This is a genomic window from Gulosibacter sp., assembly GCF_052090685.1.
Taxonomy (GTDB): Bacteria; Actinomycetota; Actinomycetes; order Actinomycetales; family Microbacteriaceae; genus Gulosibacter.
Genome location: NZ_JBQDBE010000023.1, coordinates 1 through 53,684, shown reverse-complemented (window position 1 = coordinate 53,684; position 53,684 = coordinate 1). Strand labels below are relative to the sequence as shown.

At 60.0% G+C, this 53,684-nt stretch carries 51 protein-coding genes; 30 read left to right on the top strand and 21 right to left on the bottom strand.

The annotated features are described in order from the left end of the window. Positions 1–20 precede the first annotated feature (20 nt). Positions 21–3,572: a MobF family relaxase gene (mobF, locus tag ACTHXA_RS13295; protein ID WP_441673163.1), complete on the top strand. Its 3,552-nt coding sequence runs from the start codon at positions 21–23 to the stop codon at positions 3,570–3,572. A gap of 31 nt (positions 3,573–3,603) precedes the next feature. Here the strand turns inward: mobF and ACTHXA_RS13290 are convergent, their stop codons facing one another. After that, positions 3,604–5,601, bottom strand: a complete 1,998-nt coding sequence (locus ACTHXA_RS13290; protein ID WP_441673161.1) for an ATP-binding protein — start codon at positions 5,599–5,601, stop codon at positions 3,604–3,606. Positions 5,602–5,734: 133 nt separating this feature from the next. After that, positions 5,735–5,947, bottom strand: coding sequence for a hypothetical protein (locus tag ACTHXA_RS13285; RefSeq protein WP_441673159.1), 213 nt, complete (start codon positions 5,945–5,947; stop codon positions 5,735–5,737). A gap of 50 nt (positions 5,948–5,997) precedes the next feature. On the opposite strand from ACTHXA_RS13285, the gene ACTHXA_RS13280 reads away from it, so the two are divergent. The 4 genes from ACTHXA_RS13280 to ACTHXA_RS13265 all read left to right on the top strand — a co-directional run bounded on the left by ACTHXA_RS13280 (position 5,998) and on the right by ACTHXA_RS13265 (position 8,640). After that, a complete protein-coding gene (locus ACTHXA_RS13280; protein ID WP_441673157.1) occupies positions 5,998–6,291 on the top strand; it encodes a ribbon-helix-helix domain-containing protein in 294 nt (97 codons plus the stop codon). An 836-nt stretch (positions 6,292–7,127) separates the two neighbouring features. Next, the gene (locus tag ACTHXA_RS13275) at positions 7,128–7,421 is read left to right on the top strand and encodes a ribbon-helix-helix domain-containing protein (RefSeq protein ID WP_441673156.1); all 294 of its coding nucleotides are present in this window, start codon (positions 7,128–7,130) and stop codon (positions 7,419–7,421) included. Positions 7,422–7,623: 202 nt separating this feature from the next. Continuing rightward, positions 7,624–7,926 carry a helix-turn-helix domain-containing protein gene (locus ACTHXA_RS13270; protein ID WP_441673154.1) on the top strand — a complete coding sequence of 101 codons (303 nt, stop codon included), beginning with the start codon at positions 7,624–7,626 and terminating at the stop codon, positions 7,924–7,926. 12 nt (positions 7,927–7,938) lie between these two features. Continuing rightward, positions 7,939–8,640, top strand: coding sequence for a HipA domain-containing protein (locus tag ACTHXA_RS13265; RefSeq protein WP_441673165.1), 702 nt, complete (start codon positions 7,939–7,941; stop codon positions 8,638–8,640). A gap of 42 nt (positions 8,641–8,682) precedes the next feature. Here the strand turns inward: ACTHXA_RS13265 and ACTHXA_RS13260 are convergent, their stop codons facing one another. Next, positions 8,683–9,309 (bottom strand): TetR/AcrR family transcriptional regulator, encoded by a 627-nt coding sequence (locus tag ACTHXA_RS13260; protein WP_441673152.1) that lies wholly within the window; start codon positions 9,307–9,309, stop codon positions 8,683–8,685. A gap of 154 nt (positions 9,310–9,463) precedes the next feature. On the opposite strand from ACTHXA_RS13260, the gene ACTHXA_RS13255 reads away from it, so the two are divergent. The 7 genes from ACTHXA_RS13255 to ACTHXA_RS13225 all read left to right on the top strand — a co-directional run bounded on the left by ACTHXA_RS13255 (position 9,464) and on the right by ACTHXA_RS13225 (position 16,551). Continuing rightward, positions 9,464–10,579 (top strand): ABC transporter permease, encoded by a 1,116-nt coding sequence (locus ACTHXA_RS13255; RefSeq protein ID WP_441673150.1) that lies wholly within the window; start codon positions 9,464–9,466, stop codon positions 10,577–10,579. Positions 10,580–10,840: 261 nt separating this feature from the next. Then, on the top strand, positions 10,841–12,265 hold the full coding sequence (locus ACTHXA_RS13250; protein WP_441673148.1) for a helix-turn-helix domain-containing protein: 1,425 nt from the start codon (positions 10,841–10,843) through the stop codon (positions 12,263–12,265). A 360-nt stretch (positions 12,266–12,625) separates the two neighbouring features. Beyond that, positions 12,626–12,967, top strand: a complete 342-nt coding sequence (locus ACTHXA_RS13245) for a CHY zinc finger protein (RefSeq protein ID WP_441673146.1) — start codon at positions 12,626–12,628, stop codon at positions 12,965–12,967. Positions 12,968–13,058: 91 nt separating this feature from the next. Further along, complete coding sequence (locus ACTHXA_RS13240) at positions 13,059–13,397, top strand: DUF1801 domain-containing protein (RefSeq protein WP_441673144.1); 339 nt, start codon at positions 13,059–13,061, stop codon at positions 13,395–13,397. Positions 13,398–13,698: 301 nt separating this feature from the next. Next, complete coding sequence (locus tag ACTHXA_RS13235) at positions 13,699–15,132, top strand: purine-cytosine permease family protein (protein WP_441673142.1); 1,434 nt, start codon at positions 13,699–13,701, stop codon at positions 15,130–15,132. A gap of 122 nt (positions 15,133–15,254) precedes the next feature. Beyond that, positions 15,255–15,812 carry a cysteine hydrolase family protein gene (locus tag ACTHXA_RS13230; protein WP_441673140.1) on the top strand — a complete coding sequence of 186 codons (558 nt, stop codon included), beginning with the start codon at positions 15,255–15,257 and terminating at the stop codon, positions 15,810–15,812. Positions 15,813–15,888: 76 nt separating this feature from the next. Then, positions 15,889–16,551 carry a GAP family protein gene (locus tag ACTHXA_RS13225; protein WP_441673138.1) on the top strand — a complete coding sequence of 221 codons (663 nt, stop codon included), beginning with the start codon at positions 15,889–15,891 and terminating at the stop codon, positions 16,549–16,551. Positions 16,552–16,570: 19 nt separating this feature from the next. Here ACTHXA_RS13225 and ACTHXA_RS13220 read toward each other — a convergent pair whose 3' ends face one another. The 10 genes from ACTHXA_RS13220 to ACTHXA_RS13175 form a co-directional block, all read right to left on the bottom strand. Further along, positions 16,571–17,419: an HpcH/HpaI aldolase/citrate lyase family protein gene (locus ACTHXA_RS13220; RefSeq protein WP_441673136.1), complete on the bottom strand. Its 849-nt coding sequence runs from the start codon at positions 17,417–17,419 to the stop codon at positions 16,571–16,573. A gap of 289 nt (positions 17,420–17,708) precedes the next feature. Beyond that, entirely contained in the window at positions 17,709–18,788 is a 1,080-nt protein-coding gene (locus ACTHXA_RS13215) for a flavin-containing monooxygenase (protein ID WP_441673134.1), read from the bottom strand. 139 nt (positions 18,789–18,927) lie between these two features. Then, positions 18,928–19,230, bottom strand: a complete 303-nt coding sequence (locus tag ACTHXA_RS13210) for a DUF1540 domain-containing protein (protein WP_441673132.1) — start codon at positions 19,228–19,230, stop codon at positions 18,928–18,930. Positions 19,231–19,442: 212 nt separating this feature from the next. Continuing rightward, positions 19,443–20,492: an LLM class flavin-dependent oxidoreductase gene (locus tag ACTHXA_RS13205; protein ID WP_441673130.1), complete on the bottom strand. Its 1,050-nt coding sequence runs from the start codon at positions 20,490–20,492 to the stop codon at positions 19,443–19,445. 66 nt (positions 20,493–20,558) lie between these two features. Continuing rightward, positions 20,559–20,756 (bottom strand): tautomerase family protein, encoded by a 198-nt coding sequence (locus ACTHXA_RS13200; protein ID WP_441673128.1) that lies wholly within the window; start codon positions 20,754–20,756, stop codon positions 20,559–20,561. Between the two features lie 63 nt (positions 20,757–20,819). Beyond that, positions 20,820–22,301, bottom strand: a complete 1,482-nt coding sequence (locus ACTHXA_RS13195; protein WP_441673126.1) for an aldehyde dehydrogenase — start codon at positions 22,299–22,301, stop codon at positions 20,820–20,822. Then, on the bottom strand, positions 22,298–23,176 hold the full coding sequence (locus ACTHXA_RS13190; RefSeq protein ID WP_441673124.1) for an alpha/beta fold hydrolase: 879 nt from the start codon (positions 23,174–23,176) through the stop codon (positions 22,298–22,300). Before ACTHXA_RS13190 ends, ACTHXA_RS13195 begins: the two co-directional genes overlap by 4 nt. Positions 23,177–23,184: 8 nt before the next feature. Then, positions 23,185–23,736: an amino acid synthesis family protein gene (locus ACTHXA_RS13185; RefSeq protein WP_441673122.1), complete on the bottom strand. Its 552-nt coding sequence runs from the start codon at positions 23,734–23,736 to the stop codon at positions 23,185–23,187. Beyond that, the gene (locus ACTHXA_RS13180; RefSeq protein ID WP_441673120.1) at positions 23,736–24,386 is read right to left on the bottom strand and encodes an amino acid synthesis family protein; all 651 of its coding nucleotides are present in this window, start codon (positions 24,384–24,386) and stop codon (positions 23,736–23,738) included. The genes ACTHXA_RS13185 and ACTHXA_RS13180 overlap by 1 nt, the downstream gene beginning before the upstream one ends. Beyond that, the gene (locus ACTHXA_RS13175; protein ID WP_441673118.1) at positions 24,386–25,105 is read right to left on the bottom strand and encodes a GntR family transcriptional regulator; all 720 of its coding nucleotides are present in this window, start codon (positions 25,103–25,105) and stop codon (positions 24,386–24,388) included. The genes ACTHXA_RS13180 and ACTHXA_RS13175 overlap by 1 nt, the downstream gene beginning before the upstream one ends. 116 nt (positions 25,106–25,221) lie before the next feature. Between ACTHXA_RS13175 and ACTHXA_RS13170 the strand changes: the two genes are divergently transcribed. From ACTHXA_RS13170 to galU, 6 genes are all read left to right on the top strand, one after another. Then, complete coding sequence (locus tag ACTHXA_RS13170; protein ID WP_441673116.1) at positions 25,222–26,166, top strand: flavin reductase; 945 nt, start codon at positions 25,222–25,224, stop codon at positions 26,164–26,166. A gap of 45 nt (positions 26,167–26,211) precedes the next feature. Continuing rightward, positions 26,212–27,909 (top strand): BCCT family transporter, encoded by a 1,698-nt coding sequence (locus ACTHXA_RS13165; RefSeq protein ID WP_441673114.1) that lies wholly within the window; start codon positions 26,212–26,214, stop codon positions 27,907–27,909. Between the two features lie 596 nt (positions 27,910–28,505). Further along, the gene (locus ACTHXA_RS13160) at positions 28,506–28,724 is read left to right on the top strand and encodes a P-loop NTPase (RefSeq protein ID WP_441673112.1); all 219 of its coding nucleotides are present in this window, start codon (positions 28,506–28,508) and stop codon (positions 28,722–28,724) included. Then, on the top strand, positions 28,721–29,143 hold the full coding sequence (locus ACTHXA_RS13155; protein ID WP_441673110.1) for a hypothetical protein: 423 nt from the start codon (positions 28,721–28,723) through the stop codon (positions 29,141–29,143). The genes ACTHXA_RS13160 and ACTHXA_RS13155 overlap by 4 nt, the downstream gene beginning before the upstream one ends. A gap of 4 nt (positions 29,144–29,147) precedes the next feature. Next, positions 29,148–29,741: an arsenate reductase/protein-tyrosine-phosphatase family protein gene (locus ACTHXA_RS13150; protein WP_441673108.1), complete on the top strand. Its 594-nt coding sequence runs from the start codon at positions 29,148–29,150 to the stop codon at positions 29,739–29,741. A gap of 54 nt (positions 29,742–29,795) precedes the next feature. Next, on the top strand, positions 29,796–30,743 hold the full coding sequence (gene galU, locus ACTHXA_RS13145; protein WP_441673106.1) for a UTP--glucose-1-phosphate uridylyltransferase GalU: 948 nt from the start codon (positions 29,796–29,798) through the stop codon (positions 30,741–30,743). A 24-nt stretch (positions 30,744–30,767) separates the two neighbouring features. On the opposite strand, the gene ACTHXA_RS13140 is transcribed toward galU, so the two are convergent. The 5 genes from ACTHXA_RS13140 to ACTHXA_RS13120 form a co-directional block, all read right to left on the bottom strand. Continuing rightward, positions 30,768–31,193 carry an excalibur calcium-binding domain-containing protein gene (locus tag ACTHXA_RS13140; RefSeq protein ID WP_441673104.1) on the bottom strand — a complete coding sequence of 142 codons (426 nt, stop codon included), beginning with the start codon at positions 31,191–31,193 and terminating at the stop codon, positions 30,768–30,770. Between the two features lie 22 nt (positions 31,194–31,215). After that, positions 31,216–32,553, bottom strand: a complete 1,338-nt coding sequence (locus tag ACTHXA_RS13135) for an IS256 family transposase (RefSeq protein WP_441673102.1) — start codon at positions 32,551–32,553, stop codon at positions 31,216–31,218. A gap of 18 nt (positions 32,554–32,571) precedes the next feature. After that, positions 32,572–32,907, bottom strand: a complete 336-nt coding sequence (locus ACTHXA_RS13130) for a hypothetical protein (protein WP_441673100.1) — start codon at positions 32,905–32,907, stop codon at positions 32,572–32,574. Between the two features lie 306 nt (positions 32,908–33,213). Further along, entirely contained in the window at positions 33,214–34,152 is a 939-nt protein-coding gene (locus tag ACTHXA_RS13125; RefSeq protein ID WP_441673098.1) for a carbon-nitrogen hydrolase family protein, read from the bottom strand. A 45-nt stretch (positions 34,153–34,197) separates the two neighbouring features. After that, positions 34,198–35,331, bottom strand: coding sequence for an MFS transporter (locus tag ACTHXA_RS13120; protein WP_441673096.1), 1,134 nt, complete (start codon positions 35,329–35,331; stop codon positions 34,198–34,200). Between the two features lie 242 nt (positions 35,332–35,573). On the opposite strand from ACTHXA_RS13120, the gene ACTHXA_RS13115 reads away from it, so the two are divergent. The 8 genes from ACTHXA_RS13115 to ACTHXA_RS13080 all read left to right on the top strand — a co-directional run bounded on the left by ACTHXA_RS13115 (position 35,574) and on the right by ACTHXA_RS13080 (position 44,109). Then, positions 35,574–36,533: a LysR family transcriptional regulator gene (locus tag ACTHXA_RS13115; RefSeq protein WP_441673094.1), complete on the top strand. Its 960-nt coding sequence runs from the start codon at positions 35,574–35,576 to the stop codon at positions 36,531–36,533. 175 nt (positions 36,534–36,708) lie between these two features. Continuing rightward, positions 36,709–37,509 carry an MBL fold metallo-hydrolase gene (locus ACTHXA_RS13110; protein ID WP_441673092.1) on the top strand — a complete coding sequence of 267 codons (801 nt, stop codon included), beginning with the start codon at positions 36,709–36,711 and terminating at the stop codon, positions 37,507–37,509. After that, entirely contained in the window at positions 37,496–38,743 is a 1,248-nt protein-coding gene (locus ACTHXA_RS13105) for an alpha/beta fold hydrolase (RefSeq protein WP_441673090.1), read from the top strand. The genes ACTHXA_RS13110 and ACTHXA_RS13105 overlap by 14 nt, the downstream gene beginning before the upstream one ends. Before the next feature lie 3 nt (positions 38,744–38,746). Further along, positions 38,747–39,667, top strand: coding sequence for an NAD(P)-dependent oxidoreductase (locus ACTHXA_RS13100; RefSeq protein ID WP_441673088.1), 921 nt, complete (start codon positions 38,747–38,749; stop codon positions 39,665–39,667). Next, positions 39,660–40,058, top strand: coding sequence for a carboxymuconolactone decarboxylase family protein (locus ACTHXA_RS13095; RefSeq protein WP_441673086.1), 399 nt, complete (start codon positions 39,660–39,662; stop codon positions 40,056–40,058). Before ACTHXA_RS13100 ends, ACTHXA_RS13095 begins: the two co-directional genes overlap by 8 nt. Positions 40,059–40,917: 859 nt before the next feature. Then, complete coding sequence (locus ACTHXA_RS13090; RefSeq protein WP_441673084.1) at positions 40,918–41,934, top strand: CobW family GTP-binding protein; 1,017 nt, start codon at positions 40,918–40,920, stop codon at positions 41,932–41,934. A gap of 167 nt (positions 41,935–42,101) precedes the next feature. After that, positions 42,102–43,016, top strand: coding sequence for a polysaccharide deacetylase family protein (locus tag ACTHXA_RS13085; protein WP_441673082.1), 915 nt, complete (start codon positions 42,102–42,104; stop codon positions 43,014–43,016). Positions 43,017–43,107: 91 nt separating this feature from the next. Then, on the top strand, positions 43,108–44,109 hold the full coding sequence (locus ACTHXA_RS13080) for an asparaginase (RefSeq protein ID WP_441673080.1): 1,002 nt from the start codon (positions 43,108–43,110) through the stop codon (positions 44,107–44,109). A gap of 38 nt (positions 44,110–44,147) precedes the next feature. Here ACTHXA_RS13080 and ACTHXA_RS13075 read toward each other — a convergent pair whose 3' ends face one another. Further along, complete coding sequence (locus ACTHXA_RS13075; protein ID WP_441673078.1) at positions 44,148–45,218, bottom strand: LacI family DNA-binding transcriptional regulator; 1,071 nt, start codon at positions 45,216–45,218, stop codon at positions 44,148–44,150. A gap of 420 nt (positions 45,219–45,638) precedes the next feature. Between ACTHXA_RS13075 and ACTHXA_RS13070 the strand changes: the two genes are divergently transcribed. Together ACTHXA_RS13070 and ACTHXA_RS13065 are read left to right on the top strand one after the other, a co-directional pair. Next, a complete protein-coding gene (locus ACTHXA_RS13070; protein WP_441673076.1) occupies positions 45,639–46,997 on the top strand; it encodes an MFS transporter in 1,359 nt (452 codons plus the stop codon). A gap of 292 nt (positions 46,998–47,289) precedes the next feature. Further along, a complete protein-coding gene (locus ACTHXA_RS13065; protein WP_441673074.1) occupies positions 47,290–47,955 on the top strand; it encodes a Fic family protein in 666 nt (221 codons plus the stop codon). Positions 47,956–48,548: 593 nt separating this feature from the next. On the opposite strand, the gene ACTHXA_RS13060 is transcribed toward ACTHXA_RS13065, so the two are convergent. Both ACTHXA_RS13060 and ACTHXA_RS13055 read right to left on the bottom strand, forming a co-directional pair. Next, positions 48,549–49,166: an aromatic-ring hydroxylase C-terminal domain-containing protein gene (locus ACTHXA_RS13060; protein ID WP_441673072.1), complete on the bottom strand. Its 618-nt coding sequence runs from the start codon at positions 49,164–49,166 to the stop codon at positions 48,549–48,551. A gap of 319 nt (positions 49,167–49,485) precedes the next feature. Then, positions 49,486–50,463 carry a LacI family DNA-binding transcriptional regulator gene (locus ACTHXA_RS13055; RefSeq protein ID WP_441673070.1) on the bottom strand — a complete coding sequence of 326 codons (978 nt, stop codon included), beginning with the start codon at positions 50,461–50,463 and terminating at the stop codon, positions 49,486–49,488. Between the two features lie 170 nt (positions 50,464–50,633). Here ACTHXA_RS13055 and ACTHXA_RS13050 point away from each other — a divergent pair, with 170 nt between their 5' ends. Together ACTHXA_RS13050 and ACTHXA_RS13045 are read left to right on the top strand one after the other, a co-directional pair. Next, entirely contained in the window at positions 50,634–51,902 is a 1,269-nt protein-coding gene (locus ACTHXA_RS13050) for an MFS transporter (RefSeq protein WP_441673068.1), read from the top strand. A 46-nt stretch (positions 51,903–51,948) separates the two neighbouring features. Further along, positions 51,949–53,589, top strand: coding sequence for an amidohydrolase (locus ACTHXA_RS13045; RefSeq protein ID WP_441673066.1), 1,641 nt, complete (start codon positions 51,949–51,951; stop codon positions 53,587–53,589). Positions 53,590–53,684 lie beyond the last annotated feature (95 nt).

The following is a 53,684-nucleotide window of genomic DNA, read 5'->3' as shown; positions in this document are numbered from 1 at the left end:
CGAAGGAAAGGTGCTCGACCATGACGGTGTCAATGCGGGTGATGTCCGCCGGAGACGGGTACAAGTACCTGCTGCGCACGGTCGCGGCCGGAGACGGAGACCGGTCGCTCACGACGCCGCTCACTCGCTACTACTCCGCCGAGGGGACACCGCCCGGCCGGTGGATGGGCGCCGGGCTTTCTACGCTCGGAAGCGGTCAGATCATGTCTGGTGATGAAGTCAGCGAAGCCCAGCTTCAGCTCCTCGTCGGTATGGGGTGCGATCCAATCACCCGCGGCCCACTCGGCCGCGCATACCCGGTCTATAAGTCCATCGAAGAGCGAGTTCAAGCACGAGTAGAGGCTCTCGATGCAACGCAGACTCCGGTGGATCGAGGCCAAACGGTTGCGGCCATCGAAGCAGAGGAAGCTGCGTGGGGTGTGCGCAAGGCTGTTTCAGGATTCGACTTCACATTCTCGATACCGAAGTCCGCAAGCGTACTCTGGGCGATCTCCGACGCAGGAACACAGGCACTCATCGAGGAGGCGCATCATGCGGCAGTTGCGCAGATGGTTGCGTACATGGAGCGCGAGGTTGCATTCACTCGCACCGGTGCAAGCGAAGGCGACGGTGCGGTTGCGCAGGTAGATGTGCGAGGCGTGCTTGCAACTGCCTACGATCACTATGATTCGCGCTCCGGTGATCCGCACTTGCACACGCACGTTGTCATCAGCAACAAAGTGCAGACAGTCCTCGACAACAAGTGGAGGTCACTCGACAGTCGACCGATGCACGCTGCCACGGTCGCGATCTCCGAGCTGCACGAGGCGGTCTTCGCCGATCATCTCACCCGAGTAATCGGAGTCGAATGGGAACTTCGAGCGATGGGCCGCAATCGCAACCCAGGCTGGGCCATCAGCTCGGTGCCGGAGTCACTGACCGCAGAGTTCTCGACCCGCTCGCGCCACATCGACGTTGAAACCGACAAGCTCATTGAGGAATACCTTGAGCGGCACGGTCACAGGCCGAGCGCGGCGGTGATTATGAAGCTGCGCGCGCAGGCGACTCTCTCGACGAGGCCTGAGAAGACACTGCACTCTCTCGCCGATCTGACCGCTGGATGGCGTGACCGGGCGAGCGCGATCCTGGGTGAGGATGCAACCGCGTGGGCGCGGCGGGGTGCATCGAACGATCGTCCGTTGCTGTTCCGCGCCGATGACATTCCGCTGGATGTGATTCGCTCGATTGGCGAGAGCGTCGTTGCGGCGGTTGGTGAGAAGCGTTCGACCTGGCGGCGCTGGAACCTCACCGCAGAAGCCGCACGGCAGACCATGGGTTACCGGTTTGCAACGATGGAGGATCGCGAAGCGTTCGTTGGGCTCGTGGTGGATGCCGCCGAGCAAGTATCTTTACGGTTGACGCCGTTCGAGCTGGCTTCGAGCCCCGTCGAGTTTCGGCGCAGTGATCAGTCGTCGGTGTTCAGACCGAAGAACTCAACCGTGTTTTCGTCGAACCTGCTGCTCGAAGCCGAAGACCGTTTGCTTGATCTGAGCCGCGACCTCACCGCGCCGACGGTACCGCTGGCGACGATCGAGAAGTTCGCGCGTAAGCCTGATCGAGACAAGCGCGTGCTCGGTGAGGACCAAGCCGAAGCGCTTACTCGTATCGCCGTCTCGGGTCGAGTTGTCGATCTGCTCGTTGGCCCAGCAGGTGCGGGAAAAACGACCGCAATGTTTGCGCTGCGCCGGGCATGGGAGTCGACTCATGGAACAGGTTCTGTCGTCGGGCTTGCGCCTTCAGCTGGTGCGGCGGAGGTGCTTGCCCAGGATCTCGGGATCGCAACCGAGAACACAGCGAAGTGGTGGCAGAACCACCTGACCACCGGCGAAGGATTCTCTACCGGACAGCTCGTTATCCTCGACGAAGCCTCACTCGCAGGCACCCTGTCGCTCGACCGCATCACAGCACTTGCCGCGTCAGCTGGCGCGAAGGTGCTGCTGGTCGGTGACTACGCACAGCTCCAATCGGTCGATGCGGGCGGAGCGTTCGGGCTGCTCGCGCACAGCCGCGACGATGTGCCCGAACTCGTCGGCGTGCACCGCTTCACCCACTCCTGGGAGAAGACTTCCTCGCTTGACCTGCGCCACGGACGTACCGAAGCCATAGATGCCTATGACGCGCACGCGCGCATCGTCGATGGTGAGACGGAGGCAATGGTCGACGCAGCCTACGAGGCGTGGCGAGCGGACCGGGCAGCGGGGCGATCCTCGATATTAATCTCCGATTCCAACGAATCAGTGGCCGCTCTCAATAGCCGGGCACGCACCGATCTAATCCTCGACGGCACCGTGCACGGGCCGCGAGAAGCTGCGCTGCACGATGACAGCCGCGCAGCGATCGGTGACACGGTGATCACACGCAAGAATGACCGCAGACTAGTTGCGGGGCGTGGCTGGGTTAGGAACGGTGACCGCTGGACCGTGCTCGACGTGCGCACCGATGGTGCTGTCATCGCTCGACGACTCGGGGCCACCCGTGGTAGCTCTGTCGTTCTGCCTGCGGGATACGTAGCCGAGCACCTGGAGCTGGGATACGCGGTCACCTCATACCGTGCTCAGGGCGTCACAACCGACACTGCACATGTGCTTGTAGATTCGTCGATGACCCGCGAGAACCTCTACGTTGCGATGACCCGTGGACGCGAATCGAACCAGGCGTATGTGGCTGTGGATCGACCAGACTCTCTGCACAGCGGACCACACCCGTCTGATGACGATGGAGCAACGGGACGGAACGTTCTTTATGGGGTGCTTCAAAGTATTGGAGCGGAACTCTCAGCTCAGGAATCTCTCGTTGCCGAGCAAGAAACTTGGGGCACGATCGCGCAGCTCGCCGCAGAGTACGAGACCATCGCAGCCGCCGCACAACGTGACCGATGGGCGACGCTGCTTCACGCATCGGGCCTCCCTGAGTCGGATGCCATCGCCGCGACCGAGTCCGACGCCTTCGGGCCACTGGCTGCCGAGCTGCGTCGAGCTGAAGCCAACCATCATGACGTCGATGCGCTGCTGCCACGCCTCGTGCGCGCACGCGGATTCGACGATGCCGAAGACATCGCAGCCGTGCTGCGGCACCGGCTTGCTTCGGTGACTGCACGTGCAGCCGGATCGGGGCGCTCTCGCAAGGCTCCTCGCCTGATCGTTGGTCTGATCCCGGAAGCAACTGGGGCGATGAGCGACGAGATGCAAAAGGCGCTCGCAGAGCGGCGCGCACTGATGGAGGAACGTGCAGATGCCGTGTTGGACCGTGATCTTGCCGCGGCTGCACCGTGGGTTTCTGCGCTTGGCGCGGAACCGGCTGATTCACGTGCCCGCACATCGTGGCGCGGCTCCGCTCGCGTGATTTCTGCTTACCGTGACCGTTACCAGATCACTTCCAACGACGCCCTGGGAGAAGCGCCTCAAGGAACCACTCAGAGAATTGATCGCTACCGCGCAGAAGCTGAGCTTCGTGCACTCATCAGACACTCGCAGCACCAGGATCAATACTCTCATCGACGCCATGTCCCCGAAGTGCGTGGAATCCCGTTGTGACCCGTACTTCGTCTCGGGCTAGCAAATCCTCTTAGAGTTGGGACGCAGAATGCGCTTCCAGCGGTTGCCGTTGATCCACGTGCGGGAGCGCGATCGTAGGTAGACGCTCCCCGTGCTGTGCGCGAAGATACACCATGCTCTGTTCAGACGTTGGGTCATATCCGAGCGCATCCTTGACGAACTTCATTCGGTGCCGCGCATCCTGAATGATTCGTGCCCAAGTCACACCGCGGACTGTGACGCGATGTCCCGAGATCTCAAAATCTGAAAAGACATCGTCCGGAAGATTCCCCTGTCCAAACTTGTGGAGCACGTCGTCTTTGATCTCGTCCCCGACGATCCAGAACTCCCAGTTCACCCCTGTTGATGCGAATCTGCCGTCGGAAGCGACTGCCTGAGCATAGTTCTCAATTTGTTCCATTTCACGCTTACCGATGGGGATGCTGGGGCGCTTAAGTTCGATCACGATGTGCTCTCGATGATTGCGGGACTGCTCAATTACTCTGCTGAGCATCATGTCTACAACGACCTCGCGTCCATCGGCATCCAGCACTGGATTGCCCAGATCTTCAGGCGTGAGTTCAGCCCTACCTAGCTCTTCGATATGGTTCTTGAGTGCAGTGCGAAGTGTGTTGTCGTCTGCGGTAAGCGCATACTCTTCGCGGAAAACCCAGGTCTCTTCAGCGAGCACTCGGTGAAGTTGCTTGCGTTCCGTAACGGACTTCTTTAGGGACTTGTCATTGACGATTTCTTCGAGGCCAGTGAGGAACTCAAGTCGGCCGACCACCTGATTCCCGACACGCAGCAAGGCATCGAGCGAAGTCTTTTGGATGAGGGTGCTCAGCTCGTCAGCCTGCTCCTTGGGCAGGTCAAGGACAGCTTCGAGGATGTGGTGGACGCTGCTGGGGCTCGTCTCAACTGCGTTCTTTAAAAGTTCGAGTGAGAGCTTTCGAGACTTGAGGTCCGAGTCTTTGACCGCCGGTGCAGCGGCGACAGCTACAAGGTCGAACAGTCCTCTTGCTGCTTCATCAGCTCTGCTGGTTGGTGGCGTTCGAAATGGGTATGAATCTTCGTCCTGCCACTGTTGAATCAGTCGAGCTGAACGCTCGTCATCCTGAGCTTTGAAGTACTCGCGGAGCTTATCTTGGGCCGCGGTGACAACGGAACGTACCTGTTCCGATTCGCTGCCCTCCAGGCCGAGAAAGTTGGGTTCGCGCTCAAAGCCGCTCCACTTTAGATAAGCAGTGAAGTCAAAGCCCGGCGCTTGAATGCCTGGTTTCATATCATGGAGCGAGTTTCCGGCAGCGTCGCAGAGGTAAAGGTGTCGAGCGACAGGCGTCTTCCACTCGATGATCGTTAAGACGACTGCGTCGTCGATTCCCTCGACCTTGATTGGGAGATCCGTCTGCCTTCGCTTGAGCGCGTTCACACTAAGAGGTGAGCCTTGCCAGTCGACCGTGAGGCCGTATTGCTCGATTTGCAAAGCAAATGTGGTGAGGACGTCCTCTTTTGCGCTGGCTGACTCTAGGTAGCGCGAACCTGCGGAGGACAGATCTGTAACCTCCACGGTGACGCCAGTATCGTCAGCGGAGGCAGGTGTGGCTGAAGAAATTGCAAACTGTTTGGGATTGGACTTGTTCACAGAGATTGTGAAGCGGACTCGGCCATCAGCCGTACTGTCTGCTATTGAAGTCCACCGAACCGAGTTGCCGATCCCGAGTGCAGCCCACCGTCCGGATCCCCGCTCGCCATGAAACGGCCTGCCATTTGGGCTCTGTTTGACAGCTCGTTTCCATCCGTTTCCGAGCGCGCCGAAAGTTGACTCGCGGTCATCAGGGGAGATGCCTGTGCCGTTATCTGTGACGGTAAGGCGTTCGAGGCCACCTATTGCGCCGCTGTGCAAATCGATACTTATTGTCGTGGCGTCGGCATCGATGGAGTTCCAAATCAATTCGGCGAGGGCAGTCTTCGGCGATTTTGCGAGTGTGTCGAGATGCGCGGCTTCGACCGACACGTTCATAAACTCCATGCCCACATCTTCTCAGACACGTATGACATCGACCTCTATCCTTTTTTGGTTGCAGGTCGCTCAGTGCCAAGAGCGAGACCAATGCGTACACGAAAATGTGGTAGTATCGTGTACGTAATTGAAGGCGGGGTCGTTATTGATACATGTGCAGGTTCATGAGTCCACCCTCAAGCGTGGCTTGAGTGCTGATGAAGTGATCCGCATGTGGGTTGAGGGCTCCGAAGAGGTACAGATCGATGACGATGAGCCGCCGCGGTACATGCGGCTCGCCTTCGACGAGAACGGCCGCCCATGGGAGGTTGCCGCGTTGAGCTTTGGCGGCGGGGCTCGGTACCTCGTGATCCATGCGATGCCAGCCCGTAAATCAGTAGTCGAGAAGATGCAGAGGAGGATGAGATGAACGACAAGATCGCTAAGCCCGACGGCGGCTCCTACGGCACGATCGACGGCGTTGAGATCACTGAAGAAGTGATCGCTCGCCTCGTCAAGAATGCCGAAGACGGATTCCCCGGTGCGAAGTTCCGCACGCCTGGCCGACCAGCACGTACGGAGGAACCCACGCGGGCCGTGACCGTGCGCCTGAGCGAGTCCGAGCTTGAAGCAGTCATGGCTCGTGCGGAGCGGGAGCACCGCACGCGGTCGGATGCCATCCGCGAAGCGATTGCGGAATGGGCGCACGCCCGAGCGTGACAACCCCGGTACTACCGATAAAATCGAATGAGACCACTAGCGCGGTCGTGGGGCCAGCGCAGGACGGTGTTGGACACTTATCAACTTTCATAGAGGCACGCTGGGGGCACGAAAAATGCATATCACTCGAAAGCACGCAGAATCATGCGGTCGCGACGAGAACTGGGACTTCTAGAAGTTCTTTGCTGAAGGGCCTTACTAAAGGCTGGTCACGCCCCGGATCTGCGAATACTCGCAGATCCGGGGCGTTTTTCGTGCCCATCCGGAACGCCTTCGTGCGGAACTCCTCGCGAATACCACCCGCAACTCGCGCGACCACTTTCAGGAAAGTGGTAAACCGCGTTGCGGGTGGTAGGCAATTTACATGAGGTGGTCTATTGCGTTTTCGGTGGTGCTTGGAACTTGAAGTTTGGAACTTGGAACTTGAGTGGCCAGCTGTCCATCAGGGCAAGCGCGCGCTCGCGAGCCGTTCGGCCGTGCTGAGTCCGTAGTCGCAGCGGTGCAGTCCAGGAGCGAGTCGGTGTTATGTACACGAAATGATGTTAGTATCGTGTACATAATTAGGCAGGGTAGCGATTGGTCAAAGTAGAGGTTCACGAGTCGGCCCTCAAACGCGGGTTGAGCGTTGAGGACGTGATTCGCATGTGGGCGGAAGGTGTCGACGAGATTGTCATCGACGACGGTGAGCCGCCACGGTATATGCGGCTTGCATTCGACGATTTGGGTCGGCCATGGGAAATAGCTGCTCTGGCTTTCGGAAACGGGGCACGATATCTCGTCATTCATGCCATGCCAGCTCGAAAATCAGTGATTTCTAGGATGCAGAGGAGGGGGAGATGAACGACAAGATTGCCAAGCCGGAGAACGGCTCCTATGGCACGATCGACGGAGTGGAGATCACCGAAGAAGTGATTGCGCGCCTCGTCAAGAACGCGGAAGAAGGATTCCCAGGAGCAAAATTCCGCGCGCCTGGCCGCCCAGCGCGCACCGACGAACCGACTCGCGCGATTACCGTTCGACTGAGTGAGTCAGAGCTTGCGGCGGTGATGGCGCGTGCCGAGCGTGAACACCGCAGTCGATCCGAAGCGATTCGCATTGCGTTGGCCGAGTGGGCGAACGAGGCGGCGTGATGCTCCGACCTGAGTAGCGTGCACAGGGTGAGATTGCGCTCAGGTGCCGGAACGCAGGCAACCGCGGGCGTTCACGCCGAATTCACCATGTCCTTCTGCTTTCAAGTACTGGCAGGCGTTTGCGCGGGCTGCTGAAATACGTTTCTTCCTCACGATCGCCCCGTGCACATTATTCTGCGCCCACACTTGCAAGCACAGAATAATGTGCGTAGCATATTTTGCACACGATACTGTGCAAACGGAGGGTTCTCTGGTGTTCATTCAATCGCCGAAAGTGTTCGCTGACTTCGTGCGTTCGCACCGAATCCAAAACGGGATGACTCAGGAGGATCTCGGCTCACGAACGGGAATGAGTCGTAGGTGGGTCCAGGAGCTAGAGGCGGGAAAGCTCGTGCCGTCTCTGGAAGCCACACTGAGTGTGGCTACGGCGTTTGGCTACGAATTGCATCTGGAACCGATGCCGAGCGCGTCGCATCTGAACTCCCTGTTTGACGAGCTGTCATGATCGGTCACTCGCCTGCATCAGGAAGACTTCTGCCAAGCGTTATCGTTCCTGCCGTCTCGGAAATACGAGGAGGATGGCGGTCCGACAATGGCCGACATGGTCGCCGTCGTCGACGAGCATAGTTCTCCACGGTGGCGGGGCGAGGACCGCACGGCCCTCGCGCGGTTGTTCTCGTTCAACTTGCTGACCGCTGGGGTTGACGCGCATGCGAAGAATCACAGCCTCATCCTTAGCGGTAGCCTGGTGCGCCTCGCCCCGGCATATGACCTCATCTCGGCACACGGGATGTGGAGTGCAGAGCGCGTGCGATTTAAGGGTTTAGCCGCCGTGCGTTATGGCAAGGAACGACGCTATCGCCAGATCACGGGGCGGAATCTGGCCAATACTGCTGATATCTTGCGCATGGACCGGCGAGAGTTCCACGATCAGCTTGTAGCCATGCAGCGCCGACTCCCGCGCGCCCTGAATTTGGCGGTCAGTGAGCTTCCCGAGGAAATGCTGACGGATCGGGTGAAACGGATGGCTGAACGTCAGGCGGAGTTCGGTATTGAGGTCTCTTCGCGTATGACCTTGGCCGATATCACTGAAACCACCGTGTTCGATCCGCCGTCTAATCGCAGTAGCGGTAGGCGCAACCGAGTGTGGGTGCCGGGGAAGTTGATGAACGGTAAATGGGAAACTGGCAGCTACCGAAACCGTGGACAATCACGTTAGTCAATACTTCCCACTTCCTCAGTTTTGGATTTGGAAGCCTTATTAAGTCTGCGCTTCGTTTTGTGGCGAGTCAGCGGTCGCGTGTTCAGACGCCTCGGCGAGCGTCGCCATGAGGATCGGGACGGTCGCTTGCACGATCGGTAGCCGACGTACCGCGGCGAGCTCGGTGAGCAAGTCGGCGTGCGGGTCCAGCCTGCTGAGAATCTCGAGCATGCCGCCAAGCGCGAAGTGCACGGTCACGCTTGCTTGCACATCCAGTTCATCTGGCGCGATTCCGAATGCATCGAGCCAGAGTGCGAGCATCGAGTCTTTGAGCATGTTCCGCAATCTTGAAGTTGAGTGTTGCCCCATGATGACGGGGATGCGGTGCAGGTTGCCGGTGTCTGTAGCGGCGCGGAGGAACAGTTCGTCGATCTGCTCGGATTCTGGGGAAAAGCCGCTCGCCAGCAATTTGGGGATTTCCGGAATCAGGAGGTTGGCGACGGCGCTGCGTGAGAGCTCATCGAGCCCGGCGAAGTGGTAGTAGAACGAGTTTCTGTTGACCCCCGCCGCCTCAACGATGGCGCTCACGGTGATCTTGTCGAACGGAGTTACTGCAAGGACGTCGAAGAACGCGACTTCGATGCGCGCCGCCGCCGTCGGTGAACCATCCTTCTTCGGGCGCGCCATGCCTGTCCCTCCACCCATAAATTAGGCAGCCAGCCTGAAGCTGCCCGTTTTATCTAGACACTCTGCCTAATACTCTCAAACTGTATCGAACGTGCGATGTCACGGCCAGAGGGAAGGACTTGTAGTGTTCGAAAAAATGGGGTCGAGGAAGTATGTGTTCCCTGTTCTTATCGTCGTACTCATCGGCGACGTCATGGCGCTCATGTTTTACCCGATGCTGAATATGGCGCCGAAGGAACTCCCATTCGCCGTGCTCTCGCTCGACGAAGGTGCTGAGACACCGCAGGGTGAAATCAATGCCGGCGCGATGATGGCGGACACTCTCGTGAACGCCGAAGTGCCCGAAGGTGAGGATGCGGCTCCAATCAAGTGGGAGCTCTTCGAGAGCCAGCAAGAACTCGACCAGGCACTCGCCAATAACGAACTCTTCGGCGCCCTCACCATCCCCGCCGACTTCACGGAGCGCCAGGCGATGGCACAAGCAGGTGCGGGGGACGTGCCGAGCGTGGATGTGGTGCTCGACAATGCGAAAAGTCCCATCGCTGCGACACAGATGCAACAGTCGCTCGGAGAAGTATTTGCGGAGATGAACATCCCGGCAAATATTGAAATCATCAATACCGGGGATTCGGATGCCGCTGCCTCGTCTCCATTGGCGGGCATGATGAGTCAGCAAATCGGCGTGATGCCGCTCATGATGATGTCACTGGCGGGCTCGATCGTGCTGACTCGTATCTTTCCGAAGAAGAACGCGGCTTCGACAGGCGGTCGCTTCGCCGCGCTCGGTAAGCAACTCGGATACGCGGGTGTGCTTTCGCTCCTTGCTGCGGTCACTGCCGTGGTTCTGCTCAATACACTCGTCGGTGCGAGCGCTCCGTTTTGGACGACCACCGTGTTTCTCTGGCTTGCGAGTTTCGCGGTGATGAGCTTGTTTATTGGTTCGTTCAATATTTCTACGCTGCTCGGTGTACTCGTGGTGGTCTTCGCACTGCTCTGCGGAATGTTGACCGCGGTGCTTCCCGCCGAACTGTTGCCCGCGTTCTGGGCCGACTGGATTTACCCCTGGTCGCCGCAACACTTCATCGGCGACGGCATCCGCGACATCCTCTATCGCGGCGCTGGCCTATGGCCGCGTGGTGCGGGTGGGCTCCTCGCCCTCGGCGGAATCGGTCTCGCGCTTGCGGGGCTTTCGGCCCTGATCAGCGGACGTTCTAAGGGTTCCGCCCCGGAACGATCGGATGAACCACAGTCGGCTCCGAGTCTCGCATAAGGATGGCGTGGCTAGGTTCCCGGGAGGGACGGTCCGGATGATCGGGTGTCTGTCGCGTACCGGTGAGTCTGCGCCGGCTCCTGCATCACCGGCCGCGTCTGCATCCCCACAGCGCATCTCGCTTACCACCGAGAAAGTGGTTTACTACTTTCCTGAAGGTGTGTCATCTCTCAGAGCTTTGTTTACAGACTCTCTCATGACTTTGTTTACAGGGTGTCTCATGGCTTCGTTGACAGGTAGCAGGTCTCGCAAGATCGAGGGATGTCGAAGTCTCTTTCTCCTGCTGTTCGTCGCCAAATCATCGCGTACGACCCTGCCGACCCGCAGTCGCCGTCGGTGTCAGCGTTTTGCCGGTCGCTGGGCATCAGTCGTCCCTCGTTTTACACCATTCGTGACCGGTTCCGGCAGGAGGGCAACGCGGCATTGAACCCGCGCTCGCGCGCACCACACCGGCCGGCGCGGGTGTACACCGACAAGACGAGGGACATCGTGCTCGGGGTCCGGCAGCACCTGAAAGGCAAGGGGTGGGATGCCGGGCCGCGATCGATCTGGCATTTCGGTGTTGATGAGGCACTGTTTACTGGCCCGATCCCGTCGGTGTCGACCATTTCCCGGGTCCTCGCTGAAGCGGGGGTGGTGGAGAAGAACCCGCGGAAACGTCCTCGGTCCTCGTTTATCCGGTTCCAGCGGGCTGCGGCGATGGAGATGTGGCAACTCGACGCGTTTGAGTTCAAGCTCTTCGACAGCGTCGACGAGGGTGCGCGGACGAAGGTGACCGTGTATCAACTTGTTGATGACTCGACACGGTTCGATGTCGGATCCTGCGCGTTCCAAGATCCCGAGAACGGCGATGACGCAGTCAGCGCGGTGACAGCGGCAGTCGAGGAGTACGGGGTGCCGCAGGAGTTACTCAGTGACAATGGCAAGGCGTTCAACCTTGCCCGACAGGGCGGGGTCACGAAGCTGCAGCGGGCGCTTGCTGATCGCGGGTGTCTGGGGATCACGGGATCGTTTCAGTCACCGACCACGCAAGGCAAGAACGAGCGCTCCCACCAGACGCTGAGCCGGTTCTTGAATGCGCATACCCCGGGCACGCTGGCGCGGGTGGGCGAGTTGGTGGTGGAGTATCGGGAGTATTACAACCATCGTCGTCATCATCAGTCGCTGCCCGGGGAAATGACCCCTGCGCAGGCGTGGGACGCGTCAGAGCATCGTCCGTCCAGCGGGGAACCGATCCCGCACGCGGACCTGATCGCGAAGGCGTTGGAATACACCAGCCAAGCCATCGCTGATGCGGCAGAGCCTGGCGATGGACTCACGCTGCAGGACCCGCAGCATACGGGTTCTGGTCGGTTACGGTCCGTTGCTGGTGAGGTCGTGATCACTCGAATGAACCCACAAATCTATCTACACGGCAAAATCATCAAGGTCCCGACCTATCTTGTCGGCACTTACCAGCCGGTGATCACTGACAACGAGTACGTGTTGTTCGATGTGCGTGATGGCGCGGAATCGATCGGGTTCCCCCTGCCGATCCAGACCAAAGCGCCCCATCCGAAACGGTTCCCGCTGTGGCAGGTTCGTGGCGCAAGAGTGCGCGATCCGAAACACGATTGGGCCCAGGAACACCTCAACTATATGACGGAGCACTATCCCGAAGACATGACCGAGGTGTCAGCGAAGTGATGACATCGACTGTCAACGAACTCGTGACAGCGGGTGTCAACAAAGTGATGACACCCGCTGTAAACGAAGTCATGAGAGAGGTTGTAAACAAACTCGGGGTATTCCACACACTTTCCTGAAAGTAGTAAACCGCACTTTGGGTGGTAAGCGGGCTCGGGATGCAGTGGTTGGCAGGTTCGAGAAGGGGCCGTGCGCCCGGAAAGGGCCGCTCACGGCGCGAGACCCGGCGCCGCGCACGCGCGAGAACGGGTGTTCCAAGAAGAACCAGCTCCCGAAAGAACGCGGCAATGCGACCATGCCGTGACTAAGCGGGCTCGGGATGCGATGGTCGGCAACGGCACCCCGGGTACAGTAACCAACATGGCAACGCCGCGAGTTCTGGGACCAACGGTCGATGACGAGACCCGGTGCATCCACTATCACGGGCCCACCGACCTCATCGCGATTAAGTTCAAGTGCTGCGGTGAGTACTATCCGTGCTTCAAGTGTCATGAAGAGACGGCCGGGCATGCCGCGCAACAGTGGCCCGCCACCGAGGCGACACAAGCGGCAATCCTGTGCGGGCAGTGCAAGCGCGAGCTGCCCATCAACACGTACATGGTGCTCGGACGCTGCCCCGACTGCGATGCGCAGTTCAACGAGCGCTGTAGCCTCCACTATCCGCTGTACTTCGAGTTCGGCAATACCGGCGCCGCGACATAGGGCACACACGAAAACAGGATCGCGGACAGACCAACAACGCCGATGTGCAGGGCATAGGATGTGACCCTGTCAATCGAGGAAAGAGTCGCAGATGTTTGGGAAAAAGGGCGAGACCGCCGTGCTTGAGAAACTCGCAAAGGCACCGGAGCCATACCGCGAGATCGGTGAACGACTGCATGCGCTAATCCGAGAGAATGCGCCGACGCTGGAGCCAATCCTGCGCTGGGGGATTCCCTTCTATACTCGCAACGGTGAAGACATTTGCTACATCAAGTCTGACAAGGACTACCTTGTTTTTGGATTTGGCGAGACGGTGAATCCCGCATTCACTGACGGCGAAGCGCTCCACCCGATCGTCTGGAGCATCACTTCGCTCGACGAGCAGAGCGAAGCGAGAATCATCGAGCTCATCAAGAAAGCCGTCAGTTAACTCCGAATCACTCAGCCCGACAAAATGCCGCGCCCGCGCACAGCGTGGGATGCGGCATTTTGGTTTTCCGGTGTCTGCGAGCCGGTGGGAGTGGATGAGCAACCAGCGGGGTGGATTCGCGGCAGGGCAACTCTCATGCATGCAAGAGGGCTTGGTATTTGGCAGATAATCGGATGTTTGCCTAATTTTAAGCAGCCAAACCACGTTGACATGTATGCCAGAGCGGGATAGGTTCAGTGTCAACACCGCCCATCAGCACAGCCCACCGACACAGCGCAATGACGCGAGACGAGGTCCAACAATGTCCAACCCGACCGGTGACGAGCAGGCCGCCTACGGCAGTTCGCTCACCAAAGTTGAGCCGCACGGCACCGAATCGATTCCCACGAGCGAGCGACACGGGCATCCGCGTCAGCAGTTCACGCTGTGGTTTGCGGCCAACATGGTGCTCGCGGTCATGGTGTCGGGCTTCTTCTCGGCATCGTTCAACCTGACGGTGATCGAGGGGCTCACCGCAGTCGCTTTCGGATCGCTCCTCGGCGCCATCGTGATGGGTGTCCTCGCCGGAATCGGCGCAAAACTCGGCGTGCCGCAACAGGTGCAGGGCCGCGCCCCGATGGGCTACTACGGCAACTACCTGCCGATCGCGCTACTCACCATCGTCTCGGCAATGGGCTGGACCGCCGTCAACACGGTATTCGCAGTCCTCGCGCTGCAGACCCTCGTCGACATCCCGTTCTGGACCGGCGCGATCGTGATCTACGCAATCCAGGCGATCTTCGCGGTCTGGGGTCACAACCTCATCCACATGATCAACAAAGTCGCGAGCGTGGTCCTCGCGATTCTCTTTGCATTCATCACGTTCTTGTCGCTTCAGCAGGTCGATTTCGGCATCGAGCTGAACCGGGATGCGACGATCTTCCAAGGTGGAATCGGCAGCTGGCTGACCTTCGCCGGGTTCTTCTTCGCCTACGTGATGACCTGGACGCCCTTCGCCTCCGACTTCTCGCGGTACCTGCCCAAAAACATCAGCCACGCGAAAGTCGCGACCTACACCGCGGGCGGCAGTTTCGTCTCGCTCATGTGGCTCGGCGGCATCGGCGTCCTCGTCTCGAGCTTCGCGGGCGAGCTCGGCGCGGTCGAGGCACTGAGCGCCCTCACCGGCGATTGGGCGCCACTCGCGATGATCACCGTGGTGCTTTCCACGCTGCCGGTGAGTGCGATGAATCTCTACGGCGGCGCACTGTCGCTGCTCACAATCGGCGTGCCCGTGAGCCGTGCCGTCGGAGTCGCCGTGACCGCGGTGCTGAGCCTCGGCATCGCGCTCCTCATGCAGGGCGACCCCTACGGCAGCTTCTACGACTTCCTCAATTTGCTCGCGTACCTCGTCGTGCCGTTCAGCACTGTGCTGCTGCTCGACTATTTCTCGCGCTCGCGGTACCTCGGCGAGCGCGGAACCACCGAACTCTTTGACAAGAGCCGTCGCGTTGAGTGGGGCTTCTTCGCCTGGATATTCGGATGCGCCTTCTCCTCGCTGTTCTGGAATACCAGCATTTGGGTCGGCCCGTTCGCGGAGCCGTTGGCCGCGTGGGGCGATCTCGCCTACGTCACCGGCGTGGTCGCGGCCACCATCGCGTATTTCGTCATGCGACTTCTCCCGCCGTTGTCGAAGGATGCGACCGGTGAGTTGACGGAGACGGAAGCAACATCGCTTCGCAGCGTCACTCGTCGATAGCCTCGGGAAACCGACAGCAGTCAGCGAAACCGGCAAGGCTAAGGAACGCGAAAGGGAGCGGCGTGGTGGACAACGGGGCGGAATCGGGCGGCCTGGATGCAGCCAACATAGGTGCAGGCAGCATGGAGTCAAGCAGCAAGGATGCAAGCACCGCGAAGCTCGTCATTATCGATATGCAGGAAGCATTTCGCCGCGAAGGCAGCGACTGGGCATGTGTCGGATACGAGGCCGCCGCCAACCAAATTGCTCGGCTTGCCGAGCAATTCGCCGGGGATGTGATCTGGACGCGGTTCGTCCGCGATCCGCAGGAGCACGGCAGTTGGGCCGATTACTACGTTCGCTGGCAGGCCTTCCGCGTTCCCGAAGACTCTCCCGAGTGGGCGATCACGATGCCGGTAAAGGCGGCGGATGCGGTGGTCAGCCTCCCGACGTTCGGGAAGTGGGGGAGCGAGCTTGCCTCGCTCACCGAGGGGCACGACCTCGTGGTCTGCGGTGTTGCGACCGACTGCTGCGTGATCGGGACCGTGCTGCCCGCGATCGACGCCGGGAAATCCGTCACGGTCGTGACCGACGCCTGTGCGGGCGCCACGGCAGAAGTGCACGCGCAAGCACTACACCTCATGGGTATGCTCGCTCCTATGGTGTCGCTCAAGACGACGGACGAGGTGCTTTCCCGGTAATTCGCCGAGCAAGACGGCTCGACCGGTTGTTCGCGCGCCGAGCATCGAGCGCGACGCAGAAGCGAGGAATCCGAACATGGGGCTGCAATTTTCCGACCTCTTGCCGCTCGCCATTGGTATTGCGATCAGCCCGATTCCCATTATCGCGGCCATTCTGCTGCTGCTCTCAAAGCGCGGTCGCGTGCCCGCCATAGCGTTTGCGGCCGGATGGGCGCTCGGCATCGCGCTGGGCGTTGTGGTGTTTCTGCAGGTCCGGATGCTGCTGCCGCCCGCGGATTCCGACACGGGCGGTCAGGTTCGTGGCTGGTTGGGTTTGGTCCTCGGGGCGGTGCTGCTTGTACTCGGCGTCCGATCGTTCTTACACGGCACCGGCACCGGCGAACCTCCGCCTCCCGCGTGGATGCGCGCGCTCGACTCGATGGGCCCGTGGCGAAGCGGCGGATTCGCCTTCATCATGGCGCTCGGGCCGAAGAACCTCGTCCTCGCTGCGACGGCGGGCATCAGCCTCAGCCGCGTCGACTCGATGCCCGTCGCCGTGATCGGTGGCGCCGCCTTCATCCTGCTGGCGGGCTTGACAGTGCTCTTCCCGGTTGGTGCGACCGTGGTCGCCCCTGCCAGGACCGCGAAACCGCTTGATGCACTTCGCAACTGGCTTGTCCGCAACAACAGCACCATCATGGCGATTCTGCTCATAGTGCTGGCGATGAATTCCATCGGCAAGGGCCTGGATGCGCTGTAGCAAGTGCCGGCGCAGCCTCCTAAACCGGCTCAATCCCAAACGCCCGCGCGAGCCCGTCAATCCGTTCCGCACGGTGCAGGCGCGGCAGATCGCTGCCATCGCGGACCACGCGACCGCGCTCATTGAACTCCGCGAGGAACTCACGCGCCCAACCGACATCGGATGCGGGCGGGCTGAACATCTCGTTGATGACGGACAGCTGGTTCGTGTCGAGGCACAGCTTGCCGGTGAGGCCGAGGCTGACCGCGGTTTCCGACTGATCGCGCAGGATCGGGTGGCTCTTACTCACGGTCGGGCCGTCGATTGGACCTGTAAGCCCCGCGATCGCACTCGCAACGGTGAGGCGAGAACGCGGATACGACATCGCGAGATCAGTGGCCGCAGTACCGGTGTCGCGCCGGTAGTCACCGCTGCCGAAGGCGAGGCGGAACACACCGTCGGCCTGCGCAATCTCCACTGCCGACTCGATCCCGAGGGCCGATTCGATCAGCGGGATGACCGGCGTTTTGCCGCCGAGGCGCTCGAAGGTTTCGGTGACTTCTTCAGGCCGCTCGACCTTGGCGAGCATGACACCGGCGAGCCCGTCCTTGCCGCGGAGGAGCTCAATGTCGTCCTTCCAGAAGGACGTACCGTGCACGTTGACGCGCACCCACGCGTCGTTCCCGTCCCCGAACCACCGCAGCACCGATTCCCGCGCGCTGTCCTTGTGTGAGGGATCCACACCATCCTCGAGATCGAGGATGAGTTGGTCGCTCCGCGAAGCGCGAGCTTTATCAAAGCGCTCTTCTTCACGGGCTGACAACAGCAGCCAGGATCGTGAGATTTCGGCAGGAACTTGCTGCTTGGCAGCAGCGGTGGGGCTAGTCATTCAGTGTCCTTTGTATTGCTTTGGGTGGTCCGAACCTGTCCGCGCGTGTGCACGGTGGGCGGATTCACCGGAGTAAGTTTTCCAGCCATGGTCGAGACTGGCGAATATTGGCGGATATCTCGCGTGGCAGCGACGAAACTTTGGCGTCGGTGGCGTATTCCTGCGGCCAAAGGGCGGTCAGTGCGCCGGCCAACGCGAGGAGCCGCGGCAGTTCATCTGGACCGGTGCGGACAAGGCGTCAGCGCGCTGACGAACGCGAGGAGCCGCCGCAGTTGGTCCGGTCCGGGCTTCAACCCGCAGATGAACTCCGGCCAAGCCGCTCCAGCGCCGTGACCGCCGCACGGCGACCGGCGCGGGTCGCGCCGACGGTCGAGGCGGATGCGCCGTAGCCGACGAGCAGGATGCGCGGGTCGCGATCGACCTGCACGACGCCTGTGGTCCGCACGCCACCGCCCGGTTCGCGTAGGTGCAGGGGAGCGAGGTGGTCGATATCGGGGCGGAAGCCGGTGGCCCAGAGGATGACATCGGACGCCACTCGCTTACCCGACTCGAACACGACCGCATCCTTTTCGATGCGCGCGATGCGGCCATCCGACACGAGCCTGCCCCGATCGCGCGCCGCGAGGTATTCGGGCCAGGGCGGGATGCCGGTGTTGCGCACCACGCTGTGGGGTACGAGGCCGGCGCTCGCACGCGCATCCACTCGCTCTTCGACCGCGACGCCCCAGCGTTCGTCGAAGGGGTCCTCGACCCAGTCGGGCTCGCGACGGGTTGACCAGGTGGTAGTGGCCCCCGCCTGCTCGAGCATCAGGATGAACTGCACGGCCGACAGCCCGCCGCCGACCACCACGACATGCTTGCCCGCGAAGTCATCGGAGCACCAGTAGTCCACTGTGCGCAGCTGCAGCCCCTTGAACTGTTCGGCGCCGGGGGCGTAGGGCACGAACGGCCGGGTCCAGGTGCCGGTGGCATTGATCACGAACTTGCTGCGCCAGGTGCGTGAGCCGGCGCGAATCTCGAGCGGCGCATCCGGCTCTTCGCCGAGCGACTCGACAGTATCCACCCGCACGGGTCGTTCGATGGGCAGCTCGAACTTCCGCTCATACTCGCCGTAGTAGCGCGTGACGACGGCGGATGCGGGCTCGGTCGGGTCTGGTGTGCCCAGCTTGAGACCGGGGAGGTCGTGGATGCCGTGGGCCTTTCCCAGCGTGAGTTCGGGCCAGCGGTGTTGCCAGGCGCCTCCGGGGCCCTCATTGCGGTCGAGCACCACGAAGTCTTTCCACGGCTCGAGCCCGCGCTGCTTGAGCCAGTATGCGGCGGTGAGTCCGGCCTGGCCCGCGCCGATCACGACGACATCCAAGAGTTCCATATTCGGTGCAACACTCAGGATGTGAAATTACTTCCCGCGGCAACTATGTGCGCGGCGTGGGTTGCGGACACTCGCAAACACAAAACCGCGGTGCCGCGCTCGCATGGAGCACGACACCGCGGTCAAAACCTGCTGAAGACTAGGCAGCGACCTGCTGGCTGGTCTCGAAGTTCGAGCACTCGGCCGAGTTGCCGTTCACCGAGATCGCGGTGGCGGCGCACATGAGGTTGCGGTTGTGGACGCACTCGGTCATCTGGCAGGCACCGACGTGACCGTCAGCCACGGCGAGACCACCTTCGGAGTCCAGCGAGATGAACGTGGCGCAAGACGCGCTGTCGCCGCTGCGGCCCATGGTGATGGCGGCGGCGGTGCAGTCGTTGTTGCTGTTGTAGGAGCAGGCGGTTGCGGAACAGGAGCTAATCGTGGTGAGTTGAGTGTTCATGAGGTTGCCTCTCTTTCGTCGAGTGGCGTCGGCCGTCACCCGTCTCGATACCTCTAAAATAACGGACTTGACAAGAGATTGATAGCAAGGTAAGGCGTACCTATTTGAGGCTTGCCTATCTTGCATTGGCGCATCAGGATGCGGCGGACAGACAGATCCGGGGTCGAGCAGCGCATCCACCTGCTCGGCCCCGGATTCTCGCGTTGACTGCGCTACGCGCCCTGAAACTCAGGCACGACGTGCTCGATGAACAGCTCGAGAGAGCGCTTCTTCTGCTCGTGCGACAGCGAGTTGTCGCTCCAGAAACTGAACTCGTCCACGCCGAGTTTCTCGTATTCGCGCAGGCGCGTGATGACCTCATCCGGCGTGCCAATCATCGCTGAGCGGTGCAGCGACTCGGCCTCGAACTCCGGACGTTCGGCGAACTTCGACTCGGGGCTCGGTTCGTGGAAGCCGTTCGGCGCCTCATTGTTGCCGAAGACCGAGTCGAAGGTGCGGTAGTAGCGGTTGATGCCGTCGGCGGCGACGCGCCAGCCCTCGGGATCGGCCTCGTCGTGCACGTAGGTGTGGCGGAGCACCATGATTTCGGGGCGCCGCGACACTTCAGGATGCGCCGCAGTCGCCGTCTCGAATTTACCCACGAGATCGACCACCTCGTTGTCATCCTTCATGAGCGGGGTGACCATGACATTGCAGTTATTCGCCACCGCGAAGTCGTGCGTTTCGGGGGAGCGGGCCGCGAGCCACATTGGCGGGCCGTCCTGCTGCACGGGCTTCGGCACGCTCGTCGAGGTGGGGAACTGCCACACCTTCCCCTCGTGCGCGTAGTCGCCCTGCCACAGCGCTTGCACCGCGGGCACCATTTCGCGCAGCGATTCACCGCCGTCGGCCACGGGCATCCCGTTCATGATGCGGTCGAACTCGTACTGGTACGCCCCGCGCGCGAGACCGACCTCCATCCGGCCGCCGGAAATCACGTCGAGCAGGGCGCACTCGCCGGCGACGCGGATGGGATTCCAGAACGGCGCGATGATCGTTCCCGCGCCGAGGCGGATGGTGCTGGTGCGGGCCGCGAGGTACGCGAGTTGCGGCATCGGGTTGGGGGAGACGGTGTATTCCATCGCGTGATGCTCACCGATCCACACGGTGCCGAACCCGCCAGCCTCGGCAAGCTGCGTGAGCTCCACGAGGTTCTCCCAGTGCTGGTCGTGGCTGATCGAGTCATCCCAGCGTTCCATGTGGATGAAGAGTGAAAAGCGCATCGTTGGTCCTTTCGAAATGGTTCCCTGCTCCGACAGCAGGCTGAGTCAGTTGGATGCGTGCCCCGGCTAGCCCGCGGCGTTGCGTTCAGCGATGGTTTGGTTAGTGCGTGCCCAGTGCTCGTGCTCCACTTCGCGCACGATCACGGTGATGTTTTCGGGTGCGGCAGCGACGGTTTCGACCGCGACGCGGTGAACGCCGTCCATGAGCGCACGGAGCTGTTCCGGGCTGCGGCCCTTCGCGATGGAGATATCGATCAGTGGCATAGTGGTTCTCTTTCGGTGATCGGCAGTGCAAGGAGGTGATCGGCGGTAAACGGCAGTGGCCCGTTAGCCGCGCATGACGAAGGGGTCGCCGAGCGGGCTTTCATCGGTGTTGATCCAGACGCTCTTGAGTCGGGTGTATTCGTGCATCGACTCAAATCCGTGCTCGATACCGACGCCGGAATTCTTGAAGCCCTGCCGCGGCGACATCGGCGACATGGCGCGGTACATGTTGATCCAGACCGTGCCGGCATCGAGGCTGCTCGCCATGCGGTGGGCGCGGGCGAGGCTCTTGGTCCACACTCCGGCGGCCAGCCCGTAGTCGGTGTCGTTCGCGAGCTGCAGCACTTCCTCTTCGGTGTCGAAGGGCATGATCGCCGCGACCGGGCCGAAGATTTCTTCCCGCACCACGCGCATGTCGTTGTTGACGTCGGTGAGCACCGTGGGGGAGTAGAAGTAGCCGGGCAGTTCCACCTCGGGCCGCTTGCCGCCGGCAAAGAGCGTGGCGCCCTCATCCACCCCGAGGTCCACGTAGTAGTTGACTTTCTCGAGCTGGTCCTGGAATGCGAGCGGTCCGAGTTCGGTTTCGGCGGCGAGCGGATCACCGATTTTGATGGAATTGGCGCGCTCGGCGACTCGCTCGAGCAGTTCCTCGTACACCGCGCGCTGTGCGAATACGCGGCTGCCGGCGATGCAGGTTTGCCCGGCCGCGGCGTAGATTCCGGCGATGACGCCCATCGCGGCGTTCTCGACATTGGCATCCTCGAAGACGATATTGGGGCTCTTGCCCCCGAGCTCGAGGGTGGAGCCGATGAAACGCGAGGCCGTTCTTGCGGCAATGGCTGCGCCGGTCGCGGTGGAGCCGGTGAAGGAGATTTTTGCGATGCGCGGGTGATCGACGAGCGCCGCGCCCGCTTCGGCGCCGAGTCCGGTGACGACATTGACCACGCCATCGGGGAATCCGGCTTCGCTGGCGAGTTCGGCGAAGCGCAGGATGGTGCGGGAGGTGTACTCGCTCGGTTTGATCACCACGGTGTTGCCGGCTGCGAGTGCGGGCGCGAGCTTCGAGGCGGTGAGGGTGAGTGGCGAGTTCCACGGCGTGATGGCTCCGACTACGCCGAGCGGTTCCCGCTGGGTGTAATTGAGCACCGCGAGGTTATTGGTCGGAATCTGCGATCCCTGCACTTTGTCGGCGAGGCCGCCGTAGTAGTAGAGGTAGTCGGGCAGGGTGAGGAGTTGGCCGCGCATTTCGCGCAGCAGCTTGCCGTTGTCGAGGCTCTCGAAGCGCGCGAGTTCCTCGGCGTTCTCGGCAATGAGATCGCCCAGTCGGTGTAGCAGTTTGCCCCGCTTCGTTGCGGTGAGCCCGCGCCAAGACGGGGCCTCGAATGCGCGTTGTGCGGCGGTGACCGCAGCATCCACATCGGCACTGTCGCCCCGTGCGGCCTGGTAGAGGTCTTCGAGGGTGGCCGGGTTCGTGCTGGTGAAATACTCGCCGTTGGCGGGGTCGCGCCAGCCGCCGTCGATGAAGTGTCCGTATCGCTCAGTCATCGGGGGTTCCCTTCGGAGTCGTGGGTGGGGGCAGAGTCGTGGATGTGCGCGGTGTCATGGATGTGCGCAGAGTCGCGATCGTGCGCCGAGGCTTGGTCGTGCGCGGCGTGGCGATTGTGCGCCGGGTCGCGTTCCTGCGCAGCGCCTCGGATGTGCTGGTCAATCGCCGCTGCCAGCGCCGCCGGGTTCTCCACCGGCAGCATGTGCCGCGCGCCGGCGACGATCTCGGCCCGGGCACCGGGAACCGCGGCGGCAAGCCGTTCGCTCATCTCCGGAGTCGACCCGGGGTCGAGCTCCCCGGTGATCGCCAAAGTCGGCATGGCAATGCGAGCGAGTTCGGCGGCGATGTCCTGATCGCCCGTGGCAAAGACTTCGTAGGCGTGCAGAAATGAATCAGGATCATTTGCTTCGAGAGTGCGGCGCGTCTGCGCGATCATCTCGGTACTCACGGAGGTCCCGGCCGGATACCAGCGTTCAATCGAACGGTCCGTGCTCGCCGCAAGGTCGCGTTTCGCAATCGCGAAACGCTCGAGCACCGCGGCGGTCTCCTCCGGGGTCCGCTGGCATACCGAGCTCACGCAGGTGAGCGTCTGCACGCGCTCCGGGTGGAAGCGTGCAATGTGCTGGGCAATGAGTGCGCCGAGCGAGAACCCGATCAGGTGTACCGCGAATTCGGGGAGGCGAGCCACCACATCCTCGGCCAACTCGCGCAGCGAAGTCGGGGCGCTCAGCGGTGGCTGCTCGCCGTGGCCGGGAAGATCCAGGGCGATCACCTCACCCGACAGCGCCGCGGTCAGCGGCTGCCACATGGTGCGGTCGAGACCAACACCGTGCAGCAGCACGATGGCGGGTTCGGCATTGCTCGCGTGCGACATGGGGCTGCTTATTGCTCGGTGCTGAGCGCCGCGAGTCGCTGCTGGGGGCGGCCCTGGGCGGCGCCAGCGAGCGCGATGAGCAGCTCGTCAGGATGCGGGGCATCGGCAATCCGGACCTCGAAGGACTGATGATGCGAGCGAATCGTCGCGTCGGTGAAGTGCTTGAGGGGAATATCAAACGCGATCCCGGCAGGCCCGCGCTTCTCGACGGCGGGTAGGAGGGTCGTGGCGCTCGCGGCATTGCGGAAGTGATCGCCGAACTTGAGCGTGTGTATGAGCCCGGATGCGTGCTCAATTTCTCCGTGCAGCCCAACGATGCCGGCCTTGCCATAGGCCTCGAGCGGCTCACCGAGCGCCTCCATAATGCGTGGTGCGAGCAGCGCCCCGAGCTGCGGCGCGATCTCGTCAATGCCGGGCCCGAGGTCTTCGACGAAGCCCTGACCGGCCCATGGGTTTTTGATGATCGCGGCAACTACCGCGACGCGGGCGACGGGCTCGACCGGGCGGCCGCCCTCGGTGAGGGTTTCGTCGAGGAGGGTGACAATTTTGCGGAGTTGCATCAGATGCGTCCTTTCAGGATGTCGAGGGTGACGGCGCCGTCGGTGCGGCGGTCGCCAATTCTGGGGAACGGTCGGGAGCCGGTGGCGGCTGCGGCGATCACGGCAATCTCGCCGTGGTGCGGAGCATCCGCGAGGTGGACGCTCATGCTTTGGTAGTGGCTGCGAGTGGCGGCGTGGGTCTTGTGCCACATTGGTACGCGAATATCTCCGCTCGCTTCCGCACGCTCATCCGAGAAACAAATAATCGAGGTGCCCTCGAGGCTTTCGCGCAGGAGGTTGCCAAAAAACGGGGTGTGGATGAGTGCGCCAGCGTGTTCAAGTTCGCCATCGAGCCCGACCACCGCGGCCTTCCCAAACGCAGCCACCGCCTCGGCCCCACCGAGCACGGCCAGAAGCCGATCGCTGAGCAGTTTCGCGATGATCGGGGCGATCCGTTCGGTCTCCGGTTGCAGATCGGTATCGGTAGCGGTGCCGAGCCACGGATTGCGCAGCACCGCGACCGCGCTGGCTTGCCGTACCGGTGCCGCAACGGGGGAGCCGGACTCGGCGTGCACCTCTTCAACCGAGGTGAACACTTTGCGCACGCCGCAGGCGAGCGCCTCGCGGTGCAGGGCGGAGCCAGTGGGCAGGGATGCGGTGTTCGGGCGCATTAGCGTTGCTCCTGGGCTTCGGGGTCGGTCGTCACGGGAAAGTCTTCGACGGCGAGCGCCATCTGGCTGGATGCGTGCACGTGCTGGCGCATCGCGAGTTCTGCGGCCATCGCATCCTTCTGTTTGAGCGCTGCGACCACGGCGCGGTGCTCGTTATTGGATGCGGTGATGCGACCCGGGCGTGCCACCGTGCGCAAGACGATGCGGTGGTAGGCGAGCTGATTCATGAGCCGGCGGTAGTGCTCGAGGAGCTTGACGTTGTCGGCCCCGGCGACGAGGGTCCAGTGAAAATCGTGCACAAGTGAGGCGTAGCCCGAGCCGTCGGCGCTCGCGGCGGTGGCCTCGGCGTCGAGCACGTTTTGCTCGAGAAGTTCGAGTTCCGGAGTCGGTCCGCGCTTGGCGAGCAAGCTCGCGGCAAGCCCTTCGAGGGATTCTTTGAGCTGAAAGAGCTCGACAATCTCGCGACGGGTGGGGATGCGGACGAAGGTGCCCACGCGGGGGCGGATTTCGACGAGCCCCTCGTTTTGCAACTGCTTGAGTGCCTCGCGAATCGGGGTGCGACTGACCTCAAATTCTTGGGCAAGGGCGAGCTCGGGCATGAGTTCGCCGGGTTCATAGGTGCCGTCGATGACGGCCGCCCGGAGGCGATCCAATAGTGGTGAATCGGCAGTGATATCGGAGGAGTCGGCGGCACTGCCAAAGCTCGAAATAGCTTGCATGCAAGAAGCGTATCTTGCATGCAAGAGGCCTGTCAATCGCGGACGTCATTCCCGAGCAATCACGCTATTTACCTGGTTGTTGACGAACTTCGCGCGCTGTGCATAGGATTACTGGCATGCAACAAGACATCAAGGATGCTGTCCAGTATGCGTGGTCGCAGGCCTGGGACCACGGTGAGTTTGCCGCCCTGCGGGCGATCAGCACCCAGGATTATGAGCGCGTCAGTGTTTCCTCCGGCCGGGTCTTGGATTTCGAGGAGTTCATCCGCGAGATCGCCGAAATCCGCGCCGCCTTCCCGGATATGCGGACCACCATCCAGCGAATCGTTGCTAACGAGGACGAGCTCGCGATCTTCTGGCGCACGGACGGCACCTTCTCGGCGCCACTGGGCAATGTGCCGCCCACGGGGACGAGGCTCAAGACCCACGGCTCGAACTTCGCGCGCCTGCGGGGCGGCAAGATCGCCGCGGAAGAGGTGACCTGGGATGACTCGGCACTGCTTCGGGACTTGGGGCTGCCGTCACTCTCATCGGCCTTCGAAGACGAGCCCGAGGGGACGCACGTGGGGGATGTGCCGCCGCCGCGCGAAATGCTCAAGGCCTTCAATAAGCAGTTCATCTCGGGCGTGACCGTGGTCACCACCAATGACGCGGACGGGAACCCCCGCGGCCTCGCGGTGAGCGCCTACAGTTCCGTGTCGCTCGACCCGCCGCTCGTGCTGGTGTGCGTGCAGAAGACCTCGTCGACGTATCCGTCCCTCTTCGGGTCGGCGCATGTGGGGATTAATATCCTCTCCAGCAACCAACGCGCAACGCTGGATGCCTTTGCATCCAAGTCCGCCGACAAATTTAAGGATCTCGAATGGCATCCCGGCCCCAATGGCAGTCCGCTGATCGACCACTCTTCAGCGTCGATTGAGGTCGAAATCAAAGAGCGGTTTCAAGCGCTCACGCACACGATTTTCATCGGTCGCGTCCAGCACGCCGAAACCACGGATGACGCCCCGATCCTCTACAAAGCAGCGAAATTCTACGACGGCCGAGGTCTGGTCGAACTCTGAGCAAGGCCCGTATCGGGTTCAGCGCACAACGAAGTGGAGCACATCATGAACGACCACGATCCAACAAGTGAACAGTCGCAGGCGCGATCTCGCGAGCGGGCCGACACCGAACTCGGCAGCATGGCCGTCTCGGGCCTGGGCGCCACCGGTGGCCCGAGCGAGGCGCAGCAGCGGGCGGATGCGCTCCGCAGTCGCCCCGGGGCGGTGTTCTACCTTTCGATCGGGTTCATCCTCGCGTTCGTCGCCTGGGCGTCGATCTCGCCAGAAACCCTCGGGGGAGCGATGACCTCGGCGATGAACTGGGCCTCGGAGACCGTGGGCTGGTCGTACCTGCTCGTCGCCTTCGGCTGCATCGTGCTGCTCATCTACTTAGCCGCGAGCCGCTTCGGCAATATTCGCCTCGGGAGCGACGAGGACCGCCCCGAATACACGAACTGGGCGTGGATCGCGATGATCGTCTCGGCCGTGATGGGCATCGGGCTCATTAGCTACGGTGTGGCCGAACCGATCTCGCACTTCTTCGCCCCGCCCCACGATCTCGCCGAGCCCGGCACGGTGGACGCCGCGGTCCGCGCCATGCAGTTCTCCTACTTCGACTGGGGTCCACACGCCTGGGCCATCTTTGGGGTGTTCGGCCTCGCCATCGCGTACTCGACCCACCGGCAAGGGAACACCGGGCTGGTCTCGCCAATGCTGCGACCGGTACTCGGCAAATTAGTCGACGGCTGGGTCGGCAAATTCATCGACGTATTCGCGATCATCGCAACGCTGTTCGGGACGACCACCTCGCTCGGTCTCGGCGCCGCGCAGATCTCCGAAGGCCTGAACCGCATCATGGGAGTGCCGACCGAGTTGTTCGTACAGATCTTGATCATTGCGGTGATCACGGTGCTCTTTACGCTCTCGGCGCTGTCGGGCGTGAACCGCGGCATCAAATACATCAGCCAGTTCACGATGCTGCTCTCGGCCGCAATGGGTGTCTACGTCTTCCTCGCGGGGCCCTCGAACTTCATCACGAACCTCTTCGTCCGCGCGGTCGGCCAGTACTCGAGCGACTTCCTACAGGTGAGCCTCATTACCCCACTCACCGACGAGGGCAGCCAGTGGATGCAGTGGTGGACCTACTTCATGATGGCCTGGTGGCTGAGTTGGGGCGCCTTCGTGGGCGTCTTCCTCGCAAAAATCTCGCGCGGCCGGACGATCCGCCAGTTCGTGCTCGGGGTGATGGTGGTGCCGAGCATCGTGTTCTTCCTGTGGTTCACGATCTTCGGCGGCACCGCGATCAAGCTCGACATGGCAGGCGTCAGCAATATCGGGGATGCGGCGGCGGCCGATATCAATTCGGCCTTCTTCGAGATGCTCGCGCAGCTGCCGCTGCTCGAAGTGACCTCGGTGGTCGCGGTCCTTCTCGTGGTGCTGTTCTTCGTCTCGGGCGCGGACGCGAATACCTTCGTGCTCAGCATGATGTCCTCCCGCGGAACACTGAACCCGACAAGGCCGATTCTGTCGATCTGGGGAGCGCTCACCGGGCTCTGTGCCGCACTGCTGCTGGTCGTTGGCGGGCTCGCGGCCCTGCAGCAAGCTGCGATGCTCTCGGCGCTACCGTTCACGATCATCGTGGCGTTACTCGGGGTCTCGCTGATCATTCAGCTGCGGAAAGACCCGATTTTCGACCACACCCGTGGCGTGCACCGCGAGGACCTTGCAACGGCAGCGCTGCGGGTGCCGAAACAGCGGAAGTAGACCGAAGTAGAGAATACGGCTCATGCAGATGTGAGGTGGCGCTGTTGAGTGTGCCGCCCCGCATTTTGCGTGACTTGGACCTCACTTAGTTTGTTTTGAATTGAGACAGGATTTTTCTGATCTCGTCCGGTACTTCCGGCATCCTGAAGAGTTCGCGCCCGTTGATCTCGATTGTCGCTTCTCGTAACGGTACGAGAAATTGCACGATTTTCCTGACATACCACCAGCCTGTCCCCGTCTGCACATGCCGTGGCGCGGCTAGCGCGCAGGACACGATCGTCAGGTGCGGTTCGATGCTTTCGCGCGTTGAGAGTCGGCCGTATTTGCAGTTCGCCTTTCATCATCTGGAACGAACGCAACATGTGATGAGCAGCAAATACCCTGCCCCGCCCAGCCGTTTCTCACTGAGGACTGAACGTCCTACCGGGACCCCGATCCACGACGGCATCGCCGACGACCGGAACGCTGCCTAACGTCCACTCGTCATCCACAAGGATTCAAAGAATCCTCGCGCTGAAGCATTCCGCTCACTACGGACCAATGTTCAGTTCCTGGATTCCGATTCTGAGTCGTGCATCTTCTTTATTTCGAGCGCAGTGCCCGATGAGGGCAAGTCAACCATCGCGGCCAACCTTGCCATTGCACTCCCGCAGACCGGTCTGAGCGTCGCACTAGTCGACGGGGACCTTCGTAAACCGACCGCGGCCAAATTGATGGATATTGAGGGTGAAGTGGGGCTCACCGACGTACTGATTGGGAAGGCCGAACTCGCCGATGCGCTGCAGCCTTGGGGCGAAGGCGTATTGCGGTATTGACCGCAGGACGTATTCCGCCGAACCCCAGTGAGCTGCTCGGTTCGCGAGGCATGCAGAAAATCATGGAAACGCTCGGCGAGAATGTTGACTATGTAATTGTCGATGCGCCGCCGTTGCTGCTCGTGACTGAAGCCGCGGTAGTCTCACGGTTCGCGTCGGGAATCATTCTTGCGATTGCGGCAGGTTCGACGAAACGTCAGGAAGTCTGCAGCGCAGTTGCGGCTGTTGAGGCGAGCGGCAGTGCTCTCCTGGGCGTGATTCCGACGAAGTTTCCGGCTAAGGGGCCTGACAGAATGCGTATGGTGCTTACTCCTAAGGTGGAAGCTATGGGACCTACGGTAACGTATTCACACCTGATGCATCCGATAGTCGTGCCGGCAAGCGGGGTGCTGCCGGACGAGCGCGTAAGGAGTGAGTGACGCGATGTCGGTTCGTATCTTGTCGGTGTGCACCGGGAACATCTGTCGTTCGCCACTCGCTGAGCAGCTGCTGCGAGCCAAACTCGACCCATCTCGTTTTGAGGTGATGAGCGCCGGGACCGATGCGCTTGTCGGCCATCCCATGCCCGATCCGTCAATTGAGATTGCCTCGAGACTTGGGCTGGAGCATCCGGAACAACACCGAGGGCAACTGCTCACCAAGGAATTGGTCGAGGAATCTGACCTCGTGATTACGATGGCGCGGGAACACCGCAGCCGGGTGGTGCGACTGTTTCCGCGAGCAAACCGGTACACGTACACGCTCGTGCAGCTTGCCCGAATTGCTGCCGCTATTTCGGATGACGAACTTGAGGAGTCAGTCTCGGGGCGGCGCGCTATCGAACGCGCTGCGTTGCGGACGCTGTCTGAATTGCGGGGGAGTGCGCCTATCCCGGAATCGCAGGAAGAACTCGACATCCTCGACCCCTACCGGCGGGAGATGGAAGTGTATGAGCAGTCGTCTGCGGCGATCGTTGAGGCTGTCGATACCGTGGTTGGGTTCTTTGATCGGGCGTTGCGGTTTGGGCCTGGGGCGTGACCTGGGTCGCGAGTGGTGGAGGTGCGGTTCACTTCGCTGGCTAAGATCCGCTCTATGACTTCTCGCGTGACGAAAGCTTTGATTCCTGCTGCTGGACTTGGCACCCGGTTCTTGCCGGCAACGAAAGCCATTCCGAAAGAGATGCTTCCCGTGGTGGATAAGCCCGCCATTCAGTACGTCGTGGAAGAAGCTGTTCAGGCGCACTTGACGGATCTGCTGATGGTCACTGGGCGCAACAAAACTCCCCTCGAGAATCATTTTGATCGTGTTCCGGCGCTCGAAGATGCGCTTGAAGCGCGCGGCAAGGAGTCTTTGCTCGATGCCGTCCGTCGGACTTCCGAGCTTGCTGATGTTCACTACCTCCGGCAGGGGGATCCGCTTGGACTCGGTCACGCGGTGCTTCGTGCTAAACAGCACGTTGGCGAGGAGTCGTTTGCCGTCCTGCTTGGTGACGACATCATCCAGAGCGGTGGCGAGCTGCTGCGAGAAATGATTGCGCTGCACGTGCGGACGGGTGCGAGTGTGATCGCTGTGCAGGAGGTGCCGATGGAGCAGGTGTCTTCGTATGGTGTTGTGGCGCCGCACATTGTCGACGGGAGTGCTGAGGCAGTGGTGGGGGACGACATCCCGTGGCCTTCGGTGTGGGTGGATGGCCTCGTGGAGAAACCTGCCGCGGGTGAAGCGCCATCCAACCTCGCGATCATCGGGCGCTATGTGCTGCGTCCTGAAGTGTTCGAGGTGCTGGAGCGAACTTCGCCCGGTCGTGGTGGTGAAATCCAGCTCACTGATGCGTTGCAGGAGCTTGCGGCGCGACGCGATGAACTGGGTGGTGTCGTTGCGGTCGTGTACCCGGGGCGTCGATACGACACCGGCAACAAGCTCGATTACCTCAAGGCCAATATCGAGTTTGCGGTTGCGCATCCGGAGATTGGTGGGGCTGTGCGGGAGTGGCTGGGGGAGTATGCGGGGGCGTTGGCTGCTGAGGGTGGGGCGCGGGGTTAGCACTCGCTATTCGGGTGTTGCTCGCTATTCGCAGGCGATTCCGTCGTTGTCGCGGTCGAGCTGTGAACGGTATCCGGGTTCGCCGCGGTAGATCGGTGTGACGCCAGCTTCACGAGCTTCGGTGCAGTTTGCGTAGTAGGCGCTGGCTGGTGCTGGGTCTGGCTCGGGCGCGGGGTCGTTGACGAGCGGCTGGGGTTCGTAGTTGTTGCCGTCGTTGGTGTCTGAGGAGCTTCCACCGGAGGAGCTTTCGTTTGATGAGCTGCCGCTGGATGAGCCTCCGCCTGATGTTGGCTCTTCTTCTACGGCTACCTCAGGTTCTGCAGGTGGTATTGGCTCGACGGTGACTGTTTCGGTGACTGTCTCTGTGATTGTTTCTTGGACCGTCTCGGTGACTGTTTCGACGATTGTCACTGTCGGGGCGGGTTCTGCAATTGGGTCGGAGCTTGTCAAGTTGTTTGTGTGCGGGAATTGCCTAAAGATAGGGATTGATCCGGTCTGGGTACGCGACTGCGAGTTGGGCTAGGGCTTGGTTCCAGTTCGTCGTGACCTGTCCCTCGACCAGCCGCCCGCTCGCCTTCCGGTTCGCGCCCTTGCCGCGCTCTTTTTCGCGTTCGCGGGCGCGTTTGTCCTCGATATTGCAGATCGCTAACCACAACAGCTTCACCACCGCGTCGTCCGTGGGGAATTGGGAGCGGTTCTTCGTCACTTTCCGGAGCTGGTAGTTCAGCGACTCGATCGAGTTCGTCGTGTAAATCACTCGCCGCAGCATCGGTGGGAATGCCAGGAACGGCACGAACCGATCCCACGCGTTTTCAAACGTCGCGACCGCAGCAGGATACTTCTGGCCTAACGAGGATTCGGCGAACTCGGTCAACGCCACCAGCGCGGCATCTTCGTTCGCGGCCGCGTAGATCGGTTTCAACGCCTTCGACACCGCCCGCCGGTCGGCGTAGGACACGAACCGGTTCGCGGCCCGGATCAGATGCACGACACAGGTTTGCACCAACGAATCCGGCCAGGTCGCTTCGATCGAATCCGGCAGCCCGGTCAGCCCGTCACAGCACACGATCAGCACGTCCCGCACCCCACGATTCGCGAGTTCCGCGCAGACATGCGCCCAGAACGAGGCGCCTTCGGTGTTCTGCACCCAGATCCCCAAGACGTGTTTGATGCCATCCAGATCTACCCCGACCGCGATGTGCGCGGCTTTGGACCGGACATGACCGTTATCACGCACTTTCACCCGAATCGCGTCAAGGTAGATGACTGGATAGAAGTCGTCCAACGGCCGTTGCTGCCATTCCAGCACCGCCTCGAGTACCGCGTCGGCGATGTTCGAGATCGTCTCGTGCGACAGTTCCGTGCCGATCGTGGACGCCAAATGATGTTGAATATCGCGGATCGTCATGCCCCCGGCGTAGAGACTGATGATCATGTCATCCAGCCCGCCCAACCGGCGAGCGCCGATCGGCACGAGCCGGGGTGTGAACGAGCCGTCCCGGTCACGCGGGATCGCGAGGTCGATGTCCCCAGCCTCGGTCGACACCGTTTTCGGGTAGGACCCGTTGCGGGAATTCGCGGTAGCTTTCGCTTCCGGTTCGCCTTTCGCGTACCCCAAATGCGAGGTCATCTCGGCCTGCAGGCCAAGTTCCAGGGTTGCCTTCAGGAGCGCGGGGACGAGCCCGCCGTTGCCGGTGAGTTCGATCTCACCAGCATCGATTTTTGCGAACAACTCGTCGAGTGCGCCCGAGGCCTGGAGTTCGTCGATGAACGCTGCCGCGGGTTTCGGGTTGGGTTGTGCCTCGGTCATGGTCACCATCATGTCCTTTCATGACTGACCCGGTACACAAACCATTTGACACCCTCTTGGGTCGACGTCGTTGGAACTGCCGTAGATTCCGCCGCCCACGAATGACGCGACGAGGCCTGCGCCGGTGACAGCCAGCCCAAATTTGCGGCCGCCGGTGAACCCGAACATTGTCCTGCGTCCCGTGATTGCCACGTAAATACCGAGGCCGAGCGCGATGATGCCAGCCATTATGAATATCCCGCCGACGCCGGAGGCTGTTGCGCTAAAGAACAGTACGCATCCGATGACAGCGATTCCGACCCAGTCGAGGGCACTGCGCTGCTTCAGCCAGTTGGGCTGAGCGGGGGAAGACATTGACACGGGGGACTCCTTGATGGTTATACAAAACCGCCCCATCTGTAAAGATGGAGCGGGAGATATTTGAACAGCGGTAGTCGGCTAAATTGCGGTGAGTGTTGTTGCCAGTGCGCACGATTTGTGGAGCCGGGCCATTTCGATTCGGTGCGGGTGCACTGCATCCAAGTTGGTCTAGGGTTCCTCCAATATGACGGTCATTTATTTAATGACTAACTGGCCGCGTCCCATTTTGACGGGGCCGCGGCCAGTTGCAATGAATTCGTTTAATTGTCGTTTCGGTACGACTGGATTAGTGGCCGCTTATTAGTCAGCGAACGTAACCGATTCGGTCTGACGTGTGTTTACGTTGAGCGAGAAGACGTCCGGTCGTGAGTAGTGTCCGACCACGTCGAAGTCCATGTGCGACTCGGTTTTCACCGCAAGGTCGACGTCCGCGTAAAGGATCGTCTCTTCGTCGTAGACGGGGCCCGCGAGAACCGTCCCGGTTGGGTCGATGATTACGCTGCCGCCTCGCATGAGGACATTGCTGTCATGAGCGCCATTCTGGGGTGGTTCGAAGTCGAACGGGTGGTCACTTGGGAACGAATCACGCGTGATGTATTGGCATGCTGAAAGCACGAACACTCGGCCTTCAAGTGCGATATGAGTCATTGAAGATTGCCACGTCGGGCGATCATCAGCGGTGGGTGCGCAATACACCTGCACACCTTTGGCGTACATCGCCTGCCGCATAAGCGGCATGTAGTTTTCCCAACAGATGACCGTACCAACCTTGCCCGCTGGCGTATCCATGGTGTCAAGCGTCGAGCCGTCGCCGAAGCCCCAAACGAGGCGCTCTGTTCCCGTCGGCATCAATTTCCGATGATTGCCGACGAGCCCATCCGTTGGCGAAATTAGCAGTGCCGTGCAGTACAGCGTTGAACCAAGTCGTTCGATGATGCCTATTACGACGTGCACACCATGTTCAGCCGATGCCTGGATAAGCCGTTCAGTCTCAGGTCCTTCCAGCGTGATCGCGCCCGCAACATAGCGGGCATATTCTTCCCTGCCACGCTTGAGCCGGTAGCCAACGGAAGTCCCGAACGCGGTTCCCTTCGGGTAGCCACCGATAAAGGCTTCAGGAAACACCGCCAACTCAACACCCGCTGCACCCACTTCCGCAATGAGACTCTCCGCCTTCTGAATAGAGGCTTCGGCATCAAAAGGGACTGACGCACTTTGAATTACAGCAACTTTGCTCATTCTTGATTCCTTCAACTAGTAGTGAGTATTGGTAACGCGTCCCGATTACCCGAAAGTAATGTCGACGTCCTTCGTCTCTTTCAACATCGGCCAGAGAATCGCAAGCGCAACGACTGCAACCGCGACGACGTAGAACGCAGGCGAGACCAGCATCCCCGTTGCTGCGACCAATGAGGCCGCGATGAGCGGACCCGGGCCGGCAAGCAGCGCGTAGGCAACGTTGTAGCCAAGAGCAGAACCCGTGGAACGAACCGATGCTGGGAATACCTCAACCAGCAGCACGTTGTTCATCACCGCACAGCAGGCCACAAAGAACGCGAACATGACGAGCCCCAGGAACGCAAGGAAAGGGTTGCCCGTGTTCATCAACATGAAAGCAGGCACTGACCAAACGATGAGGCCGATTACGCCAGTCAGCAAGACGGGGCGTCGCCCAATCTTGTCGGCCACAATGCCCACAAGTGGGTTGAATGCAACATAGAAGACCATCGCCGCGCCCGTTACCACCAGCGACTCAATGCGCGGAACGCCGACAGGTCCCGAGAGGTGGTTGTTTGCGTAAGTGATGAAGTAGTACAGGCTGACGCCAAAGATTCCGGCGAACGCCAACGTCAGCACAAACGCTCGAGCGCGAGTTGCGAAACTCGTGTGCTCGATTGAATTTGAGGCACGCTTTCGCTCGATTTCTTCATACACGGGGGTGTCGTCGAGCTTGCGACGAATATAGACGGCAATCACAGCCATAAACAGGGATGCGATAAACGGTAAGCGCCAACCCCACGAGGACAGCGCAGCGTCATCGAGTGCCGCGGTTAGCAACGCGGCGGTAACCGTGCCGACAAGGAAAGCGAGTCCCGCCGTAGCGGTGATGAGGCTTGCATACAGCGCGCGTTTGCGTTTCGGCGCACTTTCGCCGATGTACGCTGCTGCGCTGGTCCACTCGCCACCTACCATCATGCCCTGTAGCAGTCGCAGAACCACGATAATGATGGGTGCGGCAATTCCAATCGTCTCATACGATGGCGTTAAGCCGATGAGTGCGGTGATCAGTCCCATTCCCATTACCGTCACAATGAGCACCGCGCGGCGACCGAGCTTATCTCCCATCGGACCGAGGATGAGAGCGCCTACCGGCCGCGAAATAAACCCCACCGCAAACACTGCGAGCGACGACAGCATTTCGGCTGTCGGATCCCCGGAGGGAAAGAATTACGCTCCGATTATCGCGGCGAAGTAGCCGTAAATGGCGAAATCGAACCATTCCATGAAATTGCCAATACCAACTGCGGCCATTCGTTTTTGAAGGTCTCGCTTCGGTAGGGCGAGTAACTGTGTATCACTTGCCGACGATGCGACGTCTTGATTCTGCACTTGCGATCTCCCTTGTTCACCTTGCAGAGGGCGTTATGAGACTTACTGTGGTGCACGAAGTAACCTCTGTCCAATTGATAGTTATGATGGGCTTCATGAATGTCGTCGATTTGAAGCGGGTTGATCTCAACCTCTTGGTGGTATTTCAAGCACTCATGCAGGAAGGCAGCGTCACCCGGGCAGCAGTCAAACTCGGGCTTAGCCAAAGTGCTGCCAGCGCCGCGCTGTCACGGCTGCGCATCTTGTTGGACGATCCGCTGTTCGAGCGCTCCAAAGCCGGTATGGTGCCCACTTCGAAGGCACTTGAAATATCTGCCAGGGTCTCGCCGTCCCTTAACGCGATTGCCGGTGTTTTACTTCATGAACCAGAGTTCGACCCGAAAACCAGCAATCGAACCATCCACCTCGCGATGTCCGATGACGTCGAGCTCGTCTTGGCGCCATGGCTCGCTCGACAAAAGCATGTCAATGGATGGGGACTTGATTTTGCTATTCACCAGACCAACAGCACGCTCTGGCGAGAGAGTGTCGCCAACGCACGCAACGACTTGACGCTCACTGCCCTGACAGGACAGGACGATGCGACCGTCAAAGTTGAGCCGCTGTTCTCAGGAAGCTACGCATGCGTGTTCGATTCCGAGCAGCTGCCACTGTCAGACCCCATCACGTTCAATGAATACGTGTCGTACGAACATGTGAGAGTCTCCTACGATGTCCAGCGCGGATGGGTCGATGACGCTCTTGCGGTAAAAGGCTATAAACGCGAAACACTGTGTTCGATTAGTCATTTCTCTGGCCTTCCCTCGCTGATCATGAGTGTGCCGGTCATTGCGACCATCCCAGATCACGCGGCACGTGCGATCGCGAGTCGAACCGGCCTCGCAGTAGGTGCGTCGCCCGTCAAACCTCCGCAGTTCACGATTTCCATGGTCTGGCATGCACGCGGTGACGGGTCGCCGTTGAACGTGTGGATTCGGCAACTGCTACAGGAGTTCGCGCAGGAGCTGTAGCCGCGAATCTGCTTGGTCGAGTTGTCTAAATCGATCTGACTCATGGTGCCCATTGTGATTATCAATTGGACACAACTCACTTCCTGAACCAGAGTTCTAGTCATCGCATCGTTGCGAAATGAGACGACCGCCAGTAGCTGGATCGTGTATCCAGCCAGATCCAGTGAAGAGAACTATGAATCCTGCAGGTTGGGAAATCATCATCCTCAAACATGGCCAACGAACGGCCAAGAAAAGTGATGCATTCCTAAATTACGAATGGTACGACGAAGAAGACGTCCCGTATTCGCTTGGCTACTACCTGTGGGTACTCAGGAATGGCGACACCACGATCATTGTCGATACGGGCTTTGACCGAGATGCCGCGGTATCAAGGAACCGCGAAGTGATAATCGATCCGATTACGGCTCTCGAATCGCTGAATATTTCATTGAATCCGGCGGCACTGATCATTACGCACGCGCATTATGATCACGTCGGCAACGTCCATCGGCTCAAGCCCGAACGAGCACTCATCTCGCGACTTGAATACGAGTTCTGGACTGGACCGATCGCATCCAAACCACTTTTCGCGCACTTCGCGGAACCCAAGGAGATTGCAGAGCTTCAGCGACTTCACTCGGTGGGAACTCTCGAACTGACCGAGGACACCGCCGAGGTCATGCCGGGTGTACGGATGATCACGGTCGGTGGGCACACACCGGGGCAGTGTGTCGTAGAAGTGGATACGCATCAAGGGACCGTTCTCATTGCTAGTGACGCGGGGCACTTTCATGAAGAGATCGAGCGGGACATGCTCTTCAAATCGATGAGCGATCTGCCCACGTCCTATCGTGTGCTCGAGCAAATTCGGACCGGCGACTACGTTGCGGTTATCAGTGGGCACGACGAACATGAGCTTTCCCGCCACCCGAGCGTTGATGGCGAACTGTCCTATCTGGCGAGTGTGGTTGGAGGAGTCCGTGTGGGCCAATAACCTTTCGCGAATTTCAAATGACGCAGGGTTCGTGACGCTCGCGCGAGGCCTCACGGTCGCATTCCGATTCGAGCGAGACCACAGTGTTGACGATGGTTCGCATAACGATGATTCAGCGTCGGTTACGGTGAATGTCGTCGAAGGCACTGTACTTGCGGGTCGGCCCGACGAGGTCGACTTCGCGCTCCGTGCTGATGGAGCAACGTGGGCGAGACTGGCGTCGAGAAATCCGGAAGCTGGCTGGCAATCCATCCTCGCCTGTGTTTTACGAGGTGATGTACGTCTCGTGGGAAGTGAGCGTCAGTTCCAGCGACATCTGCAGTTGGTCCGTCGTGCCCACGAAATCTTGCGAGGGATGGACTCTGAATTGTCGATTCCACCTCCCGCGCCAACATTGCAGGGATCGTATGTGCGAATCTTGCACAGTTCCTATGGTGCGTGCGATGTCTATGTCGAGCGGACCGGGGCGGGTGTGCCGGTGCTGTGTTTCCCTACAGCGGGAAGTGACTCGAGCCAGTATCACGGCCTAAGTCAGTTCTTGCCGGACGGCGTTGAATTGATTGCCGTGGACCTACCCTGGCACGGAAAGTCACAAGTGCCATGGGGGAAGACCGGAGCCGATTACAGCCTGACCGAATCCGAATACCTCGAGACCATCGAGAGCATCAGCGATGCACTTTCCCTCGAGCATCCTGTGTTATTCGGTGCGTCGATGGCTGGAGCTGCGGTTGTCCGCGCCGGACTCCGATACCCTGCCCGCTTTCGCGGAGTCATTGCGGCGCAAGCAGGTGTGCAGGTGACAAAGCGATTAGCGAGTTGGTTCGGTGCCGCGGACGTGAACCAAAACATCGCAGCTGCGGAGTGGACATTTGGGTTGATGGCGCCGAAATCACCCAAATCCTGGCGAGACCGCGTGTGGTGGGGGTACACAAGGGGCGGATATCGCTCCTACACGACGGACATCGAACACTATGTGGAATGGGATCTCACCGATGAAATCGAATCGCTCGGTGAGCTTCCAACGAAGGTCGTTCTGCTCGGCGGAGAGTATGACACGACTGTCCCTGCTCATGACGTCGCGGACTTAGCTTCTCGCATTCCCGGAGCTGAATTCATCTCGATGCCTGACCTCGGGCACTTCCCGCATGCTGAAAATCCCGAGCGCTTCAGCGCATATTTTCGCGACGCCTTGTCTCGAATCGACGCAAATTTGTTTCAGACGATTGGACAATAACGAATGAAAATTCTCTTTATCGGGCTCGGCACCATGGGTAAGCCGATGGCTCGAAACCTCGGTACCAAAACCAGACACGACCTCGTGCTATTCGATACACGAACAGACGTTGCACAGGCACTCGCCGACGAACTTGGATGTGCGGCAATCGCATCGCTGGAGAATGTGCCAACCGATGTCGACGCCACCGTTCTGATGCTGCCAAACTCCGACATCGTCGAGTCTGTGCTCATTGGCGAGTCACCGCTCATGGAACAGCTTGCGCCTGGATCACTCATTATCGATATGAGCTCGTCTGTGCCGACGAGTGCGCAGAAACTTGGGCAATTGGCTGAGCAGCGATCACTCGAATTCGTCGACGCACCCGTATCCGGAGGCGAGCGAAAGGCGATTAGCGCTGAACTTTCGATTATGGCGGGTGGTACGGAAGCCGCATTCCGGCGCTCGCTTCCCATTCTGGAAGGGATGGGGACCAAGGTCATTCACGTGGGGCCTGTGGGCAGCGGGGATGCGGCGAAGGCACTCAATAACCTCTTATCGGCGACGAACCTTTTGGCAGCTGCGGAAATCATTACCGCTGCGAACTCCTTTGGAATTCAGCCGGACACCATGGTTGAGGTGATCAACGCATCCACCGGGCGAAGCCAAGCCACCGAAGTGAAATATCCCAACAGCATCCTTACGGGGCGTTTTGACGCGGGTTTTGCGTTCGATTTGATGCTCAAAGACCTGGGCATTGCTGCTCAGTTGACCGACGAGGTACCAACCCCGATCACTGACCTTGCACGCTCGATCTCTAGCGACGCGAGACAGCTTCTTGGCGAGAACCCAGACCACACCGAACTCGTGAAGTACTACGAAGATCAAACTCAGCTGCTCATCCGAACCGCAGATGAGGCTAAGAAAGGAACAAACCATGACTAATGCTCAGGAATATGTTGACCAGATGGCCGCGAGCCGTGGATACGTGCTCGACTATCACAAGATAATGGCGGCGGCGGATTTCCCGGTGCTGCAAGCCGCAAACAATGTTGTGAATGCCGCGTATCTGGGTAAGCGCCTGCTTGACCCGAAGACGAAGGAACTGCTGTTCATCTTGAGTTTGACGGTAATGCGTGCGCCGAAGCCGCAGCTCAAGAGCCATATCCAAGTAGGCCTTGACCTTGGTCTGTCGGCACAGGAGATTCTGGAGGCCATCGAGATCGCGCTGCCGGAGGCCGGCATTGTGGCATTCCAATATGGCGTTGAGGCCTGGGCCGAAGTCGTTGATGCCGAGCGGTTGGAGCCTTCGGTGCAGGTGCACACGGGGGAGTAGCGGGGGCTGAGGCGGATCCTTTCCGTAGTGGAAGGATCCGCGCATCTCGCTGAGAAGCTCGCTGAGATCGCGGAGCTTGCAGCAAGGGTCGATCGACGTTGTTCGGGCATTTGAATGTATCGAGCAGGAGCTTTTTCGGCTTTGTAGAGTCTGTTGGTCGCGGGCGTGATGCGCACTTTTCTCGAGATTCCCGGCCACTTGAGCGTTGACTGTTCTCGGGTCGCGCCATTCGCGAAAGTACCGAGGTGGTTTGAAGGCAACTGATTGCACTGACCGCCTAAAGCCGTGCCTGGAGCTTGCGGGAGGCGCACCGCACTGAAGCAGTATTAGCTGACGCTTTTACGTTGGATTGAGGCGGTCGTATCGCGCGCTACTCATTTGAAAGCCCGCCTTCAACCGGCAGATGCCGGCTCGCCTTATTTGATGCCCATAGGAATGGGGTAGTCGATGAGGCACTGCTTTAGGCAGTAGTTCGTCGTTGCACTTGACCTGTGCAATGGTTTGCGTAAACTCACCCCATAACGACGCTGCATTCAAAGGGGATAGTTATGTGTGGGAACTGCCGCTCAGTCGAAGTGAACGTCGACTGGTATTCCGCGGGAATTGCCGATTCGTTGAGTGAACGACGAAGGGCTCGCTCCGCGCTCGCCGCCGCTGCCGATGCTGCCATGCAGCACCTCGGGTTGCGCGCAACGGTGTACCCGGGGGCGTTTGCAATGAGCGTTTCCACAAAATCGGGCGCTCAAGTATTGGTCGCAAGCCTTAGCGACCTGCAAGGTGCTGCGCAAAAACTCACCGGGTCAGTGCTGGACCCTTTAGATCCTGCGCAAATCACTGCACTATCCGGGGAGTCAGCGACATGATCCATGTACGCATCATCGGTGGCTTTCTCGGGGCTGGAAAGACTACTTGGTTAGCCAATCACTTGAAGCAGGCCGAGGCTGCACCGTATGTGATCGTCAATGAAGTCGCTGAAACCAGCGTCGACGACACGACTCTCCGGTCTAATTGGTCGCACGGCGCACGCTCTTCCGTGCCCGACATTGTTTCAATAAATGGGGGCTGTATTTGCTGCGAGAGAATAGACGAGTTCCGTGAAACTCTGGTGACGCTCGTCGACGAATCCCAACGGAGAAACGAACCCAAGTCCGTCTTCGTGGAGACGACCGGCGTAGCTGCAATTGAGCCACTTGTCTCGCTGCTCACTCACGATCCCGTGCTGAAAGAAAACGCTCGGCTGGTCAATGTGACGGTGGTCGTTGATGGGGCGAACGGAGTCAGACAACTCTGTCATGAACGGCTTGCGCGGGCGCAAGTGCAGTTCGCGGATGAACTCGTAGTGTCGAAGGTAGATCTCGTCGACGCCGACCAAGTAGAACACACGTCTGGAGTCTTGCGTGGGCTAAACCCCACAGCCGAGATCCTCGCGGCAGCCGACGGGCGCGAACGACATCTCGACGAGCCGCTGCCACGCGCCATCGATTTCGACGACTCCACAGAAGTTGCAGCCGAGCCGGCGGTCGTGTGGACGGCTGAACTAGCGCCAACAACTGATTGGGCCGAGTATGCTGTCTGGCTCGATGCACTTGTGCGTGTGCATGGCGGGAAAATCTTGCGCTCGAAAGGCACTATCCATACCCCGGTTGGTCTCCTTCTTGTGCAAAGTGTGGGTGCGGTAATCGCACGCCCGGATCTTGTGCGCCAGGAATCACGGTCGCAGAGTTCAAGTGTTGACGCCGACTCGGACGTGACGACGATCGTCTTTGTCATCCAGCAGGTGCTTGCTTCAGAGCTTGAACGCTCTTTTCGCGCGTTTGTGCCCAGCGCAATCCTTCGCACGCGGCAAGAAGGACGCCATCGCGGGCAGAGAAGCTAGAGAACAAGCCGTTTTGAAGGATGCTTGACCAATTGACTCAACGTCGTTAGTGTTGTTCACGCAAACGTATGCACGAACTCTTGTAGTCGAACGTCGTTCGTGGGGCAGTTGTCCGCGAACGTGTACGCGCCGGAGTTCCCGCCTTATCTACAACGGAGAAGATATAAATGGCTAAGGAAATCAAGGTCTGCATCGGAACAGATATCGATGCAGTTGCGGGATGGCTCGGTTCATACGGTGGGGAAGATTCCCCCGCTGATATTCAGCGCGGTATGTTCTCTGGCGAAGTGGGCATTCCTCGACTCCTCAATTTGTTTAAGAAGTACGAACTGCAAACCACCTTCTTTGCGCCGGGGCATTCAATTGAGACATTCCCTCACCGCATTGAGCAGATCAACGAGGCTGGGCATGAAGTGGGCGCGCACGGGTACTCACACGAGAACCCAATCGACATGACGCCGCAGCAAGAGGAAGACGTCCTCAACAAATCAATTGAACTGATCGAAAAGTACACGGGTCAGCGTCCACGTGGATACATCGCACCCTGGTGTGAGCTTTCCGACGTCACAACCGACCTTCTCCTGAAAAACGGGTTCAAATACGATCACAGCCAGGCTTTCCACGATTTTCAACCGTTCTATGCTCGGACAGGAGATTCGTGGACAAAGATCGACCTGTCTAAGCCAGCCGAGCACTGGATGAAACCGCTTGTTCGCGGTGAGGAAATTGACCTCGTAGAGATCAACTTCAGCTGGTACGTAGACGACTTGCCGCCCATGATGTTCATCAAGGGTAGCCCGAATAGTCACGGGTTCGTGAACCCTCGTGATATTGAAGAAATGTGGCGCGATCAGTTTGACTGGGTTTACCGAGAATACGACTACGCAATCTTCCCTATCACCCTTCACCCCGACGTTTCTGGGCGGCCACAAGTCCTCCTCATGCTTGAACGACTCATCGAGCACATCCAGCGACACCCGGGTGTGACATTTGAAACGTTTGAGAACGTAGCTGATGATTTCCGAAAGCGGTTCCCGTTCGCCGAAAATAGCCGGTACCCATTCGATCGAGAACTCGGCTAGTCCACTCACTCCCTCTAAGCGGCCTGCCAAGAAAAGAGTACTGGCAGGCCGCTTACTACTCTAAATTTTGAATCTTTCGAAGGATCCCCAGGTGTCAACTAAACTTCCACGCATCTCTATGATCGCGCTCGGCGGAACAATTGCTTCGGTCGGCAATGATGACGGTGAAGACGCAGTACCTTCACTGACTGCAACCGATCTCCTGAGTTCAATCCCGGCAGTCGAGTCTGTCGCGACAATTGTGGAGGCCACAACGTTTCGTCAATATCCATCGGGGGATTTGACTGTTCAGGACCTCGTTGAACTCGCATCACTGATAGAAAGCCAAGCGAGCACAGTCGACGGGTTCGTCATTACTCAAGGGACTGACACCTTGGAGGAGACGTCTTTTGTCCTTGATCTGCTCTTGCGGACAGATACGCCCGTGGTACTAACTGGCGCGATGCGCAATGCAGGATTGCCTGGTGCCGACGGACCGGCGAACATGCTCTCTGCCATACGTGTTGCGGCCTCCGAAGAAGCTCGCAGTATTGGCCCACTGGTTGTGTTTGCCGATGAGATTCATCTGCCGCGGTTTGTCCAAAAGGTGCATTCTTCAAGAATTGCTGCTTTTGAGTCGCCGAATGCCGGTCCGATTGGGATGGTGACCGAAGACCGTGTCTGGATCGGGCTAGTCCCGAAGAAACGAACTGTACCCATCGATCGACGTCGTCTCTCGACGCCACTTGCACGAGTTGGGATTTTCAAGTTTAGTCTAGGGTCCGATCTGGGCGGACTTCGGACAACCATTCCGCGAGAATACGACGGTCTCGTTATTGAAGCGTTCGGAGGTGGACACGTTCCTGCTCAAGAAATGGCGGCAATTAGTGAGATCGCCGGTAAAATTCCTGTCGTAATGACTTCTCGTTCTCGAGGTGGCGAGACCTATGAAGCGACATATGCCTTCCCGGGGTCGGAACGCGATTTACTAGAAAATGGCGTAATTGGCAGCCGCATGCTTGACGGTCTCAAGGCTCGGCTGTTGCTATTACTTCTCATTTCATCGGGCGCTTCCGACGAAGAGATCCGAAGCCGCTTTGCGGAACCTATGTAGGTGAGCCTGACCGTGCGTCCTCTCGACCCAAGGCTTCCTTACGAGGCGGGGGAGGAACGCATCCCGGTGCTTGATTCGCGAATACGTAATTCCGGCTCCAGCAACACCGACTCATGCTGTTCTTTCGATTCGCTAGCAATCACTTCGGTAAGCAGCTGCGCAGCCTTCTGGCCCATCTCAAACATGGGCGAATGGACGGAGGTAAGCGGAACGGACATGAAGCGCGTCAAAGGAACATCGTTGAACCCGACAATCGCAATGTCTTCGCCGATTTCGCGACCATTTTCCCGCGATGCTCCGTAGGCACCTATTGCCGCAAAGTCATTGATGGCGAAGATTGCCGTAATGTCAGGGTGATCTCTTAATAGCTGTGATGCCGCAAAGTAGCCGCCTTCGGCGTCGGGTCTCGAGGTAACGATGTGTGAATCTGGCACGCCGATCCCCGCGGTTAGGAAGCGCTGCACGAATCCATACGTGCGTTCAACACACGTGCTGGCAAACTCAGGCCCTGCTACGACACCGACTTTTGTGTGGCCGAGTTCGATGAGATGATCCGCGGCCAGATGGCCACCCTTTACATCGTCAGTTGTCACCGAGAGGTGCCCACGGAGGCGTCGGTTGACGAGTACGTAGGGTATTCCACGGCGCTTGAGGTACCCGACTAGTTCATCGCCATCAAGTCGCGCATCACCGACAATGACACCTTCCACTCGACGCGCCATGAGGCTATCGATTCGAGAGAGGCGCAGATTAACATCATCATTCGTGCCAGTGATAAAAGTTTGGTAGTCATTTAATCGCGCGGATTCATCGATTCCCTCGTATATGCGCGCAAGAACATAATCGGTAAGACGAGGAACGACTGCTCCAATTACACGGCTACGACCTGTCCTGAGCATGCCTGCGGCAGGGTCAGGCTGATATCCCATTTCATTAGCTATGGCTTGAATTCGTTTTACCGTTGGCTCGCTGACCCCGGAGGGATTTGCACTTAGTGAGCGCGAAACGGTCGAGAGGTGGACTCCCGCGCGCTGAGCAATTTCAGCAAGTGTCACATTTCGCACGGTGTCCTCCTTGGGCTCAGTGGTCCAGCGCCCTTGGCGCCACATCAAGTCTATTGATCCAGGATGCCAACCTTACCGAAGCATATTGTCAACGGTCAGCTTGCCCGCCACAATACAGACGTTGCGCAACGGTCGCGCAAGCCTTTGCGTAGTGGATTTGCATCCACTGGTTTGATGACTGGCGTTGTAATTGCTGGTGTCTTGACAGAAAGATTCTCTTCGGCATAGCATGAGTGCAATCGAATGCATGAAACTTGTGTGTTCGGGGAAATCTCAAGGCTGAGATTAGAAATATCGAAGAGCATGACCGAGATGGTGGTGCTCCCTCCCTTTGCGGGCAAGAGTGGTGTCCATGGTCCAGCTCTGCGTCACCGTTGACGAACCGCAACTCCCACTTCGCTGAAGACACGACGTGACCAGTGAGTCAAAGAATCACCGCAGTACTTCTAGAAACGGATCTATGAAATGACCAAGAGTCTCATTCCGCCAAAACGCTTTTCGATTCGCGAGACCAGATCGGCGACAGTTATCGCATTCTTCGCCTGGACTATCGCGGTTTTCGACTTTATTTTGTTTGGAACTTTGCTTCCAGTAATTAAGGAAGATTTGGGCTGGAGCGACAGCCAAGCACTATTGATAGCAACGCTTACGACTTTGGGCGGCGCAATAGTGGTGCTCATCATCGGCCCGATTGTTGATCGCTTCGGGCGCCGGAAGGGCATGATGATTACGGTCGGCGGGACCGCGCTTTCCTCGGCGCTGACAGCTGTCTCGGTCAACACCGCCATGATGGTTGGCGTCCGTTCGCTCAGTGGTTTGGGGCTTTCCGAGCAAACCGTCAACGCGACCTACCTCAATGAGGTTTACGAGCTCAGCGACGACGAAAAGGTTCGCCGACGTCGTGGATTCTTTTACGGCATTGTTCAATCGGGGTGGCCAGTCGGAGCTCTTCTCGCCTCTGGTTTCGTAGCTGTCATCGGCCTTGCTATCGGTCACGGTCAGTGGCAGTGGATGTTCCTGCTTGCCACGATTCCCGGACTAATCGTGCTCATCATCCGGCGTACTCTGCGGGAGTCGCCCCAGTTCCTCGCGATGCGCGAGGTCAAAAAGCTTCGCGCCGACAGCCGCAATGCAGATGCTGACGTTCTCGTCGACGCCTATAACTTACGGGCGGCGGATCGCTCGCCCGTAACCGCAATCTTTACTGGCCCACGCTTGCGAAATACTGTTGTTCTGAGTCTCGCTTTCGCCGGCAACTGGTTTGGAGTTCAGTGCTTCAGCGTTCTCGGTTCTACCGTTCTCACTGATACGAAAGGACTGGATTTCGCCCTCGTCGCCCCGCTCCTTGTCATTGTGAACCTCGTTGCGGCCGCGGGATATGTCTTTTTCGGCTGGATGGGCGACAAAGTAAACCGACGCAATCTGATTGGCGCTGGCTGGATCATCGGTGGCGCACTATTTGCAGTAATGCTGCTGACCGACATGCCGGTATGGCTCACGGTAGTCGTCTACGCACTGGGGCTGTTCTGTCTGCTTGGACCTGCATCCGCCCTCTTCCTTTACATCGCGGAATGCTACGACCCGAGCTGTCGTGCGACAGGTGGAACCTTCGTCCTCGCAGTCAGCCAACCCGGAGCTGTTATCGCTGGTTTCATCCTCACTGCACTTATTGCTGGGGGTATGGCATCAGCTATGGCCTTCACACTGGTGGGTGCATTGGGGTGCGCTCTCGGCGGCCTGCTTATTTTCGCTGCGAAGAAGGTTGATTCGAACGTGCACCTAGCGCCTTATGAAGTTCCAGCGGTCGGGAAGGTCCAGGCATAAAGGACGGGTGTCGCCCTTGAAACGACATTGTTCCGCCTTCGCGTGTAGATCATTCCGAAGGCGGAACGATGCTCTTTCCGGTCGCTCATTCCCCTTGCACTGTATTGGAGGGTTGGAGGTTTCACGCCCAGCAGTCTGAACCCTGCGCTTGACCCGACGGGCGACGATAAGCCGATCATTTAGATGAGATGATCTTGGGTTGGCAAATACACTGACAGCACCGGAAGCGCTGTCAACGCAACAAACCGCGCAGACCCGCACTACGGCTCAGCCTCAGCAGAAAGGAGCACTGGTGAAGAAGCTTAACGTCACTGATCTTGTTGGTGTGATCTACTCCGCGGGCAAAGTATTTGACGGTCTGGACACCGGGCGCCTCGACACCGAGAACTTCCTTCGCTCCGGATCGACCGAGGGTGTAAGGTCACGTGCTGACCTGGCACTCCTCGAAGACCTTCGAGATGCAGCCCGGTACGTGCTTGAACACAGTGATCGCCAGACCATCGATGCCCGGTTCATCGTGGGACTGAACGCGCAGCTCACTCGAAGCGCTTCATTGCATCCAGGTGACCTGCGCACGCCAGAAGCGCGCATTGGTGTACAGACGGAGTTTGGTCGACACGAGCCGGATGCGATGACTCGCGAGGAACTCGAGATGCTCATTGACACTGTGCTCGCGCGGCCGGATACAACACCAGAATCCCAGGCGATCGAGCTGTTTGTGTCGCTCGCCAAGGCACAGCCGTTCTGGGACGGAAACAAGCGTACTGCGCTGTTTACTGCCAACGCGATGCTCCTGAAGAACCGCACCGGCTCGTTGCTTACGGTTCCCGTATCTGAAGAAGACCCTCGTCTTGCCCACCGGTTCAACACGCTCCTTGCAGAGGCGTATGTGTTCGACCGACGAGAAGGCATAATGACGTTGATGCGGGAACAAGGGCTAGCTCGAATCGTTGAGTAAGTCCTGCTTAGTCGGGGCTGCGGCGCAGGTAGGGGAGTGAGCTTAACACGACGGTGTCGAGGTGTCGGGTAGGCCATTGTTGGGCCACGCTGCTGCTCATGGCGGTCGCGGTGCCAGTGGCGTGGCTGCTGGTTGAGGAACCGGGGCAGTAGAGTGCATGGCTGGCCTTCGCACTTCCGCGACGGTCACTGATTGCGGCGGGCGGAGCATCCATCGTAGTTGCGGTACTCGCGCCTGGTGTCATGAAGGTGACCAATGCTGTGAATGTGACCGTGCATGCCGCTGGGTGCATTTCGCAGCGGCTGTCAGTCTCACCGTTGAGTTCTTTCCGCACCTGAATTAGTAGGTCTCGAAGAGTCTGGAAGCCCCATCACTCCTTCCCACCAAGCTAAATGCACCAAAGAGATTATGTCGCGACGTGAACGTATACGGTGCATCCGGCCCCAGCGCTCGCGCTCTGCCCGCGAACGCCGCCTCTGATCAACGAGCTTCGTCCATCCGATTGTGATCACGCTCTGGCACTTTTGGGATGCCGTGGCTGGCTCTTCGAGTAAGCCACGGCATCCAGACGAAGGATCGACTTCTGGAACTAGCTACGCAACGGCTTCGGTGACAGCAATAGCGCCCAGCGAATGCGCAAATTCGGTCGCGTTCTCGGGGAGTGTATTACCCCGCCATGCAACGTGTTGGTCTTCGCGAACGATGACGTAACGAGTCTCGTAGCACTCGGGAGCCTGCAAGTGTTGGAGCGATACGACGTCAATCGGAAGGCCGGCCTCGTTCAGTTCAGTCGCCCAAAGGTCGGCTGAGTCGAGGTCTGTCGTGGGGCCGACCACGATCAGTGTGTACCAGAGGCCAAGCGCATCGTAGAGAGACACACCTTCATCGAGCCACACGTGCGGAGTGCGGCAACCCGGCACTGTGGACGGAATGTGACTGCCCATTGTGTAGCTTGGCGCGACACCATCGTCTGCAACGATGATCGGCGAATCAGCGTATGAATAGCCAAAGTTGAGACCTTCGGCAGCGAACTGTTGCACATTGAGTGCGTAAGCAAGCTTGCCAAACTCTTCCCGACTTCGATCGCCCTCGGGACCATCCTCATCCAGATTATTCGGGATCTCGGCCACGGCGATCTTTCGCAGATGTGACATTGCGAACTTCGAAACCTGCGCGGTGATGGGTAGGCGCTCGGCTTCGTAAGCATCCAAGATCGATTCTGATGCCCATACTGCTCACGTTAACGTAGACGCCACGCTCGCGTTTACGACGCTGCCTGCGATGGGTATCAACTTGGTGAAGCTCCTTGCCCGGATTTGTTCGGAGATCCGTGCAAACGCCTAGACTGGCAATCTCATCATCAGCTCGAGCTCGTTGATCGTCGCGAGCGGCGGCGAACTGTTCTTTCCAATTACGTTGAATGCGGAACGCTCTTGAGTGCTCCCTTGCGAGCTGCGCGCCTTGAAGCGATATGTACTGCGGTTTCATCAGGAATATCGACCACGGTGACTTCGCTCGCCGGACGACTGCTTAACCAAGAATCTCGGCTTCGTGCACGATGAACTGCCCCGGTTGCCGTTCAGGTGGCGAAATCTCGAGCTGCTCGAAGATGAATTCTGCGGCACGAGCGCCGAAGTCACGGGGTTTCAGATCCACGCCAATGAGTTCCTGCTTACCGAGCTCAGTGCTCGGGTCGGCTGCCATCGTTGCAATCGGCGGCACGGGCCTGCCTGCGAGCTTGAGTTGCATGATGAACCGCGCGGCGAGACCCTGCTGCACGACGACGAGCCCGTCGACGTCGTCAGCGAACTCCGCTAGTGCCTCATCGAGCACTTCCTCTCCCGGCGTGAACGGCAGAGTGACCACCTTCGGTGCAGTCCCGCGCTCCTCGCACCAGTCTTCATACGCCTCACGAATCATCCTCGCCCACTGGGGCGCGAAGTCGTTGTCGATGGCAATGAGGGCCGGGCGCTCGGCGCCGCGATCACGTAACCGGTCGAGCACGACCTTGGCGAGTATCCCCTGCTCGGCACTGACCGTTCCCATGAGCTGTGCGGCCCGCGATCCGAGATAGCGACCGACCGCAACCACCGGCACGCCGCGCCCGACGGCCTCCGCGACAAAATCATCCTCGACCACCGGGTCCACCGCGAGAATCGCGTCGACGTTGAGGGCTCGAGAATCGCGCCGCTCGCCGCCCTCGGTGAGCAGCAGCAGGTCGTATCCGTGGGCGGCCGCGACCTTCGCGACGCCAAAGGTGAACTCCATATAGAACGCGAGCGACTCGGTCGAGGGGAGTAGGTGCAGTCCAATTGCACGATGCTTGCCGCCACGCAGCGATTGTGCCGCCCGATTCGAGACGTACCCCATCGCCGCTGCAGTCTCGAGAACGCGCTGCCGGGTGGCCTCCGATACCCGGCCGCTGCCGTGCAGCGCCGAAGACACCGTCGTCTTCGACAGGCCCGTGGCCGCGGAAATATCGAGGATGGTCACGGGTTTTTGCGTCATGACTCCACCGTAGCGGGAGCATCCACCTCGATTCGCCATTGACATCGAGCGTGATTCGCCCCTACGCTATTCGCAATTGCGGTAACGTTCCCGCAGTTGCGAATTTGGAGTGTCATCCCGTGTGAATCATCCGCATTCGTGACCCAACCCATCGACAGAGGAGTCGACCCTTGACCAACTCGACAGCGGAGGCCAACGTGGCACCCACATCCACCGCCGAATCCTCGCCCGCTGGGCTCACTCGACTCACGCCGCGCATCGTGCTGAGCTTCATCGGCACGATGGTCGTCGCATTTATGGGCGCGAATCTCGTTCCCGTGCTCATCGGCGCGATGGTCGGCAAGCTCGGGATCGAGTTCAGCCACGCTGGGATGATCGCGACCGCGATGAGCGTCGCCTCCGTCGCGGCCATGCTCGTTACCAACCGCTTCGTCGCTCGCGGCGACCGCAGCAGCATCGCTCGAATCGGCCTCCTGCTCATCTCGATCGGCTTCTTCGGGGCCGCGATCATTCTCACCGTCGAGGCCGTCACCGCCGGCTTCGTCATCGGCGGCATCGGCATCGGTATTGTGCTCGCGAGCGGCACCGCGGCGCAGTCCTCGACCGCCGACCCCGACAAGACCGTCACCACCGTCATGATCATCAACCGGATCGGCGCGACCGCCCTCCTCGCGATCGCCCCACTCTTCCAAGGAGACCTGCGGGCGGTGCTGATCACGATCGGCCTGCTCGGCGTCTTCGGACAGCTCGTCGCAAGTGGCCTGCCGAATCTGCCCGGGCGCAAGGACCTCCCGAAATCGGCTGCCCCGACTCGTCCCGTGCAGACGATCAAGCAGGGCACGATGATTACCTGGGTGGGCATCCTGCTCGCCGTCTCGATGGGACTATGGTCGCTCACCGAAGACATGGTCTACTCGATGACGAGCGCGCTCGCCGACCGTGCCGGCATCAGCCCCGAGGTCTCGAGTCTCCTGCTCGCGGGGAAGGTCGCCGGCGGCCTCGTCGGCGCGATCCTCGCACCACTCGCCCTGCGCTGGATTGGCCGTTCGCTGTCGCTTGCCATCATCGTTGTCGTCAGCACGGTCACGAAATTCCTCATGATCACCGCGGAATCACCCGTGGTCTACGGCGCCAGCATCCTGCTCTGGGGCGTCATGTACGGTGCCGTGCTCGTCCTCGTGTTCGGCCTCGCGGCGATTATGGATGTGACCGGACGCACCGCGGTCATCGTCTCGAGTGTCTACCTCACCGGTGTCGCGTTCGGTCCGCTCGTCGGTGGCCAGCTCGTCGAGGCGGTCACTCCGCTCGTGTACGCCCTCGTCGTCACGGTGCCGAGCGTCATCTTCGGGACCGTAATCTTCCTGATCGCCCGCAGCCGCCGCAAGTTCGAAGCTGGCAACACCACTGCCATCGCGGTGTCTGGCGAGGCGACGAGCTGAACCTCGCGCGCCCTTATTCTCGCTGACTGGAGAAAGAAACCTCACTATGACTGCTGATGTCATCATCCACGCCCACCGCGTTCACACCCTTGCCGAGGAAGCTGCGAACGCGACCTCGATCGCGATCCGGGGGAAGCGCATCCTCGCCGTGGGCGACCGATCGGAGATCGGCGCCCTGCAGGGCTCCGAAACTGTGGTGTACGAATACCCCAACGGGGTCATTACGCCCGGGCTCATCGACAGTCACACCCACCTCGTGTGGGGCACCGAACTCACTCGCGGTGTGAACCTCACCGATCTGTCCCTCGCCGAAGTTGCCGCGGCGCTCGCGGAGGTCGCGCCGAGCATTGAGGCTGGGGAATGGCTCCACGGCTGGGGGCTCGACCCGAATATCTTCACCGACCACGGCTTCGACGGGCGGATTTTCGACGAGGCGACCGGCAGCATCCCGATGTTCTTGCGGATGCGTGACGCCCACTCGGCGATCGTCAACAGCGCCACGATCGCGCTCGTCGGGCTCACCGGCGACGAGACCTTTCCGGACGAGTCGGCGGTCGTCACCGATGCGGAGGGCGCGGTGTCCGGCTACCTGCGTGAAATCTCGGCGATGAACCTCGTGCTCGAAGTCGCGCCGAAGCTCACGCTTGAGCAGGCCGCCGAGAAGGTGCGCGCGCAGATGCTCGCGATGGCGGCGACCGGGCTCACTGCCACGCACGTGCTCGACCTCCACGAGGGCACCGTCGAGATCATGGAGCACCTCGAGGCGACCGGATCGCTGCCGATGCGAGTGCGCATCTCGCCCTTCGTGATGCCGGGTGTCTCGGCTGCGGGGCTCGCGGAACTCGAGGCGATGCAGGGCCGCGGCGGCCGACGCTGGCAGATCGAGGGCGTGAAGTTCTTCATTGACGGCACCGTCGACAACGGCACCGCGTGGCTGCACGCGCCCGACTGTTACGGGCAGGGCACCGAATCGATCTGGACCGATCCCGAGGCCTACCGCGAGGCGCTGCGCTTCTTTGCCGAACGCTCGATTCCCACCGCGACCCACGCGATCGGCGACCGCGGGGTTGACTTCGTGCTCGATGCCTTCGAGTCGCTGGGGGAGCTGGCCCGCAATGCACCTAACCGGATCGAGCACATCGAGACGATTCCGGACTCGACCGTGCCTCGCTTTGCGCGACTCGGGATCGCGGCGAGCATGCAGCCCGTGCACGGCACTCATCACACCAAAGCCGACCGGAGCGACAACTGGTCGGTTCGCCTCGGCGAGGAACGCGCGGCTCGCGGCTGGCGCTGCCAGGACATCCGGCGTACCGGCGCGACGCTCGCGCTCGGCAGCGACTGGCCGGTGACCCCCTTCGACCCGCGCGCGATGATGGCCGACTCTATCCTTCGTCGGCCCGTCGAACGCCCCGGTGTTGCGCCGGTGCAGCCGGAGCAGGGGCTTACCGCACTGCAGGCTCTCGAGGGGTATACCTCGCACTCCGCTCGGTCAGTTGGGGTTGAGGATGAGGGTGTGCTTGCTCCTGGTGCACGGGCGCAGGTCACGGTGTTTGCGGCTGATCCGCTGGAGGTTTCCGCTGAGGAGCTTGCGGAGACTGAGGTGCTTGCGACGTTTGTTGAGGGGGAGTTGCAGTATGGGCGGTCGCTGGCGCTGATGCGTGGCGTTTCGAATGTTGAGTGGTGAGAGCAACTTCGGACTAGCTCCTGAACTCAACCTTGCCGCTTAGGTCGTGTCCTGTAAGTGTTGTTGATGGTGGGCGTGTCCGCTTTTAATCGCTG

Bases quoted from the DNA above. Each gene is read 5' to 3' on its own strand.
- ACTHXA_RS13180 (WP_441673120.1), bottom strand. From the start codon at position 24,386: ATGCGCCCGAACACCGCATCCCTGCCCACTGGCTCCGCCCTGCACCGC.
- ACTHXA_RS13245 (WP_441673146.1), top strand. From the start codon at position 12,626: ATGGCAACGCCGCGAGTTCTGGGACCAACGGTCGATGACGAGACCCGG.
- ACTHXA_RS13220 (WP_441673136.1), bottom strand. From the start codon at position 17,419: ATGACTAGCCCCACCGCTGCTGCCAAGCAGCAAGTTCCTGCCGAAATC.
- ACTHXA_RS13130 (WP_441673100.1), bottom strand. From the start codon at position 32,907: ATGTCTTCCCCCGCTCAGCCCAACTGGCTGAAGCAGCGCAGTGCCCTC.
- ACTHXA_RS13205 (WP_441673130.1), bottom strand. From the start codon at position 20,492: ATGCGCTTTTCACTCTTCATCCACATGGAACGCTGGGATGACTCGATC.
- ACTHXA_RS13185 (WP_441673122.1), bottom strand. From the start codon at position 23,736: ATGCAACTCCGCAAAATTGTCACCCTCCTCGACGAAACCCTCACCGAG.
- ACTHXA_RS13170 (WP_441673116.1), top strand. From the start codon at position 25,222: ATGCAACAAGACATCAAGGATGCTGTCCAGTATGCGTGGTCGCAGGCC.
- ACTHXA_RS13110 (WP_441673092.1), top strand. From the start codon at position 36,709: ATGAATCCTGCAGGTTGGGAAATCATCATCCTCAAACATGGCCAACGA.
- ACTHXA_RS13090 (WP_441673084.1), top strand. From the start codon at position 40,918: ATGATCCATGTACGCATCATCGGTGGCTTTCTCGGGGCTGGAAAGACT.
- ACTHXA_RS13235 (WP_441673142.1), top strand. From the start codon at position 13,699: ATGTCCAACCCGACCGGTGACGAGCAGGCCGCCTACGGCAGTTCGCTC.
- galU (WP_441673106.1), top strand. From the start codon at position 29,796: ATGACTTCTCGCGTGACGAAAGCTTTGATTCCTGCTGCTGGACTTGGC.
- ACTHXA_RS13260 (WP_441673152.1), bottom strand. From the start codon at position 9,309: ATGGCGCGCCCGAAGAAGGATGGTTCACCGACGGCGGCGGCGCGCATC.
- ACTHXA_RS13100 (WP_441673088.1), top strand. From the start codon at position 38,747: ATGAAAATTCTCTTTATCGGGCTCGGCACCATGGGTAAGCCGATGGCT.
- ACTHXA_RS13230 (WP_441673140.1), top strand. From the start codon at position 15,255: ATGGAGTCAAGCAGCAAGGATGCAAGCACCGCGAAGCTCGTCATTATC.
- ACTHXA_RS13270 (WP_441673154.1), top strand. From the start codon at position 7,624: ATGTGCGTAGCATATTTTGCACACGATACTGTGCAAACGGAGGGTTCT.
- ACTHXA_RS13280 (WP_441673157.1), top strand. From the start codon at position 5,998: ATGAACGACAAGATCGCTAAGCCCGACGGCGGCTCCTACGGCACGATC.
- ACTHXA_RS13150 (WP_441673108.1), top strand. From the start codon at position 29,148: ATGTCGGTTCGTATCTTGTCGGTGTGCACCGGGAACATCTGTCGTTCG.
- ACTHXA_RS13045 (WP_441673066.1), top strand. From the start codon at position 51,949: ATGACTGCTGATGTCATCATCCACGCCCACCGCGTTCACACCCTTGCC.
- mobF (WP_441673163.1), top strand. From the start codon at position 21: ATGACGGTGTCAATGCGGGTGATGTCCGCCGGAGACGGGTACAAGTAC.
- ACTHXA_RS13285 (WP_441673159.1), bottom strand. From the start codon at position 5,947: ATGGATCACGAGGTACCGAGCCCCGCCGCCAAAGCTCAACGCGGCAAC.
- ACTHXA_RS13190 (WP_441673124.1), bottom strand. From the start codon at position 23,176: ATGTCGCACGCGAGCAATGCCGAACCCGCCATCGTGCTGCTGCACGGT.
- ACTHXA_RS13055 (WP_441673070.1), bottom strand. From the start codon at position 50,463: ATGACGCAAAAACCCGTGACCATCCTCGATATTTCCGCGGCCACGGGC.
- ACTHXA_RS13125 (WP_441673098.1), bottom strand. From the start codon at position 34,152: ATGAGCAAAGTTGCTGTAATTCAAAGTGCGTCAGTCCCTTTTGATGCC.
- ACTHXA_RS13070 (WP_441673076.1), top strand. From the start codon at position 45,639: ATGACCAAGAGTCTCATTCCGCCAAAACGCTTTTCGATTCGCGAGACC.
- ACTHXA_RS13210 (WP_441673132.1), bottom strand. From the start codon at position 19,230: ATGAACACTCAACTCACCACGATTAGCTCCTGTTCCGCAACCGCCTGC.
- ACTHXA_RS13195 (WP_441673126.1), bottom strand. From the start codon at position 22,301: ATGACTGAGCGATACGGACACTTCATCGACGGCGGCTGGCGCGACCCC.
- ACTHXA_RS13175 (WP_441673118.1), bottom strand. From the start codon at position 25,105: ATGCAAGCTATTTCGAGCTTTGGCAGTGCCGCCGACTCCTCCGATATC.
- ACTHXA_RS13225 (WP_441673138.1), top strand. From the start codon at position 15,889: ATGGGGCTGCAATTTTCCGACCTCTTGCCGCTCGCCATTGGTATTGCG.
- ACTHXA_RS13290 (WP_441673161.1), bottom strand. From the start codon at position 5,601: ATGGAGTTTATGAACGTGTCGGTCGAAGCCGCGCATCTCGACACACTC.
- ACTHXA_RS13215 (WP_441673134.1), bottom strand. From the start codon at position 18,788: ATGGAACTCTTGGATGTCGTCGTGATCGGCGCGGGCCAGGCCGGACTC.
- ACTHXA_RS13200 (WP_441673128.1), bottom strand. From the start codon at position 20,756: ATGCCACTGATCGATATCTCCATCGCGAAGGGCCGCAGCCCGGAACAG.
- ACTHXA_RS13240 (WP_441673144.1), top strand. From the start codon at position 13,059: ATGTTTGGGAAAAAGGGCGAGACCGCCGTGCTTGAGAAACTCGCAAAG.
- ACTHXA_RS13165 (WP_441673114.1), top strand. From the start codon at position 26,212: ATGAACGACCACGATCCAACAAGTGAACAGTCGCAGGCGCGATCTCGC.
- ACTHXA_RS13250 (WP_441673148.1), top strand. From the start codon at position 10,841: ATGTCGAAGTCTCTTTCTCCTGCTGTTCGTCGCCAAATCATCGCGTAC.
- ACTHXA_RS13135 (WP_441673102.1), bottom strand. From the start codon at position 32,553: ATGACCGAGGCACAACCCAACCCGAAACCCGCGGCAGCGTTCATCGAC.
- ACTHXA_RS13095 (WP_441673086.1), top strand. From the start codon at position 39,660: ATGACTAATGCTCAGGAATATGTTGACCAGATGGCCGCGAGCCGTGGA.
- ACTHXA_RS13075 (WP_441673078.1), bottom strand. From the start codon at position 45,218: ATGTGGCGCCAAGGGCGCTGGACCACTGAGCCCAAGGAGGACACCGTG.
- ACTHXA_RS13275 (WP_441673156.1), top strand. From the start codon at position 7,128: ATGAACGACAAGATTGCCAAGCCGGAGAACGGCTCCTATGGCACGATC.
- ACTHXA_RS13120 (WP_441673096.1), bottom strand. From the start codon at position 35,331: ATGCTGTCGTCGCTCGCAGTGTTTGCGGTGGGGTTTATTTCGCGGCCG.
- ACTHXA_RS13085 (WP_441673082.1), top strand. From the start codon at position 42,102: ATGGCTAAGGAAATCAAGGTCTGCATCGGAACAGATATCGATGCAGTT.